Source organism: Chryseomicrobium excrementi (genome assembly GCF_002798305.1).
Classification (GTDB): domain Bacteria; phylum Bacillota; class Bacilli; order Bacillales_A; family Planococcaceae; genus Chryseomicrobium; species Chryseomicrobium excrementi.
The window spans coordinates 1-56,481 of the sequence record NZ_PCGR01000004.1; the positions used below are offsets into that span (position 1 = coordinate 1).

Annotated in this window: 62 protein-coding genes, 8 tRNA genes and 1 rRNA gene (1 of these 71 only partly in view); 14 read left to right on the forward strand and 57 right to left on the reverse strand. The window is 42.8% G+C overall.

The annotated features are described in order from the left end of the window. The 24 genes from CQS04_RS10950 to acpS form a co-directional block, all read right to left on the reverse strand. Nucleotides 1–72 (reverse strand): 16S ribosomal RNA (locus CQS04_RS10950); the annotation flags it as partial. A 170-nt stretch (nt 73–242) separates the two neighbouring features. After that, nucleotides 243–316: transfer RNA gene (locus CQS04_RS10955), tRNA-Gly, on the reverse strand. Between the two features lie 24 nt (nt 317–340). After that, nucleotides 341–417 (reverse strand) — tRNA-Arg (locus tag CQS04_RS10960). An 11-nt stretch (nt 418–428) separates the two neighbouring features. Beyond that, nucleotides 429–514, reverse strand: a tRNA-Leu gene (locus CQS04_RS10965). Between the two features lie 70 nt (nt 515–584). Then, nucleotides 585–660, reverse strand: a tRNA-Lys gene (locus CQS04_RS10970). Nucleotides 661–669: 9 nt separating this feature from the next. Continuing rightward, nucleotides 670–744 (reverse strand) — tRNA-Gln (locus CQS04_RS10975). A gap of 9 nt (nt 745–753) precedes the next feature. Then, nucleotides 754–829 (reverse strand) — tRNA-Asp (locus CQS04_RS10980). 27 nt (nt 830–856) lie between these two features. Continuing rightward, nucleotides 857–928 (reverse strand) — tRNA-Glu (locus CQS04_RS10985). A gap of 6 nt (nt 929–934) precedes the next feature. Further along, nucleotides 935–1,010 (reverse strand) — tRNA-Asn (locus CQS04_RS10990). A gap of 86 nt (nt 1,011–1,096) precedes the next feature. Then, nucleotides 1,097–1,561: a SprT family protein gene (locus CQS04_RS10995; protein WP_100354179.1), complete on the reverse strand. Its 465-nt coding sequence runs from the start codon at nt 1,559–1,561 to the stop codon at nt 1,097–1,099. A gap of 18 nt (nt 1,562–1,579) precedes the next feature. Further along, nucleotides 1,580–3,712 (reverse strand): Tex family protein, encoded by a 2,133-nt coding sequence (locus tag CQS04_RS11000; protein ID WP_245858806.1) that lies wholly within the window; start codon nt 3,710–3,712, stop codon nt 1,580–1,582. 85 nt (nt 3,713–3,797) lie between these two features. Beyond that, a complete protein-coding gene (locus tag CQS04_RS11005; protein ID WP_100354180.1) occupies nt 3,798–4,406 on the reverse strand; it encodes a PP2C family serine/threonine-protein phosphatase in 609 nt (202 codons plus the stop codon). Further along, the gene (gene sigB / locus CQS04_RS11010) at nt 4,403–5,188 is read right to left on the reverse strand and encodes an RNA polymerase sigma factor SigB (protein WP_100354181.1); all 786 of its coding nucleotides are present in this window, start codon (nt 5,186–5,188) and stop codon (nt 4,403–4,405) included. The genes CQS04_RS11005 and sigB overlap by 4 nt, the downstream gene beginning before the upstream one ends. Beyond that, complete coding sequence (rsbW, locus tag CQS04_RS11015) at nt 5,166–5,636, reverse strand: anti-sigma B factor RsbW (protein WP_094943270.1); 471 nt, start codon at nt 5,634–5,636, stop codon at nt 5,166–5,168. Before rsbW ends, sigB begins: the two co-directional genes overlap by 23 nt. Nucleotides 5,637–5,638: 2 nt before the next feature. Then, nucleotides 5,639–5,968 carry an STAS domain-containing protein gene (locus CQS04_RS11020; protein ID WP_100354182.1) on the reverse strand — a complete coding sequence of 110 codons (330 nt, stop codon included), beginning with the start codon at nt 5,966–5,968 and terminating at the stop codon, nt 5,639–5,641. A gap of 69 nt (nt 5,969–6,037) precedes the next feature. After that, nucleotides 6,038–7,039 (reverse strand): PP2C family protein-serine/threonine phosphatase, encoded by a 1,002-nt coding sequence (locus CQS04_RS11025; protein WP_100354183.1) that lies wholly within the window; start codon nt 7,037–7,039, stop codon nt 6,038–6,040. Between the two features lie 13 nt (nt 7,040–7,052). Then, the gene (locus tag CQS04_RS11030; RefSeq protein ID WP_094943249.1) at nt 7,053–7,454 is read right to left on the reverse strand and encodes an anti-sigma regulatory factor; all 402 of its coding nucleotides are present in this window, start codon (nt 7,452–7,454) and stop codon (nt 7,053–7,055) included. A 6-nt stretch (nt 7,455–7,460) separates the two neighbouring features. Next, entirely contained in the window at nt 7,461–7,823 is a 363-nt protein-coding gene (locus CQS04_RS11035) for an STAS domain-containing protein (protein ID WP_100354184.1), read from the reverse strand. Next, on the reverse strand, nt 7,820–8,650 hold the full coding sequence (locus CQS04_RS11040) for an STAS domain-containing protein (RefSeq protein ID WP_100354185.1): 831 nt from the start codon (nt 8,648–8,650) through the stop codon (nt 7,820–7,822). The genes CQS04_RS11035 and CQS04_RS11040 overlap by 4 nt, the downstream gene beginning before the upstream one ends. A gap of 140 nt (nt 8,651–8,790) precedes the next feature. Continuing rightward, nucleotides 8,791–9,141: a type II toxin-antitoxin system PemK/MazF family toxin gene (locus CQS04_RS11045; protein ID WP_100354186.1), complete on the reverse strand. Its 351-nt coding sequence runs from the start codon at nt 9,139–9,141 to the stop codon at nt 8,791–8,793. 4 nt (nt 9,142–9,145) lie between these two features. Further along, complete coding sequence (locus CQS04_RS14005) at nt 9,146–9,400, reverse strand: hypothetical protein (RefSeq protein ID WP_425430245.1); 255 nt, start codon at nt 9,398–9,400, stop codon at nt 9,146–9,148. A 121-nt stretch (nt 9,401–9,521) separates the two neighbouring features. Continuing rightward, entirely contained in the window at nt 9,522–10,637 is a 1,116-nt protein-coding gene (gene alr, locus CQS04_RS11055) for an alanine racemase (protein ID WP_100354187.1), read from the reverse strand. A gap of 80 nt (nt 10,638–10,717) precedes the next feature. After that, a complete protein-coding gene (locus tag CQS04_RS11060) occupies nt 10,718–11,104 on the reverse strand; it encodes a hypothetical protein (RefSeq protein WP_100354188.1) in 387 nt (128 codons plus the stop codon). A 56-nt stretch (nt 11,105–11,160) separates the two neighbouring features. Beyond that, nucleotides 11,161–11,514 (reverse strand): holo-ACP synthase, encoded by a 354-nt coding sequence (acpS, locus tag CQS04_RS11065; RefSeq protein ID WP_100354189.1) that lies wholly within the window; start codon nt 11,512–11,514, stop codon nt 11,161–11,163. 58 nt (nt 11,515–11,572) lie between these two features. Between acpS and CQS04_RS11070 the strand changes: the two genes are divergently transcribed. Then, a complete protein-coding gene (locus CQS04_RS11070) occupies nt 11,573–12,202 on the forward strand; it encodes a rhomboid family intramembrane serine protease (protein ID WP_100354190.1) in 630 nt (209 codons plus the stop codon). 18 nt (nt 12,203–12,220) lie between these two features. Here the strand turns inward: CQS04_RS11070 and CQS04_RS11075 are convergent, their stop codons facing one another. From CQS04_RS11075 to CQS04_RS11105, 7 genes are all read right to left on the reverse strand, one after another. Continuing rightward, nucleotides 12,221–13,696 (reverse strand): PH domain-containing protein, encoded by a 1,476-nt coding sequence (locus CQS04_RS11075; protein WP_100354191.1) that lies wholly within the window; start codon nt 13,694–13,696, stop codon nt 12,221–12,223. After that, the gene (locus tag CQS04_RS11080; RefSeq protein WP_100354192.1) at nt 13,689–14,162 is read right to left on the reverse strand and encodes a PH domain-containing protein; all 474 of its coding nucleotides are present in this window, start codon (nt 14,160–14,162) and stop codon (nt 13,689–13,691) included. Before CQS04_RS11080 ends, CQS04_RS11075 begins: the two co-directional genes overlap by 8 nt. Nucleotides 14,163–14,284: 122 nt before the next feature. Further along, the gene (cshA, locus tag CQS04_RS11085) at nt 14,285–15,787 is read right to left on the reverse strand and encodes a degradosome RNA helicase CshA (RefSeq protein ID WP_100354193.1); all 1,503 of its coding nucleotides are present in this window, start codon (nt 15,785–15,787) and stop codon (nt 14,285–14,287) included. A gap of 354 nt (nt 15,788–16,141) precedes the next feature. Next, nucleotides 16,142–16,870, reverse strand: a complete 729-nt coding sequence (locus CQS04_RS11090; protein WP_100354194.1) for an alpha/beta hydrolase — start codon at nt 16,868–16,870, stop codon at nt 16,142–16,144. A 12-nt stretch (nt 16,871–16,882) separates the two neighbouring features. Further along, nucleotides 16,883–18,247 (reverse strand): UDP-N-acetylmuramoyl-tripeptide--D-alanyl-D-alanine ligase, encoded by a 1,365-nt coding sequence (locus CQS04_RS11095; RefSeq protein ID WP_100354195.1) that lies wholly within the window; start codon nt 18,245–18,247, stop codon nt 16,883–16,885. After that, a complete protein-coding gene (locus CQS04_RS11100; protein WP_100354196.1) occupies nt 18,244–19,329 on the reverse strand; it encodes a D-alanine--D-alanine ligase in 1,086 nt (361 codons plus the stop codon). The genes CQS04_RS11095 and CQS04_RS11100 overlap by 4 nt, the downstream gene beginning before the upstream one ends. Beyond that, nucleotides 19,326–20,099: a hypothetical protein gene (locus tag CQS04_RS11105; RefSeq protein WP_100354197.1), complete on the reverse strand. Its 774-nt coding sequence runs from the start codon at nt 20,097–20,099 to the stop codon at nt 19,326–19,328. Before CQS04_RS11105 ends, CQS04_RS11100 begins: the two co-directional genes overlap by 4 nt. A 96-nt stretch (nt 20,100–20,195) precedes the next feature. On the opposite strand from CQS04_RS11105, the gene CQS04_RS11110 reads away from it, so the two are divergent. Further along, nucleotides 20,196–21,380 (forward strand): FtsW/RodA/SpoVE family cell cycle protein, encoded by a 1,185-nt coding sequence (locus CQS04_RS11110; RefSeq protein WP_100354198.1) that lies wholly within the window; start codon nt 20,196–20,198, stop codon nt 21,378–21,380. Between the two features lie 248 nt (nt 21,381–21,628). Here the strand turns inward: CQS04_RS11110 and CQS04_RS14010 are convergent, their stop codons facing one another. After that, nucleotides 21,629–21,763 carry an Lmo0850 family protein gene (locus CQS04_RS14010; RefSeq protein ID WP_281257851.1) on the reverse strand — a complete coding sequence of 45 codons (135 nt, stop codon included), beginning with the start codon at nt 21,761–21,763 and terminating at the stop codon, nt 21,629–21,631. A gap of 208 nt (nt 21,764–21,971) precedes the next feature. Between CQS04_RS14010 and CQS04_RS11115 the strand changes: the two genes are divergently transcribed. The 4 genes from CQS04_RS11115 (at nt 21,972) to CQS04_RS11130 (ending at nt 26,225) form a co-directional block, all read left to right on the forward strand. Continuing rightward, nucleotides 21,972–22,280 (forward strand): metal-sensitive transcriptional regulator, encoded by a 309-nt coding sequence (locus CQS04_RS11115; protein WP_100354199.1) that lies wholly within the window; start codon nt 21,972–21,974, stop codon nt 22,278–22,280. Between the two features lie 13 nt (nt 22,281–22,293). Then, on the forward strand, nt 22,294–22,509 hold the full coding sequence (locus tag CQS04_RS11120; protein WP_094943223.1) for a copper ion binding protein: 216 nt from the start codon (nt 22,294–22,296) through the stop codon (nt 22,507–22,509). Nucleotides 22,510–22,586: 77 nt separating this feature from the next. Continuing rightward, nucleotides 22,587–24,965 carry a heavy metal translocating P-type ATPase gene (locus CQS04_RS11125; protein WP_100354200.1) on the forward strand — a complete coding sequence of 793 codons (2,379 nt, stop codon included), beginning with the start codon at nt 22,587–22,589 and terminating at the stop codon, nt 24,963–24,965. 81 nt (nt 24,966–25,046) lie between these two features. Next, nucleotides 25,047–26,225 (forward strand): MFS transporter, encoded by a 1,179-nt coding sequence (locus CQS04_RS11130; RefSeq protein ID WP_100354201.1) that lies wholly within the window; start codon nt 25,047–25,049, stop codon nt 26,223–26,225. Between the two features lie 24 nt (nt 26,226–26,249). Here the strand turns inward: CQS04_RS11130 and CQS04_RS11135 are convergent, their stop codons facing one another. Further along, nucleotides 26,250–27,557, reverse strand: coding sequence for an MFS transporter (locus CQS04_RS11135; RefSeq protein WP_100354202.1), 1,308 nt, complete (start codon nt 27,555–27,557; stop codon nt 26,250–26,252). 112 nt (nt 27,558–27,669) lie between these two features. On the opposite strand from CQS04_RS11135, the gene CQS04_RS11140 reads away from it, so the two are divergent. Then, entirely contained in the window at nt 27,670–28,899 is a 1,230-nt protein-coding gene (locus tag CQS04_RS11140) for a helix-turn-helix domain-containing protein (RefSeq protein ID WP_165775523.1), read from the forward strand. Between the two features lie 28 nt (nt 28,900–28,927). Here the strand turns inward: CQS04_RS11140 and CQS04_RS11145 are convergent, their stop codons facing one another. Then, nucleotides 28,928–30,319, reverse strand: coding sequence for an L-cystine transporter (locus CQS04_RS11145; RefSeq protein ID WP_174688399.1), 1,392 nt, complete (start codon nt 30,317–30,319; stop codon nt 28,928–28,930). Between the two features lie 143 nt (nt 30,320–30,462). Between CQS04_RS11145 and cls the strand changes: the two genes are divergently transcribed. Continuing rightward, entirely contained in the window at nt 30,463–31,917 is a 1,455-nt protein-coding gene (gene cls / locus CQS04_RS11150) for a cardiolipin synthase (protein WP_100354204.1), read from the forward strand. A 30-nt stretch (nt 31,918–31,947) separates the two neighbouring features. On the opposite strand, the gene CQS04_RS11155 is transcribed toward cls, so the two are convergent. Continuing rightward, nucleotides 31,948–32,766 (reverse strand): M15 family metallopeptidase, encoded by an 819-nt coding sequence (locus CQS04_RS11155; protein WP_245858807.1) that lies wholly within the window; start codon nt 32,764–32,766, stop codon nt 31,948–31,950. A 148-nt stretch (nt 32,767–32,914) separates the two neighbouring features. On the opposite strand from CQS04_RS11155, the gene CQS04_RS11160 reads away from it, so the two are divergent. Continuing rightward, nucleotides 32,915–34,051 carry an MFS transporter gene (locus CQS04_RS11160; RefSeq protein ID WP_245858808.1) on the forward strand — a complete coding sequence of 379 codons (1,137 nt, stop codon included), beginning with the start codon at nt 32,915–32,917 and terminating at the stop codon, nt 34,049–34,051. A 38-nt stretch (nt 34,052–34,089) separates the two neighbouring features. Here the strand turns inward: CQS04_RS11160 and CQS04_RS11165 are convergent, their stop codons facing one another. The 6 genes from CQS04_RS11165 to CQS04_RS11190 all read right to left on the reverse strand — a co-directional run bounded on the left by CQS04_RS11165 (nt 34,090) and on the right by CQS04_RS11190 (nt 37,886). Beyond that, on the reverse strand, nt 34,090–34,356 hold the full coding sequence (locus tag CQS04_RS11165; protein ID WP_245858809.1) for a hypothetical protein: 267 nt from the start codon (nt 34,354–34,356) through the stop codon (nt 34,090–34,092). After that, a complete protein-coding gene (gene yidC / locus CQS04_RS11170; protein ID WP_100354206.1) occupies nt 34,353–35,120 on the reverse strand; it encodes a membrane protein insertase YidC in 768 nt (255 codons plus the stop codon). The genes CQS04_RS11165 and yidC overlap by 4 nt, the downstream gene beginning before the upstream one ends. A gap of 81 nt (nt 35,121–35,201) precedes the next feature. Next, entirely contained in the window at nt 35,202–36,011 is an 810-nt protein-coding gene (locus CQS04_RS11175) for a helix-turn-helix domain-containing protein (protein WP_100354207.1), read from the reverse strand. A gap of 78 nt (nt 36,012–36,089) precedes the next feature. Then, nucleotides 36,090–36,989, reverse strand: coding sequence for a diacylglycerol/lipid kinase family protein (locus tag CQS04_RS11180; RefSeq protein ID WP_100354208.1), 900 nt, complete (start codon nt 36,987–36,989; stop codon nt 36,090–36,092). 54 nt (nt 36,990–37,043) lie between these two features. Then, nucleotides 37,044–37,376 carry a hypothetical protein gene (locus CQS04_RS11185; protein WP_100354209.1) on the reverse strand — a complete coding sequence of 111 codons (333 nt, stop codon included), beginning with the start codon at nt 37,374–37,376 and terminating at the stop codon, nt 37,044–37,046. Between the two features lie 78 nt (nt 37,377–37,454). Then, nucleotides 37,455–37,886 (reverse strand): GNAT family N-acetyltransferase, encoded by a 432-nt coding sequence (locus CQS04_RS11190; RefSeq protein ID WP_100354210.1) that lies wholly within the window; start codon nt 37,884–37,886, stop codon nt 37,455–37,457. Nucleotides 37,887–37,996: 110 nt separating this feature from the next. On the opposite strand from CQS04_RS11190, the gene CQS04_RS11195 reads away from it, so the two are divergent. After that, the gene (locus tag CQS04_RS11195) at nt 37,997–38,482 is read left to right on the forward strand and encodes a GNAT family N-acetyltransferase (protein WP_245858810.1); all 486 of its coding nucleotides are present in this window, start codon (nt 37,997–37,999) and stop codon (nt 38,480–38,482) included. Nucleotides 38,483–38,501: 19 nt separating this feature from the next. Here the strand turns inward: CQS04_RS11195 and CQS04_RS11200 are convergent, their stop codons facing one another. The 6 genes from CQS04_RS11200 to mntR form a co-directional block, all read right to left on the reverse strand. After that, nucleotides 38,502–39,005 carry a DUF4064 domain-containing protein gene (locus tag CQS04_RS11200; protein ID WP_100354212.1) on the reverse strand — a complete coding sequence of 168 codons (504 nt, stop codon included), beginning with the start codon at nt 39,003–39,005 and terminating at the stop codon, nt 38,502–38,504. Nucleotides 39,006–39,330: 325 nt separating this feature from the next. Beyond that, nucleotides 39,331–39,612, reverse strand: a complete 282-nt coding sequence (locus tag CQS04_RS11205; RefSeq protein ID WP_094943202.1) for a GNAT family N-acetyltransferase — start codon at nt 39,610–39,612, stop codon at nt 39,331–39,333. 40 nt (nt 39,613–39,652) lie between these two features. Next, nucleotides 39,653–40,615 carry a ring-cleaving dioxygenase gene (locus CQS04_RS11210; RefSeq protein WP_100354213.1) on the reverse strand — a complete coding sequence of 321 codons (963 nt, stop codon included), beginning with the start codon at nt 40,613–40,615 and terminating at the stop codon, nt 39,653–39,655. A gap of 90 nt (nt 40,616–40,705) precedes the next feature. Next, on the reverse strand, nt 40,706–41,599 hold the full coding sequence (locus CQS04_RS11215) for a DUF1002 domain-containing protein (RefSeq protein ID WP_100354214.1): 894 nt from the start codon (nt 41,597–41,599) through the stop codon (nt 40,706–40,708). A 50-nt stretch (nt 41,600–41,649) separates the two neighbouring features. After that, nucleotides 41,650–42,513 (reverse strand): CvfB family protein, encoded by an 864-nt coding sequence (locus CQS04_RS11220; protein ID WP_100354215.1) that lies wholly within the window; start codon nt 42,511–42,513, stop codon nt 41,650–41,652. A 14-nt stretch (nt 42,514–42,527) separates the two neighbouring features. After that, the gene (mntR, locus tag CQS04_RS11225; RefSeq protein ID WP_100354216.1) at nt 42,528–42,953 is read right to left on the reverse strand and encodes a transcriptional regulator MntR; all 426 of its coding nucleotides are present in this window, start codon (nt 42,951–42,953) and stop codon (nt 42,528–42,530) included. A 161-nt stretch (nt 42,954–43,114) separates the two neighbouring features. Here mntR and CQS04_RS13650 point away from each other — a divergent pair, with 161 nt between their 5' ends. Further along, nucleotides 43,115–43,270: a lmo0937 family membrane protein gene (locus tag CQS04_RS13650; RefSeq protein WP_106408205.1), complete on the forward strand. Its 156-nt coding sequence runs from the start codon at nt 43,115–43,117 to the stop codon at nt 43,268–43,270. Between the two features lie 267 nt (nt 43,271–43,537). Here the strand turns inward: CQS04_RS13650 and CQS04_RS11230 are convergent, their stop codons facing one another. The 4 genes from CQS04_RS11230 to CQS04_RS11245 all read right to left on the reverse strand — a co-directional run bounded on the left by CQS04_RS11230 (nt 43,538) and on the right by CQS04_RS11245 (nt 48,429). Further along, nucleotides 43,538–44,641: a GNAT family N-acetyltransferase gene (locus CQS04_RS11230; RefSeq protein WP_100354217.1), complete on the reverse strand. Its 1,104-nt coding sequence runs from the start codon at nt 44,639–44,641 to the stop codon at nt 43,538–43,540. Between the two features lie 75 nt (nt 44,642–44,716). Further along, nucleotides 44,717–47,074 (reverse strand): penicillin acylase family protein, encoded by a 2,358-nt coding sequence (locus CQS04_RS11235; protein WP_100354218.1) that lies wholly within the window; start codon nt 47,072–47,074, stop codon nt 44,717–44,719. 98 nt (nt 47,075–47,172) lie between these two features. Then, nucleotides 47,173–48,090, reverse strand: a complete 918-nt coding sequence (gene murB, locus CQS04_RS11240) for a UDP-N-acetylmuramate dehydrogenase (protein WP_100354219.1) — start codon at nt 48,088–48,090, stop codon at nt 47,173–47,175. A gap of 33 nt (nt 48,091–48,123) precedes the next feature. Further along, nucleotides 48,124–48,429, reverse strand: coding sequence for a winged helix-turn-helix transcriptional regulator (locus tag CQS04_RS11245; RefSeq protein WP_100354220.1), 306 nt, complete (start codon nt 48,427–48,429; stop codon nt 48,124–48,126). A gap of 210 nt (nt 48,430–48,639) precedes the next feature. Between CQS04_RS11245 and CQS04_RS11250 the strand changes: the two genes are divergently transcribed. Beyond that, nucleotides 48,640–49,164: a YceI family protein gene (locus CQS04_RS11250; protein WP_100354221.1), complete on the forward strand. Its 525-nt coding sequence runs from the start codon at nt 48,640–48,642 to the stop codon at nt 49,162–49,164. Nucleotides 49,165–49,400: 236 nt separating this feature from the next. Next, complete coding sequence (locus CQS04_RS11255; RefSeq protein ID WP_100354222.1) at nt 49,401–49,652, forward strand: hypothetical protein; 252 nt, start codon at nt 49,401–49,403, stop codon at nt 49,650–49,652. A 25-nt stretch (nt 49,653–49,677) separates the two neighbouring features. Here CQS04_RS11255 and CQS04_RS11260 read toward each other — a convergent pair whose 3' ends face one another. The 4 genes from CQS04_RS11260 to CQS04_RS11275 form a co-directional block, all read right to left on the reverse strand. Continuing rightward, nucleotides 49,678–51,057: a Glu/Leu/Phe/Val family dehydrogenase gene (locus tag CQS04_RS11260; RefSeq protein WP_100354223.1), complete on the reverse strand. Its 1,380-nt coding sequence runs from the start codon at nt 51,055–51,057 to the stop codon at nt 49,678–49,680. A 76-nt stretch (nt 51,058–51,133) separates the two neighbouring features. Next, entirely contained in the window at nt 51,134–52,540 is a 1,407-nt protein-coding gene (locus CQS04_RS11265; protein ID WP_100354224.1) for an alanine/glycine:cation symporter family protein, read from the reverse strand. Between the two features lie 101 nt (nt 52,541–52,641). After that, entirely contained in the window at nt 52,642–53,346 is a 705-nt protein-coding gene (locus CQS04_RS11270) for a DsbA family oxidoreductase (RefSeq protein ID WP_100354225.1), read from the reverse strand. A gap of 56 nt (nt 53,347–53,402) precedes the next feature. Next, the gene (locus tag CQS04_RS11275) at nt 53,403–54,332 is read right to left on the reverse strand and encodes a manganese-dependent inorganic pyrophosphatase (protein WP_100354226.1); all 930 of its coding nucleotides are present in this window, start codon (nt 54,330–54,332) and stop codon (nt 53,403–53,405) included. 131 nt (nt 54,333–54,463) lie between these two features. Here CQS04_RS11275 and CQS04_RS11280 point away from each other — a divergent pair, with 131 nt between their 5' ends. After that, nucleotides 54,464–55,261, forward strand: a complete 798-nt coding sequence (locus CQS04_RS11280) for a GNAT family N-acetyltransferase (RefSeq protein ID WP_165775525.1) — start codon at nt 54,464–54,466, stop codon at nt 55,259–55,261. Nucleotides 55,262–55,278: 17 nt separating this feature from the next. On the opposite strand, the gene CQS04_RS11285 is transcribed toward CQS04_RS11280, so the two are convergent. Beyond that, nucleotides 55,279–55,887, reverse strand: coding sequence for a DNA-3-methyladenine glycosylase (locus CQS04_RS11285; protein WP_100354228.1), 609 nt, complete (start codon nt 55,885–55,887; stop codon nt 55,279–55,281). Further along, nucleotides 55,888–56,481: the 3' end of an acetyl-CoA hydrolase/transferase family protein gene (locus CQS04_RS11290; RefSeq protein WP_100354229.1), read on the reverse strand. 678 nt of this gene lie beyond the right edge of the window; 594 of the gene's 1,272 nt are visible here — the last part of the coding sequence; its start codon lies beyond the right edge, outside the window; its stop codon occupies nt 55,888–55,890.

Consider the following 56,481-nt stretch of genomic DNA (forward strand, 5'->3'; position numbering starts at 1 on the left):
CATCCGCTCGACTTGCATGTATTAGGCACGCCGCCAGCGTTCGTCCTGAGCCAGGATCAAACTCTCCATAAAAGAGAACTTAATATAAGCTCATTTTGTTGCTGGCATCATTTATTCAAGTGTCAGACACTCAAATATCGATATCCAAAAAAATATCTTTCTCTACTAACGAGGGTTAGTATCGAAAGTTAATTTGACGTCTTGCATGTTCAGTTTTCAATGTTCAAAGCTCACAAATAAATTGGAGCGGGTGAAGGGAATCGAACCCTCATCACCAGCTTGGAAGGCTGGGGTTTTACCACTAAACTACACCCGCGTAGTATGAAGATATAAAGTTATTTGGCGCGCCCGGCAGGAGTCGAACCCACAACCTTCTGATCCGTAGTCAGACGCTCTATCCAATTGAGCTACGGGCGCTTGTATTTGAATGGTGCGGCCGAGAAGAGTCGAACTTCCACGGGATTACTCCCACTAGGCCCTCAACCTAGCGCGTCTGCCATTCCGCCACGACCGCGTAGACAATCATGATGCTTATGCGACATTTACTATTCTATAAAAGTACTAAGGTACTTGTCAAGGGTAAATGGTGAGCCATGAAGGACTCGAACCTTCGACCCTCTGATTAAAAGTCAGATGCTCTACCAACTGAGCTAATGGCTCTCTGTAAAATGGCTGGGGTACTAGGATTCGAACCTAGGCATGACGGAATCAAAATCCGTTGCCTTACCGCTTGGCTATACCCCAGTAATAAAATGGCGGTCCCGACGGGAATCGAACCCGCGATCTCCTGCGTGACAGGCAGGCATGTTAACCGCTACACCACGGGACCACATTATGTATAAAAGCAAGAAAAAAATGACCCCTACGGGATTCGAACCCGTGTTACCGCCGTGAAAGGGCGGTGTCTTAACCGCTTGACCAAGGGGCCATGTAATGGCTCCGAAGGCAGGACTCGAACCTGCGACCTGCCGGTTAACAGCCGGATGCTCTACCAACTGAGCTACTTCGGAACGTCTTTATTAGTGCTGCGTCATCAGCTGACTTTTATTATTATAGATACAGCTTATAAAAAGGTCAACAGTTTTTCGTTATATTTTTATAGTTTTTTTATTCCGATGTATCCTAGTCTCCCTGAACACTTGCCACACCTGTATTTCTCGGTATTCATGCGAATTTTCCGACTATAATTTTGAGAGCATTTAAGGCATCTGTAGATGTGTAGTATGGACGCTTGTCTCTTATTTATACGTGGAAGCGCCTGACAAAATCTAGGCGCTCCCACACTGTTTAATAAAGTTTTAAAATCTGCATCACGATGCTGATATCCTTTTCCTTCTATATGAAGATGATAATGACACAGTTCATGCTTAATAATGCCTACAATTTCTTCCTCACCCATTTGTAAATAGAGCGGATTTATTTCAATGTCGTGAGTGCTGAGCAAATAGCGGCCTCCAGTTGTTCGCAAACGAGCATTAAATCGAGCCTCGTGTAAAAAAGGCTTATGAAAAAAAGTAAGCGAAAGATGTTCCGTCAATTGTTGCAGTTGCTGTTCGTTCATTTACCTTCTCCTTCTTCATCAGACCACGGGTTGGATCATTGTTAAAGAAACTCGTCCTTTTTCTACAGACACATCGTCAATCCATACCGTGACGATATCCCCTAACGCCACTACTTCTAGAGGGTGACGCACGAATCCTTTTTTAAGCTTTGAAATATGCACAAGTCCATCTTGCTTCACACCAATATCGACGAACGCCCCAAAATCTACTACGTTTCGTACAGTTCCTTGGAGTTCCATTCCTTTTTGCAAGTCCTCCATTTTGAGGACATCCGTCTTAAGCAATGGCTGAGGGAACGCATCACGGGGGTCACGCATTGGACGCTTCAGAGCATCTACGATATCTTTGAACGTTTCTTTCCCGATACCAATAGAAGGATCGTAAGTGACGTTCTGCAATGCCTCTTGTGCTTCTTTAGTGCCAATTTGTTTGAGTGTCAGTCCAGCTCGAGTGATGATTTCTTCAGCTGCAGTATAGCTCTCAGGGTGAATCGCTGTTTTATCGAGTGGGTTCTTCGCGTCTGGGACACGTAAGAATCCAATCGCTTGTTCATAAGTTTTCGCCCCAAGTCGAGGCACTTTTTTCAGCTGAGCTCGAGATGTAAACGTACCTTTCTCATCACGAAGTGCTACAACATTTTCTGCTACAGCTCGGGAAAGTCCTGCCACATATTGAAGGAGCGAAGCGGATGCTGTATTGACGTCCACTCCGACCTGGTTAACTGCGGTCTCCACAACAAAGTGAAGAGAATCAGAAAGCTTCTTCTGAGAAACGTCGTGTTGGTACTGACCTACTCCAACTGCTTTAGGTTCTATCTTCACGAGTTCTGAAAGCGGATCTTGTAAACGTCGTGCAATGGAGACGGCGCTTCGTTGCTCTACCTGCAAATCAGGAAACTCTTGACGTGCAGTCTCGGATGCGGAATAAACAGAGGCGCCTGCTTCATTAACAATGACATAAGCCGCTTCACTAGCAGTCTTGTGCAGGCACGATGCAATGAATTGCTCCGTCTCACGAGACGCTGTCCCATTGCCAATCGCAATGAGAGAGATAGGATAAGTTGCTAAAAGGTGTGCTATCTTCTGCTCGGCTTCTTGCAATTTCCGTACAGGTGGATGAGGGTAGATGGCATCGATTTTCAGAACTTTTCCTGAAGCATCGATGACTGCAAGTTTGCATCCTGTACGGAATGCCGGATCCACTCCTAGAATCATTTTGCCCTTGATAGGCGGCTGTAATAAGAGGCTCTTCAAGTTTTCCGCAAAGATATGAATAGCTTGTTCTTCTGCAACTTCCGTGAGTTCATTACGAATCTCTCGCTCAATTGCTGGATGAAGAAGACGTTTCCACGCATCTGCAATCACGGAAGCCATATAGGTATCTAGCGGATGACCAGCCTTAGGCGCCCAGGATTTAGCAATCAAACGACCTACTTGCTCGCTGTCTACATCAATAGAGACTCGCAGCACGTCTTCTTTCTCTCCTCGATTGATAGCAAGTGTTCGGTGAGGAACAATTTTAGCTACAGCTTCTTGATAGTCGTAGTACATTTCAAACACCGACTTTTCATCTTCCGCCTGCTTTTTGATTTTAGTTTCGATTCTGCCATGCTTTTTGTAATGTTCTCGAAGAGCAGAGCGCACTTCCGCATCATCTGAAATCAGTTCCGCCAAAATATCAGAGGCACCCGCTAAAGCGTCTTGTATGGAAAGTTCCACTGTCTCATAGTCTTTCGCCAAGGTTTCTGCTGTGGCATGTGGCCATTTTAAAATTTCCAGTGCTAGCGGCTCTAGGCCTTTCTCTTTGGCAATCGTCGCTCGCGTTCTTTTCTTCTGCTTGTAGGGACGGTAAATATCTTCGACTCGTTGCAGGACAGTCGCTTTTTCAATTTGAGAGCGCAGGTCATCCGTTAATTTTCCCTGCTCTTCGATTGAGCGAAGCACTTCTTGTTTTCGATCAGCTAGTTGATTCATATAGGCATAGCGATCTTCAATCGCTTTAATTTGAACTTCATCTAATGAGCCCGTCTGTTCTTTTCTATAGCGAGCGATGAAGGGTACAGTCTTCGCATCATCTAATAATGATATGACTTGTTGGACTTGCGAGCTTTTGATTTTTAACTCATTTGCAATTTGTTGATAGATATTCACAGGATCACGTCCTTTTTTTGAGATACTCCACTAGAATAACACACTTAATTCCAAACAAAAAAACCTCTTGCCAAAGGGCAAAAGGTTAGAATTCATTTAACTTAATTTGACCTGCAATGAAAGTGGCATCGTCTCCGAATTCCATTCCTTTCATCACACGCTCATAGAGATGTTCGGTTGAGCGTGCCAGACGAAGAAGCTCTTTTGGATTTCTCACTACGACCCCGTCTGAATGAAGAACAAATGTGTCTCCTGCATAGACTGGGTAGGTTTGTGTGCGAAGCTTTTGTTTTCTTCCTGACAAGTAGCCCATAACCGGTAAGGGATATATCATTTTGTCGAATTTCTTTTGGTACATATAAAATTTAACATTCCCTACACAACTATAGGAAATCGTTCGTTTCTTGTAATCGATTTTAACTAACGCTACTGCCGCACCGCGTTTATACACCATCTCATCGTTACAACGTTCAAGCAGTTGATCGATTGATTCATCTGCATATTTTGCAAGAATTCGTGGAATTACATCCGCCGACTCCTTAGCTCCAGGGCCGTTACCAAGCCCATCTGCAATTGCACAAAGAAAAAAATCTGGATGCTCCGCTATATAATAAGTGTCTCCCGAGAGGCGATTCCCATCTTTCGCTTCATTATATACGCGAACATGAACCCAGGGTGACTCAACTACTGTCACTCGTCCATTCCACCTGCTGATAGAATGGCATCTTGCAGCTTTTTAATAGCTTTGCGCTGGATACGGGAAACGTGCATTTGCGAAATACCCAGGCGCTCACCAGCATCTTTCTGGCTAAGCTGCTCAATGTATGTAAGTTGAATCACTTCTTTTTCACGATCAGATAAATATTTTAGTGCATTGGCCACCAGCATCCGTTGATCCGTCTTTTCAAATTCGCCATCTTCTTGACCGATGACATCGAATAAGGTGATGGTGCTCCCTTCAGAATCTGCTTCCAAGGAATGATCCATAGATAGCGCTTGATAGCTCTTCCCCATTTCCATCGCTTCTAACACATCTTCTACATCCACTTCCAGGTAAGCGGCGATTTCGGCTACCTGTGGGGATCGTTGAAGCTGTATGGTTAATTCTTCAGCAGCCGTTCGGATACGTGGCCCTAATTCTTTAATACGACGCGGAACATGAACAGCCCATGTTTTATCACGTAAAAAACGCTTAATCTCACCAATAATGGTAGGCACAGCAAAAGCCTCAAAGCTGCGACCGAAACTGTCATCATACCGTTTCATAGCACCTAAGAGTCCAAGCATGCCTACCTGTGCGATATCTTCATGATGCGACTTCCCATTGGAATATTTTCGGGCGATAGATTCGACGAGTCGTTGATAGTGTAAAACTAAATTAGTTTGTGCTTCTTCAGAATTGGTTGTTTGATAGTCATGCAACCACTCTAGCACTTGTTCTTTAGACGCTTGGTTAAGAGGAGACGTTTTCGACATTTCCGTTCACCTGCTCTGATCCGACGTTTTTCGTCATAAAGATCGTAACACCTTCTTGATGATGAACTTTCACTTCATCCATGAGCGTTTCAATCAGGTAGAGTCCAAGACCTCCTTCACGCATAAAAGATACTTCCTCCGTGTCTGAGTACGGTCCTAATTTTGCGCGAGTTTCTTGGAAGTCAAAACTTTTGCCATGATCTGCTACCATGATTTCCATTTTTTCATCATAAAGTGCACAACCAATCACAACTTCGCCTTCTTCGTCTTCTGCATAAGCATGTTGAACTGCATTAGTAATAGCTTCTGAAGCTGCAATTTTCACGTCTTCAATATCGTCATAGGAGAACCCTAGGCGATTGGCAAGACCTGAAATCGTTAGACGAGCCACACTGACGAATTGAGTTTTAGCAGGAACGCGTATTTCTACGTAATCAAATGGCTTCATCTTCACTTCACCTCTCCTGTTGATGATTCTATGTCCATGATCTCTCCAAGACCTGTGATGTCAAATAGGCGTTTTAAGCGTGAAGAGAGTCCCGTTAATTTCAACTTAGCATTTTCAGATTTTACATTTTTAAAGAATCCTACAAAGACACCCAGTCCTGTAGAGTCCATATACGATACTTCAGATAGATCCAGCACAATTTCTTTAGAATCTCCCAAAGTGATTTCTGCTAATTTTTCGCGTAGCATTGGCGCTGTGAACGCGTCAATCTCGCCTTCGATGAATCCTACTACTTTATTCTCTTCACGTTGTAAGTCTACTGAAATGTTCATGTCATTTTTCCCCTTGTCTACTATATATGTTTAACGGTCTATACCCTTACGTTTCGGTAGTGTAAACATTTATACAGCTCTTTTTACAATCACAAGTGTGAAATCATCACGAAGTTCAAAATCCTGTAACAAAATCAATTCCTTATAGACGTACTCCACCATTTCTTGAGCGGACTCCGTTTTCACGTCTTCAATAATCTTCATCACTTTTTCCATTTCTATAAACCCGTCTTGAGAACGGCATTCCGTCACACCATCCGTCATCAAAACCACAAAGTCGCCTATTTCAAGACGCACAGTTTGAGATTGATACGTGGTTTGCGGGAGGACTCCAAGAAGTAAGCCTTTTATAAACAATTCATGGAAAGTTCCTTCTTGCAAGGAATAATGGAGAGCTGGCTCATGGCCTGCGGATGCATAAGTGAAGGTGTGTGTTGTGGCGTCGTAGCTTCCATAAATCATCGAGACGAACATGGAGTCCGTTACACTGCGTTCTACAATACGATTGATGACGTCTAACACGATAGCCGGATCCACATGGGCACCGTCCACACTGTCCATTCCATTTTTGATCATGGACATGCAAAGAGCAGCGGGAATCCCTTTACCGATGACATCCGCCACTCCAATACCAACAGATTGAGAATCCGAAAGGAAATGAACATAGTCCCCGTTCATTTCTTTTGCAGGAACCGACAACATACCGATGTCTAGTCCCTGCACTTGTGGAACCGTTGTTTTTAGCAACGTTCGTTGAACATTGGCAGCTAAGTCCATTTCAATACGAAAGTTCTCTTGCTTTTGAATCAAGTTTTGATGTTCATGAAGCGCAAGACCGTAGCGAACCATTACTTCAATCAATAAATCAAAGGAATGCTCTATCTTTTCCGGGATATCCGATACAACCTCTTCAAGAGCGGCTCTATGTATTCCGATCATCTCTTCCGGAGAGATATTCTTCTGGATCAACTGTTTACTGAAGGTCTGTCCCTCGTAGAGGTTGAGCTCATTTTGCTGTTCTAAATAGTTTCGCAAAATCGCTTTATATTGCCTTTCTACTTCTTGAGGCATTCGATTTCACTCCTTACCGCAGCCATTTAGTGGCTGTAATCGTCGTACCTACTCCTACCTCAGTATCCACCTTAAAGTCATCCATTAGCCTCTTGACCCCTGGCATTCCGGCACCTAATCCCCCGGAAGTCGTATATCCGTCCTCCATCACTTTTCTCAAGTCAGGAATTCCCGGCCCTTGGTCAGCTGCAATGATGACAATTCCTTTCATTGCCCCATCTGCTATTCGTTCAATTGTAATTTTGCCTTTTCCGGCATATAAGTATATATTACGGGCAAGTTCACTTATCGCAGTCGTGATCCTAGCCTGGTCCACTGTTCCGAAACCTACTTCCTTTGCCTCGTTACGTCCAAGCTGTCTCGCTGCTACGATATCCCATTCCGTAATGATATCTACAGAAGACTCTATGCTCATAATGGATTAGTCCTCCAATTCTCGTTCAAGTTTTTCCAATCCATTTTCTAAATCGAGCGCTGTAGAAACATCTTCTAAACGAATACCAAGTTCGATTAGTGTGATGGCAACGGCGGGTTGGATACCCGTTATAACTACTTTTGCGCCCATTAAACCAGACATGCTGATGACGTCTCCCAATACTTTAGCAATGAACGAGTCGATAAAGTCAATCGATGTTAAATCAATGACAACACCACGTGCCGCTGTTGAGTGTAATTTATTTAAAAGATCTTCTTGAAATGATAATGCCATTTGATCATCAAGTTCCCATTGAATAGAAACAATCAAAGTATCGCGTAATTTTAATATCGGGATTCGAGTTCTCATTGTTCTTCCACCTCAACAATTTGTCGATTTGTAATTGCCAGCGCTTGTTCCATTCCCCGTTGAAGCGTGCTCGTCGTTGTAAAGTCATTCAAATTGATTCCAAGAGCAACAATAGTCTGCGCAATTTCAGGGCGAATGCCTACAAGCATACATTTTGCTCCTACTAATCTGACAGCATCCGCCGCTTGAATGATGTGGTGAGCTACCATAGTATCCACTACAGGAACCCCTGTAATATCAAGAAGCACTACTTCCGAGCGATGCTTCACAACACCTTGTAGCAGATTTTCCATAATCAATTTAGCCCGCTCCGTATCTATCGTGCCGACTAGCGGCATTACTGAAATCTTATCGAACACTGGGATTAAAGAAGCCGATAGTTCTTGAAGGGCCATTTTTTGAAGCTGCACTGTACGCTCCCAAGTCTTAGAGTAAGCTTCAACAATGCTGTGATTTAATGGTGTTAGCCAGTTATTGATTAAACGAATGTAATTGCCTGAATTGTTATCATTTAAGAAGCCCGTTTGTCCCATATGGTGGTAAATCGCTTCTGTAAAATTAGTGAGTGCTTTCATAACGAAAGAAATAGACCAGCCATGACGAGCCATTTTCACCGAGAACTCTTCTACTTTACGAGCAAACTCTTGATTATTTTCCGTCAAGCTAAAGATCATTAATTCCCCTAACTCATGTGCCGTAGAATCAATCATGTCATCGGACATAATTTGAAAGAACTTCCCCTCCTCTTCCTCTTCCATAAATTGCTTCCAGGACTCGAGGATGGGATTTAAATTCTCCCGTATGTAACTTGCTAAGGTAACGTTCATCTTGCGGAGACACTCCTTTAGTTTATCTGTAATAGTTTTATTGTATATGAATTGAATCATTTTGGCATCTTCCATTAGTTTCGCACACTAGATAGAAAAAAGCACAGTAAAGATACTGTGCTCCAATCCTATGTATGTAATTAAAATTTGATGAGGCCTAAACTGATGGCAGCCGCATGGTCTACATGCTCCATCAACTCATCGTCTAGATGCGTAATCTTGTCGGTCAGTCGGGATTTGTCTATCGTGCGCAGTTGTTCAAGTAAAACAACAGAGTCGCGCTCTAAATGGTATCGTTCTGCATTGATCTCGATGTGTGTTGGTAATTTCGCTTTTTGAATCTGTGCTGTAATTGCAGCTACAATTACAGTTGGACTAAATCGATTTCCAATGTCGTTTTGCAGAACCAGCACGGGTCGTGTTCCACCTTGCTCAGAACCGACCACTGGTGATAGATCTGCATAAAAGACATCGCCACGTTTAACGATCAAATTGTCAGCCTCCACTTACGAGTCGCTCAGTGGTATCATGCGCCTCATACTCTGCATGAAGACATTCACTGCAAATAGACAAATTAATATGAGACATTTCCAGGTACCCCTGAATCATGGCTTCTCGTATAATTGATGATTGTCCTTGCAGTTTCGTAACGTGTTGTTTGATAACACGCTTTCCGTATACGGGACGGACTTCCTCCATATAATCTGCTAACAGATAAACTGTTTCTATCTTATCTGACTTTCCCCCCACAGCAAACACCTCCGACAAAACTTTCCTTATTACGACAATTTCTTTAATCTTACCATCGATAGCCTTTCATAGAAAGGTTATTTCGACAATCTAAGTGAAATATACGTAGGAAGTACTAGTTTTATTTGTCAGATAGTGGGTAAATCCGCGGCACGCGCGAGGAAAGTTGACAGCAAATCTCATAGGAAATGGTCTGTAAGTGCTCCGCCCATTCTTCAGCAGGAATAGTATGTACTCCATTTGAACCTAGTAATACCACTTTTGTCCCGACTTTAAACGCTTTTGATAATTTTATCATCGTTTGATCCATACAGATTTTGCCGACAATTGGAGCCTTTTCATCTTCAATCAGCACACTCAGCTGGTTTAAACCTCGTAATAACCCATCTGCATACCCAATTGGTACTGTACCTATCCACTCTGGCTCTTCACATCTATAAGCCGCTCCGTAACCAATTGAACTCCCACTAGGAAGTTGCTTCACATGAACCAATTCGGTAACGAGGCGCATGGCTGGTCGATACGGGAAGTCAGTCGATTGCTGTAGCCACGGCGAAGGAGCGAGTCCATACATAGAAATTCCAAAACGGACTGCTGTAAACGTAGCGTCAGGATGTTGGATCGCAGCCGCACTGTTGGCAGCATGAATGAAACGAGGCTTTTGCGGAAACAAACTTAGCCAAGTCTCAAACCGGTTCAGCTGTTCTTCAAAATGCGGATTCCGCTCTTCATCTGCTTTAGCGAAATGGGTATAGACACCTGCAAGGTCCCAGTTAGGATTGTCATTTAATAAGCGAACCGCTTCTAGGACTTCCTTTTCAGTAGCAAGTCCAATCCTCCCCATACCTGTGTCCAATTTGACGTGAAGACTTGGTTTTTCATCCGGAGACAGGTGCTGCAACCATTCTAAGGAATGAGCCGTCAAATGAATTCCATGTTGAGCTGCGTATGGGACAAAGTGATGCGGAGAGTGACCAAGTACTAAGATCTCGGACTGACTCCCCGCCTCTCTAAGTTCAACCGCTTCATCCGGAGTAGCTACAGCAAAAAAGTGGAACCCTTGTTTTTCTAAATAGGTCACTACTTCCCCAGCTCCATGACCATATGCATTTGCTTTTACTACAGGGATGATTGTCGTTTCATCCCGTAGCTTCTTTTGTAAAGATTGAATATTAGAATGAATCGCTTGTAAATCGATTTCTAGATAGGTAGGTCGAAAAGTAGTAGGTCTAGTCATGGTGATTCCTTCTTTATCTGTTATTTTTGTGAGGCGGCACTCATAGAGGCTGCCACTTCAATCGTCTCTTATTGGGTCAACTATATAGAAGCTATAAAATAAACCACACCATCTTTTTCCCGGCGCATCGAATGGTCATCCATTGCACCTAATTGAAAATCAAGGGGAGCTGGATCACTTGAAGCGAACACGGGAAGCAATGCATTTGGTGAAGCATTCTCTTGAATGACCGTAAAGGATTTATCTCCACTAGAATGAAGGATGACTCGCTTGCCCGCATCCGTTGTGACAACTTCTTCCACCAGTTGAATTCCAGGTAATTGAGCGCCTGAGTAGGATGTCTCGAACTCAGGATTATCTAGTTCCGCACTAGCGGCTTTATATTTTGCTTGCTCAAAAGGATCTACTTCATAATCAGCTGCTGTGTGTATCTTTCCAAGATCACTATTGTTAAAGATGAGCTCCATTTTTTCAGCGCGTCCATCCTTTCCTATACCATGCTAAAACACTATATGCGCGAACCCTATGACAACAGAACAACTTGTGCAGCGGCGTAATCTTTTGTATGTGTAATGGAGATAAAACCAGAGACCGGGACTTGTTGAAACAGTAAGGACGGTGCCCCCAGGTCATTTTTAATTACCTCAATGTCTTGAAAACCGCAGTCTCCACCTATTCCTGTTCCCCTCGCCTTGGCAAAGGCTTCTTTTGCTGCAAAGCGCGCTGCCAGATATTCAATTTGCCTACTTGGAATCGCTTGTTCATAATACGTTTGCTCATTAGGAGTCAAAATTCGTTTGTAAAATCGAGGTGATCTTCGGACGAGTCGATCGATACGATCAAGCTCGATAATATCAAGTCCAATGCCAGTAATCATTCCGCTTCTATTGCTCCCTTCTACCATGTATACTAAATCATAATGAGGTGAAGTCATCATGTTTATTCGAAATGAAAGTTTCCGGGAATACCGGACCTATTATCCTGTTGTATTTACATTACTAGTTGTCACGATTGCTATTCATATTATAGCAAATGCCCCTATTATAGGAGTGTCTATTTACTCTTTTGGTGTCGGTCAAAATGGATTGGTAGCTGAAGGAGAATATTGGCGGCTGATCACCCCTATATTCTTACACGGAGGCTTTATGCATCTTCTATTCAACATGTTTTCGTTGTTTTTGTTCGGCCCTGAGTTAGAGCGTTTGGCAGGAAGAGCTCGTTTTCTTACCATCTATTTTTTATCAGGTTTGACCGGAACAGTGGCTTCATTTTTATTTGAAGATGCAATGTATACACACTTGGGGGCCAGTGGGGCTATCTACGGAATATTCGGAGCGTTTGCAGCACTTGTGTATTATACAAGAAATGTGTTACCCCAACTCAAGCAAATCATCCTTCCTATCATCGGGATTGGGATCATTATGACGTTCGTTACACCTAATATTAATATCACAGCGCATCTTGGAGGTCTTGTGATGGGGTTCTTATTAGGTTTCTACTACTTCCATCCGAACCGTTTGTCTAAATGGAAAAAAACAAAACCGCGTACCGCACTGCGTTCTTAAGCAGGCGGTAGCGGTTTTTTAATTGGAACGCGGTTGGTACCAATCCATCGTACTGCGGGCTACATCTGCCTCTAAGGCTTTGATGGAGTGGCGACTTCCAAGAGCCCCAGATTTGATAGTCGCATGAAGGGAAGCCACATCCGAACGCTGTTCAAAATAGCTTTGACTTTGCATCTGAGCTTGAATACGTCTCTTTTCAAGCCAAACGGTCTTTCTTGAAAAGAAGCGGTATTGCATGACTAAGTGCTTGTCATGAATGGCGATTCCTGCTGTTCGGTGACTCCATAAGTCAAACGCTATACTGATAGGTGCTAGTACAAAGAATAATAAACCATACGGGAAAAAGAAATAACTGAGTACTGCTCCAATGAGCCCGATCATCAAGAGGTTGATTCGGTAATAAAACTTCCGAGCACGCTTAGGAGGTCGTACGAAATCCACTTCAATAGGCAGCTCGGGAAACAATTCCGTTAATAGGTGCATCGCCTGATCCCTTTTGATAAGCGGAACAAGCTTCACTGTCTCGCTCTTCTCCAGAACGCTTCCTCCTGCACTATCGATCACAATGGTAACGTATCCAAACAGTTGTCGGAACGGATTCTCAACCAATTGGACCCCTTGGATGCGGTGCAGTGGAATTGTTGTTCGTTTCTTTTCTAACAAGCCTCGTTTCAAGAGAATGTCTTTTCCATCCCTTGAAACTGTAAAATCATAGTTTTGAAGGTAGGTGAACCCGATACTGAGTAAGAACGTAACCAGTAACACCACGAATGCGAAAATAGCTATGAGTGCAGCCCCAAATCGAAGTAAGGACAAGACTTCATCATAGATTTGTTCATAAGGGATGAACTCCGAAAATTGCGAGAGCACAACGGCAGCCCCTGAAAAAATGACCCCAATACCTCCAGAAGTGACAGCTAATACAATCAGATCTTTCGAAGACATGCGGTGCAGCACAGGTTCTTCTTGGCGAATCTGTTCAGCCAGTTGCTCTGTGGTGCCTTCTTCCGTTTCAACTGACTTCGCTCCAGCTTTGGCTGCTAGCATCTCTTGTTTGATTTGCTCAGCTGCTTCTAGCCGAATAGCAGTCAGCTCTGCTTCAGCTTCTTTTCCGATACCACCGCCTGCTGTCTCTACTTTCACTTTTACTAGACCGAACGGCCGATGAAAGATACTCTCCGTATAATCAAGGCTTTGGATCCGGTCAAATGGGATATAGCGCTTCTTCTTTACAAATAGCCCGTATTCGATACGCAGTTCTCCATCTTCAAACCAGTAGACAAACTTCCACCATTTAATGATTCCAGAAATTAAATAAAGTACTAGAGCACTTGCTGTCAGAATATATGGAATGAAACGGAACCAGCCGGATTCTGCGTCACCAGAACTTCCTAGAAAGAGAAAAATCACAATAGGAAAAATAAGTTCTTTGAGCCCTTTTACAAATGTAATGACGGCTGCTACTGGATGTAGTTTATAACGCTCCTCAGACATCTTCTTCCGCCACCCTTGCTAGGACTGAGATCCGCTGTCGCATCGCTTCAGCTTCTTGCTCATCCAAAAACGGAATCGTGTGTTGTGTCGCTGCTGTCGAGATATGTATAGATGCTAATTGATAATTTCTAAGAATCGGTCCTTGTTCGGTATCGACATGTTGGACTCGCACCATTGGAACCAGTGTCCGCTTTTTTATAAGAATCCCATGTTGCAGCTCGATTTCATGCTCTCGAACTTCATAGCGCCACCGGTTCCAACGAAGATTTGGCATTACCCAAATCGACACTAAAGCAATAGCAATAGCTATAGTAGCTAGGGCAAGATAGAGCCACCAGAGCTCAAAAAAGAGTAGATTGAGTACGATTAGACCTGTAGAAACTAGCACTACAAACGCCGTCTGTATCAGTCCATAAATACGCCACACAGTAAGACCTTTGAGTGACAATTGATTTGCTGTTTGCATAGTTTAGCCTCCTTATTTAGTTATACGGGCTGGAGTGCCATAAGTTTCAAAATAGAAATGCAAAGCGGGCAACCAAAAAAAGCTCCTTTCCCGCTGAGGGAAAGAAGCTGACAAGTAAAGTATTAATCGTTGCGACGAGCTGGACGTGCAGCACGACGACTTGAACCATCACGTGGACCTGATGATGAACGACGAGCGCCACCACGATCTCCACCGCGACCACCAGAACGACCACCACGGCCTCCGCCTGAACGGTTTCCACCACGGTAACCTCCGCGGCCTCCACCAGAACGTTCTCCACGCATTGGAAGTGGACGCTCTTCAGAAATAGTTACAGGTTGATCACTTGGCTCTTTTGTCATTGATTTAATAGCTGCTGCTACTAGATCAACTGCATCTAAGTTCTCAAGAAGTTCAGATGCTAGGGCACGGTAATCACCAAGGTCATTCTTTTCAACTAGTTCAGTCAATGTTTCCATTGCTACACGTTGTTGACCAAGTAATGCCTCGTCCTCACTTGGTGGACGTAAAGGTGTCATACGCTTCTTCGTTGTTTCTTCAACAATACGAAGGTAACCCATTTCACGTGGCGTTACGAAAGTAACTGCCATACCGCTTTTACCAGCACGGCCTGTACGACCGATACGGTGAACATAGCTTTCTGGATCTTGCGGAATATCAAAGTTGTAAACGTGAGTGACACCAGAGATATCTAATCCACGAGCAGCAACGTCTGTTGCAACTAAGATGTCAATTTTGTTTTCTTTGAATTGACGAAGTACAGACATGCGTTTTGCTTGGCTAAGGTCTCCGTGGATTCCTTCTGCCATATAGCCGCGAATGCTCAACGCGTGAGACAATTCGTCTACACGACGTTTTGTACGACCGAATACAATCGCAAGCTCAGGTTGGTGTACATTGATGATACGTGATAACACATCAAATTTCTCACGTTCTTGCGCTTTTACGAAGAACTGCTCGATGTTTTCAACTGTCATTTCTTTTGATTTGATTTTCACTTCAACAGGATCTTTCATGAACGTGTTCGCAATTTTGCGGATTGGTCCAGGCATAGTAGCTGAGAATAGAAGTGTTTGACGAGTATCAGGAACGTTAGAAAGAATTGTATTGATGTCTTCGATGAAGCCCATGTTCAACATTTCATCCGCTTCGTCTAATACAAGCGTGTTGACGTTTTCTAGCTTCAACGTTTTACGGTTGATATGATCTAGAATACGACCTGGTGTACCAACGATGATTTGTGGTTTGTTTTTAAGTGCACGGATTTGACGAGAGATATCTTGCCCACCGTATACAGATAAAAGTTTTACGCGCTTGTCATAGCCAAGCTTGTAAAGCTCTTCAGAAACCTGAATCGCAAGCTCACGAGTTGGAGCAATGATAAGGCCTTGGATGTTCGGGTTTTTAGGGTCAATCTTTTCAATTAATGGAATACCAAACGCAGCTGTTTTACCAGTACCTGTTTGAGCTTGGCCTAATACGTCGCGGCCTTCCATTGCATGTGTGATTGTACCTTCTTGGATTGGGGTAGCTTCTTCAAAACCCATACGTTTAATAGATTTTAATGTAGAAGCACTAATGTTTAATTCTGAAAAATTTGTCAAAATACTAATCTCCTTTATTTCTGTTTTGACAAATGGTTACATTTTCAGATGACTGGCGGCAAATTTCGAGCCAATTATAGAGGAACGTCTCCGTTACGAAAATCTCTGTGGGTTTCACGAGAGGTTAATTAATAATAGGAAAGCCCGGTGATTGCCGAGCGGCTGTTTAGAACGTAAATACGCCTATAGTGATACAGCCGTTAAGTTCAAAAAAAAAGCGCTCTTCACAAAATGACGGAAGAGTCTTTACACAAAATGTATCCATTGCTCAAAACAGTGTATCATGCGAAGCACGAAAAAGCAACGCATGTACACTTAGTGTTTGCTGATTTACCTATTCTATTCACAAAGTGTTCAAGTTGTATGCGTTTCCATCTCAGCAGGTATCACAATTGGCTTTTGTAAGAATGCTAGTGCTTTTGGAAACCATTCGTTACAGTCATCACTGTAACAAATATGATGCTTCCCACAATCCGAATAGATCAGCTCTTTTTCTTCTGAACCTAGTTGCTCATACAAATACTCCGCCGCTTGAAATGGCACGATTCCATCTTTTTTGCCTTGCACAAGACAGACTGGAATCGTGATTTTACTGTAGTAAGGTTCAACAAGTTTAAGGACACGTGTAAATTGAAAAGCGGAGCGGATCGGTGTCCTTCCAGCCTTTTGACGATACCGCATATAGACCGGATTTTGATCCGCTTGCTTTTTTAGTAAATCCACTGCAATTTCCTTAATATCTTGAAGCATTTGACCAGGAGCAATGTATTTCGCAGCCGCACTGAGTAGCACAAGTCGCTCAACAGGATAGCGAAGCGACAAGTACATCGCAATTAAGCCCCCCATAGAAAACCCGACAACATACAGCCGATCTACTTGAGGCATTAACTTGCGTATCGCGATTTCCGCTTCCATCGTCCAATCTTCTGCGAGCATCTCTTGAAGCTCGAGTTCTTCACCATGACCAGGTAGTGTCACAACCGACACCACCCAGTCCGTATGTTGTTTTACATAGTCAACGAATGGCTCCACTTCATAAGGAGCTCCTGTGTAGCCATGGATAAACAATACCCCGGTCTTCATGCTGCTTCACACTCACTTTCGGTTCCATGTCTCCATGGCTCTTTCTACCTTCATACCTCGTGAGCCTTTCAGTAAAACCAAATCTTTGTCTGTCAGCTGCTCTGCTAAAATCTTTTGCAGCTCTTCAAAGTATTCCGACCAGAAAATGCGGTCTTGGAAATCACCTTGCAATTCCTCATATAATACGCGCATACGAGGTCCAAATAGTGCCACTCCTGTGAACTCTTTAGAAGAAATAGCCGATGCCAATTGGCGGTGATAGGAAAGCTCTTGTTCTCCAAGCTCTAACATATCGCCGAGTACTAGCCATTTGTTCTTCCCGAAATCAGCTTGTTGCAAAAACTGAATAGCGGCAAGCATGGAAGTTGGTGCTGCATTGTATGCATCATTGATGAACGTCGGTCCCTCGGTCTCGATAACCTGCATACGCATATCAGTTAATTCTACGTTGCGAATACTCTCTTGAATCTTTTCCGTAGTCAATCCTAGCTCTTTTCCTATCAATAAAGCTGCTAGGGCATTTTTAGCTTGGTGCTCTCCTAAAACACGCAACACGAAATCCCCGTCAATCAGTCCTGCAGTCGTGAATTCTGTTCCTTCTGTGGAGAAATTAGTTTTCACAAGACGCAACTCGTTGGCATCTCCTTTTCCATAAGGAACCGTGTTTACACCAGATAACTCATTAACTGCTTGTTGAAGTAATGGCTCGTCTCCGTCATAGAACAAGATGCCCTCTGAAGCCATTCCTGCAATGATCTCCATTTTAGCTTTTGTGATATTTTCACGTGAGCCTAGGTCTTGAAGATGGGCTTCCCCGATGTTTGTGATGACTGAGTATTTCGGTTTAGCAAGCTGTGATAAAAACTCAATCTCTCCAAATGAACTCATGCCCATCTCAAGAACCGCCACTTCCGTATCTTCATCAATAGCTAGCAACGTCAACGGCAAGCCAAGTTCGTTATTGAAATTCCCTTGTGTCTTAATTGTTTTGAAATAAGGCGAAAGCAGACCCGCAATCAAATCTTTAGTAGACGTCTTTCCATTTGAACCTGTCACTCCGATAAACGTCGCTTTCAGTTCTTCACGGTAGCTAGCAGCAAGCGATTGTAGCGCCTTAGCAGCATCGTCAACAAGAAGGACCGGCCGATTTTTTGGAGGATTCGGTTCATCCTTTAACCAAAGTGTAGCGCTCGCCCCTTTTTCGAAAGCCTGCTCTACAAATTGGTGCCCATTTACTTGTTCTCCGCGGAACGGTATAAACAGCTCACCTGGTTGTAATGTCCGTGTATTTAGTGAAGCACCTGTTACTAGCGTGTCTCCAAATTCACCTGCATCGGCACCTAACCAAGCAGCTACTTGTTGTAACGTCTTCTTCACTGTGCATCGTCCTCGTTTCGTGTTGTTACGCGGTGTTGTTTCTCTTCAAAACGCTCAAGCCCTAACTGAATTAGTTCTTCCACAACTTGTGAGTACGTCTTACCCGACGCAATCCATAGTTTTGGATACATGCTGATCGGTGTAAAACCAGGCAATGTGTTGACTTCGTTTATATAGACTTCCCCACTGTCCGTTAAGAAGAAATCTGCACGGACCAATCCGGAACCGTCCAGAATCTTGAATGCCGCTATCGCAGCCTGCTGGAGATCGTGAAGTTCAGCTTCAGAGATTTCAGCCGGGATCGCATAGTTTGTTGTACCGTCTACATATTTGGCAGAGTAGTCGTAGAAATCTTTCGTAGGTAAGACTTCTCCAGCAATCGAAACTGTTGGTTCATCGTTTCCAAGTACTGACAACTCGATTTCACGAGCAACGATGCCTTGCTCTACGACGATTTTCCGGTCATATGTAAAGGCAAAATCAATCGCTTTTTCAAGTTCTGCGCGGTTCTTCGCTTTTGTGATTCCGACACTTGAGCCTAAGTTTGCCGGCTTCACGAATAGTGGGTATGTCAATTCCTGCTCGCAAGCATCTAAAAATGCAGCTTTATTGCCTTCGTACTGGCTATGAATACTATAAAGATAAGGTACTTGCTTGAGTCCTGCTTGATGGAACAGTTGTTTCATGACCACTTTATCCATCCCAGCAGACGATGCAAGTACTCCATTACCTACATAAGGAAGGTTCATCATCTCAAATAATCCTTGGATCGTCCCGTCTTCTCCATTCGGTCCATGGAGGACTGGGAACACAACATCAAATCGAGACGTCTTATTTGATGCAAGAGTGACGAACTGTTCAATAGAGTCTTTTTGGCCAGTCCCTGCAAAGCGTAGTGATTCAGCATCTTCTACTGGTGCCTGAAGTGTCTCTCCACACACCCACTCCCCATCGAGTGTGATGTAAATAGGTGTCACGACATATTTTGAAAAATCTAGAGCAGCAATCACTGCCTTTGCTGTCATTAAAGATACTTCGTGTTCTGCTGATTTACCGCCATAAACGATTCCAATTTTCTTCATTTTCCATCCTCCGTTTTTGATCGCGCTAAAAATGGCAATAGCCCGATTGTTGGTTGTGATAGGTAGGTCTCTACTTCGTCCATAATTTCGTCTGGGAAAGAAGGGTCTGCAATTTCTCGTAATTCTAATCGGAAACTGCCGTCATCCATTCGCGCAAGCGATAACAACGCACCGTCTTCTAACAGCTCTTCAAACAGTAGGAACTGTTCATGTAGAAGTTCAGGCACTACCTGTTGTGTGCGTCTACGGAAAAACATGGTTCCGCGTGTCTTTTGAATGGCCATCTGATTGAACAAAAAGACAATCAAACGCGTCATTTCTTTATAGTCTCTAAAATACAGTTTAGCGATGCGCTCGTTCTCATCCGCCAAATAGACAAATCGATTTTGTAACGTATGATAAAAAGGACTCCGAAATGTTTCTTTTTTATGGGCAACATATAAAAGTTCAGCCTGTTCTTGCGGAGTCAACTGGACGAGACGTTTTTCATCTTCTACGTCTAGTAAACAAAGTCTTGATTTCTGATCTTGTAACGATCTTGTGAAATCTCGAAAATCATCTTGAACAATGTATTCAAAATGCGTGTGCATATCAAAGGATGCATCTTCAAAACCATGTTCTAACATTACAAGAACATGCGTGTCCTGGTAATAATTCAACACGGTCGGGAACGTCAAACCACTGAACAGGGCAAAGTTCTGTCCATCGTTTCCATGAACAAACAGATGATGAATATATTCATCCACAGCAGGTACTTTTATTTTTCTCATAAGACGTCCCTCCTCACTAACTAGTTTATCAAAAGCAGGCATAAAAATCTGTTGTGCGTTATAATAAAGGGATGAAATTTAGATGTAGGTGACAAAATGAACACAAACAAACAATTTACAGACCGCTTTGATTGGGTATTAGGATTTTTACTCCTATTATTTCTAATTATCAGCATCATGGCCATTTCTTCAGCTCAAACTACAGGACAATATGGCATCAACTTTATTCCAAGGCAACTCTTTTGGTATATCGTCGGCATGGTCATCATTGCTATGGTTATGTTTTTAGAGCCCGAACAGTACAAAAAAATGGCATGGATCATTTATGGAATCGGGTTGATTCCTTTGATTGTCCTCTGGATTTTACCAGATACGATTTCTTTCGTCGCTTCTCGTAACGGCGCACAGAGCTGGTTTCATTTACCCGGTATCGGAAGTATTCAACCCGCAGAATTTATGAAAACCTTTTATATTTTAGGTGCTGCACGCATGATTGTGAAGCATCATGAGAACTATCCGTTCAAGACACTAAAGAGTGACTTTTTACTCTTAGCTAAGATCGGCGGGTTGTTCATTGTTCCTTTTGTCTTAATTATGCAACAGTCGGATTTAGGGACTGGCCTTGTCTTCATTGCAATCACAGCAGCCTTGATTCTAGTTGCCGGAATTAGTTGGAAGATCATTTTGCCTATCGTAGGGACAGGGGCCGCTCTGGGTGGCGGTCTCATCTGGATGGCTTTGAATATGCAAGACTTCATTGTCAACACACTTGGGTTTAGCCCTTACCAACTAGCTCGTATTTATTCTTGGTTGGATCCTTATTCGTACGCTTCCAATGAAGGACTTCACTTAATCAGTTCGCTGAATGCTATTGGCTCCGGTGAAATTTTAGGTAAAGGCTACGGCGGACGAGAAGTTTATGTGCCAGAGAATCATACAGACTTTATTTTCGCTGTAATTGGAGAAGAATACGGATTCATCGGAGCAAGCTTAGTCATTGTCTTGTACTTCGTGTTGATTTACCATTTAACCAAAATCACGCTGCAACTAAAAGATCCGTTCAGCACCTATGTAGCTGCCGGTATTATTGCAATGATCACGTTCCACGTGTTTGAAAACATCGGCATGACGATTCAGTTGCTGCCGATTACAGGTATCCCTCTTCCATTCATTAGCTACGGGGGAAGTTCACTTATGGGGAATATGCTCGCACTGGGCTTGATCTTCAGTATGAAGTTTCACCATAAGACCTATATGTTTGGCAGTCAAGATGACGATTAATTTAGATGCGAAAGGCGCCCAGAAATGGGCGCCTTTTTGTGTGGAAAAGAGTGGTTATAAGGTGGTGAGCGGTCGTTCTTCTGCAAGAGCGGTTCTTTTTTCAACATCATCTGAAACTTCTTCTTCATGAGAAGCTCTATCTTCTTCATGGGAGCCTATTTGTTCTACATCGATCTCTTTACTAAAGCCAACTGGACAAATATGCCCGCAATTTCCTCACAAAAAAACTCCCCCAATTGGAGGAGTGATTAACTGTGTTGAGGTTTTGGAGCTGGAGGCGCTAACGCTTTCAGCATTTCGAGGCGGGACTTTGTCTTAGTTACTTTCACACCTAGCTTTGCAAGATTCGTCATTAACTGTTTGACGTCCATTTCTGTTGCCACTATACCTCACCCTTTCTTACGATTTGTATCGCACCCGTCCTAATTCTTGATTCCTTCTTATTGTACCACTATATTGGATTTTTAAATCTTTCAATTTTGTTACAATTGTAGAAAAGATGTAAACGCTTTTTGGAAGTTGAGATGTTTCGCTTTACTTACCCTGCATGGGTATCTTATAATGACACTAATCCAGACACGAGGTGATTCTATGGAAAATCTTCAGCCGCTTCCAACTATGAGAAAAACGCATCATTCTCCTGAGACGAAACGAAACTTAACGGTTCGACTGAATCGGATCGAGGGACAGATTCGTGGTATCAAAGGTATGATTGAGCGAGATGCTTATTGTGATGACATCATCACTCAAATTTCTGCTACACAAGCTGCCTTAAATAGTGTTGCTAACATTTTATTAGAAGGCCATTTAAAAAGCTGTGTTCGGAATAAAATGTTAGCTGGCGATGAAGACATCCTGGATGAATTGCTCGTAACTGTTCAGAAACTCACCAAAAAATAAGGAGGAATTCCAAATGATTCAACCTATTAAATTACATGTTGAAGGTATGACGTGCGGTCACTGTGTAAAAGCAGTTCATGACCGTGTTAAAGCTTTTGATGCAGTGGATGAAGTAGATGTCCACTTAGAAACTGGCGAAGTGGATATTGAGTTCGATCCAGAAGCAGTTGAAATCCGTGAAATCATCGCGGCTATCGAAGATGAAGGCTATAAAGTAAAAACATTTTAATAGTGAAAATAGCTGCCACTGTGCAGTTATTTTTTCGAAAGTAATATACCCCCATAACGTATAAAGGAGGAGTCCCTATGAAAACTACTGAGATTCCCATTACCGGAATGACATGCAGCGCCTGTTCAAATCGGGTAGAACGAGGTTTATCTAAATTAGATGGTGTCAATCAAGCCACAGTAAACTTTGCTAACGAAAAAGCGCATGTCACTTATGATGAATCCGTTCTAAGTGAACGGGACATGGCTGAGACCATTGAGAAACTCGGGTATGGCGTTGCTTATGAGACTGCGGATTTAGACATTCAAGGTATGACATGTGCCGCTTGTTCAAGTCGTATTGAACGTGGACTCAACAAATTAGATGGTGTCTCTACAGCTTCAGTCAATCTTGCGTTAGAAACAGCTCGCGTCAGTTACAATCCTGCAGAGCTTTCACCAAGTGACTTGGTCAAAAAAGTAGAAGCTCTCGGGTACGGCGCAACTCTCCCTGAGGAACACGAGCATGTAGATCACCGAGCTGAAGCCTATAAACATAAAAAACGATTGTTTTGGCTATCTGCTCTTCTATCGTTACCGCTTTTATGGACCATGGTCGGGCATTTCTCATTCACTCAGTGGATGTACGTGCCGGAGTTCTTAATGAATCCTTTTGTTCAGTGGGCTCTTGCAACTCCTGTCCAGTTTTATGTGGGTGCTATGTTCTATAAAGGAGCCTATCATGCCCTTCGCAACGGAAGTGCCAATATGGATGTTCTAGTCGCACTGGGCACATCAGCAGCCTACTTCTACAGCGTGTATCTGACGTTAAGCGGCGCGGCACATCATCAAGGTCTGTACTTTGAGACAAGCGCTGTGCTCATCACGTTGATTTTACTCGGCAAAGTCTTTGAAGCTCGCGCAAAAGGCCAGTCTTCTGAAGCAATCAAAAAACTAATGCAGCTGCAACCAACTACAGCTACTGTTGAACGAGACGGACAGCTTCAAGAAATTGCAATTCATGATGTTCGCCAAGGCGACATTGTAGTGATCAAACCTGGGAACCAAGTACCGGTCGACGGAAAAGTCGTTTCAGGTACGTCATCAGTCAACGAGTCTATGTTGACCGGTGAGAGCTTGCCTGTAGAAAAAGCTACTGGTGACTTCGTCTACGCTGCAACGCTGAATGAACATGGCTCCCTTCGGATGGAAGCAACGGGAATCGGAAAACAAACGATGTTATCCTCTATCATACGTGTAGTTGAACAGGCTCAAGGCTCGAAAGCTCCAATCCAGCGCTTAGCAGACAAAATCTCTGGAATTTTCGTTCCTATCGTTGTAGGAATTGCGGTCATCACTTTTGTGGTGTGGTACTTTATCGTCTCTAATGGCAATTTGGAACAGAGTTTAGTAAGCACTATCGCAGTGCTTGTTATCGCTTGTCCATGTGCCCTAGGTCTTGCAACACCTACTTCCATCATGGCAGGATCCGGTAGAGCTGCTGAGCTTGGTATTCTGTTCAAAACTGCAGAAGCCATGGAGCAAACAAAAAATATCGATACGATCATACTTGATAAAACGGGTACGATCACAAAAGGTGTGCCGGAATTAGTTCATATCGACACGGCACCGGGGTATAACGAGCAAGACGTACTTGCATTAGCTGCGGCGGCAGAACAAGGCAGTGAGCACCCCATTGCACGAGCTATCACCACGGCCTATACAGGGGAACTTGCAACAGCCTCTTCATTCAAAGCACTTCCAGGTAAAGGGATTGAAGCGACAGTCGAGCAATCTACTATTTTTATCGGGACACAACAGTTGCTCTCTGAAAAGGATATCCAAGGCTCGCCTTCTTCAAACGTTGCTACTTGGGAATCTGAAGGAAAAAGCGTACTTTATATGGCGGTAGATGGTCAGTACGCTGCTACGTTTGCAGTAGCTGACACAGTAAAAGAGTCATCCAAGCAAGCAATCGAACGCTTACATGCTATGGGTCTTCAAGTAGTCATGCTAACGGGTGATCAGCCTGAGACGGCAAAAGCGATTGCACATCAAGTCGGAATCAAAGAAGTCGTTGCTGGGGTCCTTCCAACTGGAAAAGCAGATGTCGTCACAGAGTATCAACAAAAAGGGCATAAAGTGGCTATGGTCGGAGATGGCATCAATGACGCACCCGCACTAGCTGCTGCAGATATTGGAATGGCTATGGGAACCGGATCTTCAGTTGCCATGGAAACAGCAGATGTGACGTTGATGCAAGGGGATTTAATGACGCTTCCGGATACGCTTGAGATGAGTCGCCTGACCGTGCGTAACATCAAACAAAATCTATTTTGGGCATTTGCGTATAACTCGATTGGAATTCCAATTGCCGCTGCCGGATTCTTGGCACCATGGCTTGCAGGAGCTGCGATGGCATTCAGTTCCGTGTCCGTCGTGTTAAATGCACTTCGCCTTCAACGTGTAAAACCTTGACCATCTCGTAACTGAGATGGTTTTTTTCTGCAAAGAAAGGGTGTAGAATAAGAAGCAGATTAAAGAAAGCAGGTCTTGTTTATGAAACAATCAATTGCCCTTTTGATGTCTGTACAGTTTTTTGTCTATTTGGGCTTCGGAATCATTATTCCAGTGCTTCCTGAGGTCATTCTTCAGCAGAACTATTCGGAAGTGCATGTAGGGGGTCTGCTATCCATCTATGCGCTCGCTTCTTTCTTTACGGCTCCGTTATGGGGGAAGTATTCCGATCAGACCGGAAGAAAGAGACTGATCTTAGTTGGACTCTTTGGGTTTAGCTTAAGCTTTTGGATCTTTGCTTTTTCATTTGATTCACTGATACTGCTCTATCTCTCTCGCCTAGTCGGAGGACTTTTCTCGGGAGCTCTTTATAGTGCAGTTACCGGGTATGCATCTGACATCTCTACTGAAGAGACGCGCAACAAGTATTTAGGATTACTAGGCATGTCGATTGGTTTAGGATTCATCTTTGGTCCAGCCATCGGAGGGATTCTTGGAGACATCTCTCTGCAATTGCCATTCACCGTCTCTGCTACTCTCACGTTAGTACTCATGGTCTATGCTCAGATTATTTTAAAAGAACCTGAGCGTGTAGGTGAAGCCAACAAACGACAACTGCTTCCTAAAGGTGCCAGTTCCTTGTGGAGTTACCGAATCAAGTATTTGTTCGTCTTTTCATTTGTAGTAACATTCTTGCTTGCAGGTCTGGAAGCAACATTCCAGTTGTTTCACATTGAACGGATCGAGATTACGCCTCTGCAACTTGGCTACCTGTTCTTATTCAGCGGCTTAGTAGATGCAGTCGTTCAAGGCGGCATTGTTCGTCGAATTAAGAACGGGACGGAGACCACTTGGATCATTTGGTCCCAAGTGATTGCAGCTATAGGACTTGCACTCACTTTCTTCACAACGAGTCTCGTCATGGCAGGCATCACACTCTGTATCTTTACTGCAGGAAATGCGCTTGCTAGAACCACTTTGGTGGCATTAACCACTAAAGAATCTGGAGGGAACTACGGAACCGCTGCTGGTGTTAGTTACTCTATGGATAATTTAGGACGCATTATTGGTCCATTAACATTTGCTTGGTTGTTCACGCAGCTTCCGGATACATTATATGTGATATCAGCCGTGCTTTCCCTTGCGAGCATTGCATTGATTGTCTTGTTCCAAAAAAACAGCAAGTCATTACGCACAGCTCCTGTCATTGAAAACAGCTAGCCCCAATCGGGACTAGCTGTTTTTTTATGAAGGTTGCACTTCTTTAGGTACTACTTTGTTCTTTTTCTCCAACAACTCTGGATGTGCTCGGTGTAAAATCGCCGGTCTTGCTAAGTAGAGCACTGCCCCAACCAGAGCAACAGCTGAAATCAAGAAAATCGGTTCTGGTGGGAATACATCGAATAAGAAACCGAACAAAATCATGCCGAACGGAATCAAGGCAATTGCAAATGTTTCAAGAAGAGCAAAGACACGTCCTTTATAGTCATCATCAATCGTCTTTTGGAAATACACTTGCATCGGTGTATTTGTGAAGATGACCATGACACCTTGTATAAACATGATCGCAATGTAAAACACGAGCATTTGCATGTAACTTACCGGAATGAGTAAAGGTACTGTAATGGCTGCAAGCATAATACCTAAAACCAGAATTCCTCGTTTTGAAATTAAGAGCGGGAACTTAAAATCTTTTCTCGCTGACAGGTAAATAGATGTCACAAGCATTCCAATTGCAAAGGCTGCTTCTGTGAAACCGAAGTGCTGTGCCGACATTTTCAATTGATCTATCAATACATAGGAGTAGCCGACTTGAAACGCTCCAAAAATGAAGTTTACTGCTAATGCAATGATCATGAGAGACATCAGAATCGGTTGTTTTCTCACGTAAGCAAGGCCCGCTTTCATATTATCGAGCATCTTTTCTTTTTCTTTGTCTTGTTCAATCGATTCTTTGCGTTTAGAATACAGGGTGAAGTTCATTGTAGACTCTAGAACAACTGCAAGCGCAGAGGCGCAAGCAAATACAATCAAGAACACTTCTAAAGAAACGGTTCCGTATAAAATCCCTCCCACCGCTGGACTCGCAATAGCTGCAAACGAGATGGACATTTGGTTTAGGGACATCGCTTTTTGGATACGGGGTTCATCAATCAAGCTAGAGATGGAAGAACTGAACGCAACTCCTGAGAAAGTAGAAGCCATAGCCAGTATCGCTGTTACTAAATAGATGGCTGGCAATGATAGGCCAAATGCCATCATATAAACAGTTAAACCTACAATCGTCAGTACTATAGTAAGCTGAGCTAAAATAACAATCAGTTTTCGATTGTACTTATCGACTACATAGCCTGCAAAAGGTCCCAAGATGGCACGAGGCAAAATACTAAAAATCAAGTTCATTGCAAAGCTTGAAGCGGAGCCTGTCAGTTGCAAAATGTAAAAACTAATGGCAAAAGTGTAAACTGAAGCACCAAACGTACTGATCATCTTGCTTACTGTGAATGTCCACAGATGCTGGGTGGCTTTTCGAACTTTTAACGCCTCATTCATGAGGGTACCTCCTCGATTGTTTAATTTTATTAAACAAAATATATCACGTGTTCTTCTTGATTGCAAGCATAAAGTTTAATATAATTAAACTAATTAGAAATGAGGGATGATGATGACTCTTGGAGAACGAATTCGCTCGTTACGTAAAGAACGAAAAATGACGCTTCAGCAATTAGCTGGCACCGCTATCACTAAAGGGATGCTCAGCCTGATTGAAAACAATAAAGCAAAGCCCTCTATGGAGAGCCTTCAACATATCGCCACTATGCTTGAAGTACCGGTGAGTGACTTATTAGAAGAATCATCGTCTTCAGAGAAGAAAAAAGTTGTGAAGCGCGCGGAGGATTTATTCTCAGAAGTGGATTACATGAAGCCCGCGACTTTTGATCCGATTCTAGAAACAATTGAACCTTTCCTAACCTCTCTTACAAAAGGCTATATGGATGCACGACTTTTAGACCTCTATAGTCGAGCTGCTTACGAGAGAAAACTTCCAGACTGGAAGACATATAGCGATAAAGCCATTCAACTTTATGATGAAATCCAAGTCTCTCGTCGTGCTGCTTCTTTGAGACTTTACCGCATCTCTTGCAAATTTAGAGAAAAGAACTATCATGAAGCACTCGAATTGTTAGAAAATGAACGGAAACAGATGGAAGAATCATCGTCTTGGACAGACCCCTTGTCACGACTCGACTTTGATTACACAGGCGCCGTCTTTTACTATGCTGTCGGAGAAAAAGAAAAAGCTTTGAAGACAATGCATGACGCTATCGCCTTTTCAAAAAAACAAAAAGTGTTCTATCGACTGGATCATCTTTACCGATTAGCGGTTATCCATGCCATGATGGCTGGAGATTTAGAAGAGGCTGAACTTTACATCAACCGTCTTGAAGCATATGCGATGTTTACGGAAGATGAAGAAATTTGTACATTCAACCGTTTCATTTGGATTCACTATTACACAACATATGCACACGATTATGAGAAGGCACAAACTTTAATGGATGAATTTCTTGAAGAATCTACCAAACCAGTTGAGGAGCTAGATTTTGAACGCGTGGAGATGGCAAAGATTGCCTACCATATGAAGCGAGTAGAAGAAGCCAAGGAACTACTTGAACATACAGAGATTCCTGAAATCATCAGTCACCCAATTGACTTAAGCATGTTCTCGGAACGCGATTATTATTTAGCCAAAATCTATGAAGAAGAAGGCCGTACAAAAGAAGCTCTCCACCTAGTACAGGCTTCTTGGAATGACCTGCAACATTATCCAGAAACTCCTTATCAAAGAAAAATGAGCGAACTGCTTACCACTTTAAAACAAAAAATGAGCTAGTGTCTGATCAGACACTAGCTCGTTTTTATTAGTAAGACTCTACTGTTTGTTCCGATTGTGGTTGGTTGTAGACAGTTTCATCTAACTCTCCAGTCACTTTAGCAGTCGTGACACCTGCAGTCATAGCTCCACTTACGTTCACTGCTGTACGTCCCATATCGATAAGAGGTTCAACAGAAACAAGAAGTCCAGCTAGCGCTACTGGTAAATCTAGAGCAGATAACACGAGGATAGCTGCAAATGTAGCTCCCCCACCGACTCCAGCAACTCCAAATGAACTGATAGCAACAATTCCAATGACCGTCAGAATGAATCCGACATCGAGTGGATTGATTCCGACTGTCGGTGCAATCATGAAAGCAAGCATGGCTGGGTAAATCCCTGCGCATCCATTTTGTCCAATAGATAGACCGAAAGATCCGGAGAAATTCGCAATTCCTTCAGGTACACCTAGCTTATGAGTTTGCGTATGAATATTTAGTGGTAAAGTACCCGCACTAGAGCGTGATGTAAAAGCAAACAACAGTGCCTCAGATGCTTTTTTCACGTAAGTGATCGGGTTAACTCCTGAAATCAACAGAATCAAGAGGTGAATGATGAACATAACAGCCAAAGCTGCGTACGAAGCAAGAACAAACTTCCCTAATGTATAAATTGCTTCAAAATTTGAAGTGGCTACAGTACGAGCCATAATGGCTAGAATTCCGTATGGTGTTAAACGAAGTACGATGCGAACGATTCCCATAACCAGTTCATACAGTGCATCGATTCCTTTTTTCAATACGGATGCCGTTTCTGGAGAACGACGGACTACAGATAGATACGCAAATCCGATGAACGCTGCAAAAATTACAACCGCAATTGTAGATGTAGGACGAGCCCCTGTTAAGTCTAGGAACGGATTCGCTGGAAGAAGACTTAGTAATTGGTCCGGAAGTGTCTGATCAGCTACTTCTGCAGATGATTCTTCAATTGCCACTCCACGAGACTGTTCCGCTTCTCCACTAAAGATTTGATCTGCGTTCAAATCAAACAGCGCTGCAGATGAGATACCAACAGCTGCTGCTACTGCAGTCGTACCGATTAAAATAGCTAAGATAATGGCTGCAATCTTTCCTAATTGATTTCCAAGCTTCAGCTTAGCAAATGCTCCAACGATGGAAATGAAGACTAAAGGCATAACAATCATTTGTAGAAGGCGGACATACCCTACACCAATGACATTGTACCAAGTTGATGTTTCCGTTAAAATTTCTGAATCTGAACCGTATGCAAGGTTAAGAATAAGTCCTAATGCAATACCAAAACCTAATGCGGTGAATACACGTGTAGAAAATGATTTATTTTTTCGCTTCATCCAAACTAAAATCCCGACAAGTACAAGCAAAGCGACGACATTTAATAAAACAAACACAGGCAATTTCCTCCTTATTTTTTCAAGATGTATCCTATTCTATTCTTTTAATTCCAACCTGTAAAGTAAGAATTACTGAGAAACTATATTATTTTTAGTTCATTCGCTATACTGAATGTAAAGACAATCATTGTAAAGGAGGGGTCAAGATGACAGCCACACTCTTTAGTGTTGCCGCTACCGCTATCATTATTTTAAATATTTTCTTAGCCATCGCTCTAATTTTTTTAGAAAGACGCGATGCGAGTGCAACATGGGCTTGGATAATGGTCCTATTCTTTATTCCTATTTTAGGGTTTATTATCTACTTGTTTTTCGGTAGGCAATTGCGAAAGAAAACGCTCTTCCGCTGGGAGGGTAGAAAAAAAGTGGGTATCGAACAGCTGATCAACTACCAAAAAACTGCTATTGAAGAAGATCGTTTCGAATTTCGTCTCGACGATGCTCATAATTATAAAGATCTGATCGTCATGCACTTGAACAATAATCAGGCCGTGCTGACTCAAGACAATGCTGTGACAATCTTCAATGACGGTAGAGAGAAATTCGACTCGTTACTTGAGGATATGCGACAAGCAAAAGACCATATTCATATGCAGTACTATATTTTACGTCTCGATAATCTAGGAACGGAAATCTATAACGTGTTACTCGAAAAAGCAAGGCAAGGCGTGAAAGTCCGGATCCTCTATGATGAAATGGGTTCTCGTACTTTACGAAAACGTCATTTTCGTGAGTTGATTGAGTTAGGCGGGCGCGTAGAAGCCTTTTTCCCAGCCATCTTCCCTATGGTCAACATGCGGTTGAATTACCGGAACCATCGTAAAATCGTAGTAATCGACGGACGAATCGGCTATATTGGAGGGTTTAATGTCGGGGACGAATATTTAGGGCTTGATAAAAAATTTGGCTATTGGCGGGACACGCACCTTCGGATAGAGGGAAGTTCCGTGCACCCTTTACAGACGCGTTTCATCCTTGACTGGAATCAAGCGTCGTCCGATCATGACATCGAATATGATGAGCGCTACTTCCCTGCAATTCCTATGAAAGGTTCTGTTGGGTTGCAAATTGTTTCTAGCGGCCCTGATGAAGAATGGGAACAAATTAAAAACGGCTATCTGAAGCTCATTACTTCTGCTAAAAAATATATCTATATTCAAACTCCCTACTTCATTCCGGATGCCAGCTTTATGGATGCACTTCGTATTGCTGCATTAGCTGGTATTGATGTCCGGATTATGATTCCTAATAAACCGGATCATATCTTTGTTTACTGGGCTACTTACTCACATGTTGGAGAATTATTGAAGGCCGGAGCAAAAATTTTCATTTATCAAAATGGGTTCTTGCATACAAAGATGGTCGTCATTGATGACGAAGCCTCTACTGTGGGCACCGCAAACATTGATGTTCGGAGTTTTAAATTAAATTTTGAAGTGAACGCTTTTATTTATGACCGAGAAACTTCGCATCAATTAGCACTTTTATTCGAGGAAGACATGACGTATTCTACTGAGCTTACGCGAGAAATTTATTTGAACCGTACTCGGTTGATCAAAGCGAAAGAATCTGTAGCTCGCCTCCTCTCTCCGATATTATAAAAAGCTGCTCCAAAAACGGAGCAGCTTTTCTTATTGTTCAATATATTCCTCTACTGTGAGGCCAGATTCTGTTAGCTCTTTTGCAAGCTCTTTACCTAAATAGCGGAAATGCCATGGCTCGTACATATAGCCCGTAATTTTTTCTTTTCCTTTCGGATAACGCATGATAAAACCAAATTTATGTGCGTTACTCGCTACCCACTTCCCTGCTTCAGTCTCTCCAAAGCTTTCACGGGCATAGTGTTCTTCAAAATTCTTCTCTCCGATATCAAAAGCTAGCCCAGTCTGATGTTCAGAATGTCCAGGGCGCGCACTATAACGGTCTGCCGCCTCTTGCCCATCATTTTTAACATAGCGTTCATACAACTCTTGTTGTCTTTCAAAAGAACGATACCCACTAAATGCCACTAATTCAAACCCATCCACTCGTGCAGCGGCTGCCATTTCTTCAAAAGCAGCTCGTGCATCCTTACTTTCTCCCGGAGCATAGTCTGCGGGAAGAGGGTATTGTTTGCTAGCCATTAAAATTCCTTTTATTACAGTCGGTTCTTGAGGGAGAGTTTCATTGCCTTCATATCCTTTAGCACCCGACCGATCAATTTCCGGTTCAGGAGTTGGCTCTGGTTGTTCAGGTTCTGGTTCTGGTGTGACTACCTCTTCAGGTTGTGGCTCAGGTGAATCTACTTGTTGTGAATCATCAGGCGTTGTGGCGGCAGTCAATTGAGAAAGGTAGCCTGTCTGTTGTGCCCAAATGGCACCTCCAAGGATCAGGATAGCTACTAGTGCACCGACGATCCATGGCCATTTTTTCTTTTTAGGGGGTTGGTACATATTCATGCGCGTATTCATTCAAAGCCTTCTTTCCTGTCTACAAAAGTACTTTAAGTGTATCATGTTCTACCGAATAATTCTTCCTTTCTCGGAAGAGTGGCGTATAATGAAAGAATTGAATGGAAATGAAGAATGAGGGATGAACAACATGAATTCTCAAAAATGGATGTCAGTCCAATTTTTTATCTTTTTCTTTACATGGGGTGTTTTCCTTCCCTACTGGACAGGTTACTTGACGAATGTTAAAGATCTTTCCGTCGCATCAGCGAGTGTCATTATGGGAGCTGGTATGATAGCTCGCGCTTTCTCTACATTAATCTTGTTCCCCGAACTGACAAAACGCTATAGCATCCACTTATTTTTGCGTATGCTTGCCATTGGATCTTTAGCTACTTTCGTACTTTATATCCCGCTATCCTCATTTACTATGCTTTTGTTGATTACCATTTTGTTTAGTCTGGTCTATCCCAATCTCTTACCAGCTATGGAAAGCTCTGCTTCCCTATTGATGCAAAAAGATCGAATCCATTACGGAAGAAGTCGTTCTTTCGGTTCTGCAGGATTTATGGCAGCGGTGCTTGTGATTGGATTTGCGACAGCAAGATACGGCGAGCAAGCCATACTCTGGGTGATGATCGGGGCATTAGCTTTTGTTGTACTTGCCACTGCTTTAAAAGCTCCTACAGCTCTAATCGATAAACCAAAAAAAGAACACCAAGTGAGCACTTGGCAACTCGCAAAAGTATTACTTCAACAGAAAGAATTTTTGATTGCTCTTACAATTGTTATTTTAATACAAGGCTCTCATGCCTCCTACAATTCGTATAGTTTTATCTACCTCCAAGATATTGGCGTTAGCAACTCATGGATCGGGGTCATTATCAACGTGGCTGTTTTGGCAGAGATTGTGTTGTTTATGCTGGCGGATCGAATCTTTGGAAAATCAAAAGTGCAAACTATGTTTATGATAGCCGCTATCGGTGCCACGGTTCGGTGGATTGCGATTTGGTTATTCCCATTTGCATCCGTTTTTGTAGCCACTCAAGTTCTACATGCGATCACATTTGGACTTGCTCATTATGCATTCATCCAGTTCATTGCACGTACGTTACATAAATCGTCCATTCCAACTGCACAGGGTTTATATGCAGCGTTTGCAATGAGTCTAAGCAGTGCGTTACTAACTTTTATGGGCGGATACTTGTACGACTTACAACCTGGACTCGCGTTCCTGGGAATGGCGGTATTTTCAGTTCCAGCAATTATTTTGATTCTAGCTCAACGCTCTAAATTACAAGCATAAAAAAATGTGTGATCTCCGCTAAGGAAATCACACATTTTTTATAGAACAGTTAGTACAAGTACCCCGATGAAAGCAACTGCAAAAAACACCGCCATTCCTTTCATCCACTTTGCTTCCTTGTCCATCCCACGTTCTTTAAATGTAATCGCTCTATAACTGTTGGTAAACAAAAACACAAGCGTCATGAACAACACAGCTAAATTTAGAGAACCTTGAATAACAAAATAAATGGCAAGCGCACTAGAAACGACTACTGGAATTCCAAAGAGCCAATTTCTCATTCGCGACGGGAGTTTTTCGCTCATGCAGCGTCAACTGCCTTCTCAGGATGTTGCGAGTAAAATTTTCGTCCCAAGTATGTTTGGAAGATTAAGAGCAATCCACCGACTGTCCAATATAGCGGCAATGCAGCCATAGATGTAAAGGAAATTAGCATGATCATGATTGGAGAAATCCAAATCATAATTTTCATCTGTTGCTTTTGTTGCTCTGGAACTGTCCATAAGGACACTTTTGCTTGCAAGAAGTATACTACACCTGCAATCAATGTCATGGCAATATCAGGAGAACCCAGACTATACCATAAAAATTCATGTGTCTTCACATCTACTGAATACAAAATTGCGAAGTAAAGACCCATTACAATCGGCATTTGAATCAAGATTGGTAAACATCCCATGTTCAATGGGTTGACGTTGTGCTTGCGATACAAACCCATCATTTCTTGTTGCAACGCCATTTGCTCTTCTTTTGATTTAGCTTCTTTCAAGCGTTTTTGAATATCATCCATCTCAGGCTTCAATTTATCCATTTTCAGTTTCATACCTTGTTGCGATTTATAGTTGCGCAACATTAAAGGCATGAGTATTAGACGAATAATCACTGTGATGGCGATAATAGCTAAACCGTAACTTCCATTAAACAGATTCCCAAAGTAATCGAGAGCCCAGTCAAATGGACGAACAAAAATTGAATAAAACGTACCTTCTTTATTTTCCACACCAGAACATCCGCTTAGGAAAATAACAGTGGCCACTAGCAATGCGGCCAAACTCCATTTTTTCTTCACATTGGTCACCTTCATTTTTCAAACTATCCCTACTATATACTAAAACTTCCCTATTAATCAAACGCTAATAGGGAAGTTCACTCAGTTGACACTTTCTTTAAATGTAAATTGGAAAAATGTTGTCGTCGGTTGATCACGGAATTGCTTAGGTGTCACCGTAGTATATTTCTTAAAGATTCTTGTAAAGTAGGACTGGTTGCAGAAATGGAATTGATCCGAAATGTCCGAAATGGATTTGGACGTATGACGTAAAAAGTATTGAGACTCTTCCACTTTTCGAATATTCAAGTATTCTACAAGTGTGATCCCTGTATGCTCACGGAAAATTCGAGATAAATGACTTGTGCTAATGGCAAAACGTTGTGCGATGGCCTCTACAGATAAGTCACTTTCGATTTCGTCATTTATGTACAAAATCACTTTATTTACGGTTTGATGATTGAATTGCGGTTTTGTCCGTTCAGATAGCACATGAACATAGAATTCGATCAACTCTTCTCCACACTGCAAAAAGAGAACATCACTCATCCGGTTATCTATAACGTCCATACACGATCTACTAAATGCAAACGCTTTGACTGCCGGTACTTGACTATCAATTAACTTTCGAGCCATCGTAGCTGCCAAATGAATATAAAAGAGACGTGCTGCTCGAATCATGTCTTTACCAGTTAACTGGCTCAGCGCGTCTATAATAAGGCGTAAGCGCTCTCTTGCTTGTTCTAAGTCTAATGTCTGCATGTCATGAAACATTTCTTTTTCCAACATGAAATACCGCTCTGCCAGTTCATCATGAGAAGAGTCAGCACTATTTTCAATGAATGAATTGGAGAACGCTTCTAAAAATAATTTGTCTGAGGAAAGCGGATTTTTATGAATTTTAGTGAGCATATGATTTAACCTCGTTTTCTTAACCACTTAGTATCTATTTATTTTAAACCATAATGCTCACTTAACCAATACTCTTTACTAATTATTTTCCAATTTTTCCGGTACTAGGACACGAAGATGCTGAGCAAGCACTTGAATATCTACAGGAGTACAAGTCCCTTCATCCCCATCCACATTACAAAAGAGCTCTTGACTCGTCTCAATGTGGACTTTTTTAGTGCGAATATAAGTAACACCATTATCGTCTGCTAGTTTGCCTTGTAGAAGTTTTGTGCCTACTCTCAAAAATCCAGGGATACCCGATTCATGAATAATAAACACATGAAGGAATCCATCATCCACTTCAGCATCTGGAGCTAGTTTTTCAAACCCTCCCACTGAATTTGTTAAAGCAATCAGCACAAGAGTCATGTCTCCTTCCCAATCCCCGTCATCATGAACGATCTTCATAGAGACTTCATTATCTTGAAGAATAGCTTTAGTCCCTTCTAATAAGTACGCTAGAGGGCCGAGTCTAGTTTTAGATTCAATAGACGTATCTGCTACTTTAGAGGCGATTTCACCAATAGCAACGATGTTCATGAAGTAATCAGTGCCTAATTTCCCAATATCGGCCCGTTGTTCTTTACCCGTTTTAAGAGCTTCAATGGCTTCTTCAGGATCTAATGGAATGCCTAATGCTCGTGCAAAATCATTAACTGTGCCGAGGGGAATGAATGAGAACAAAGGCATATGTTGTTGTTCTGCAAGACCATTGACGATTTCATTGATTGTTCCATCTCCCCCCATGCCAACTACAAAATCAACTTGGTGTTCACAAGCTTGTGTCGCAAAGCGAGTAGCATCTTTTGGACCCTGTGTCTCTTTTAAATCTACCTCATAGTCCATAGAATTTAAGACATCTACAACACGGTCCTTATATTCTGTTGCTAATTCTTTGCCTGAAGAAGGATTATAAATCAACACTGCTTTTTTCATAAACAGTCTCCTCTACATTTTTTCTACAAAAAAAGAGCTACGAGAGCTCTCTTTTTACTGATGGTAATCTACTTCTTTATTTGAAACGTCTGTTTTTTCTTTTTTAGAAGATTTGTCCTGAACTTCTTCGTTATAATATTGAACACTTGTCATGGCGCCTTCATCCACCATTTTGTTATCATCTACGTCTGTTGGATCAGGATGACCAGCAGTACCATAAGAAGATTTCTTTGTTGAATTTTGATCCATGTATGCGTTGTATTTTGTTTTTAAATTGTTGAATTGCACCATTGCCTTGTCGCGATTTTCCTTTTTGCTGAAATATGCGTATGCTGCTGCTGCAAGCCCTGCCACTACTAAACCTGAACCATTTGATTTTCTAGCCATTGTATTACCTCCAATTAGTATGAGTCTAATTCTATAATCTAGTAATACCCTGTTCGAGAAGACTTTAATCTATACATTTTATTTTTTCATCATATAGACGTGAGGAATGCCATCTTCTAGAAATTCTTCAGAGATGGTTGCAAAACCAAAAGCCCCATAATAGCTTTGCAAATGCGCTTGAGCACAAAGACGAATTGGCTGCGATCCGAATTGATGTTCTGCAGCAAGCAATGCTTGCTCCATCAATTCTTGTGCCAGTCCCGTTCCGCGATGATCTTTCCTAACAATGACTCGGCCTATAGAAACTTCTTCGTATTTCCCACTTGGAACGACTCGGCAGTAAGCAATCAATTCTTGTTGTTGATAAAAGATATGTAGAGAGTCTTGATCGTAATTATCGATGTCCGGATAGACACAGTTCTGTTCGACAACGAAGACATCTGCACGAAGCTTTAGCAGTTGATACAATTCATCAACCGTCAATTCATGAAACTTTTTACATGTCCACATGGTTCATCTCTCCTTTTTTCTACTTAATTATGGCATAAGCGGTAGCCAGAGAACCAGAATTTTGATATGCTAGTTGAAATAGTTTCGAGGTGATGGCTGTGATCCGATTAATGACTGAACAAGATATCCACTCTGTACGGCAAGTCGCTCAAGCCAGTTGGGACGAAACGTACGGCTCTAGTTTTCCAATAGAAAGTTTGCAGGACTGGTTTGAAAAAAACTATTCTACACCTATGCTCTGCAAACAAATAGAAAAGACACATATGTTTGTAATTGAAGAAGAGGCACAAATCATTGGATTTGCGAGCTTTACACAAGTTGATGAAGATGGCGACAGCGAGCTCACAGCCCTCTACATTTCTCCTGAACATAAACAAAAAGGGTACGGCACCTTATTAGTAGAAAAGGGTATCCAAGTGTTACAACAAAAAGGACTGAACCTATTTGTTTATGTAGAGAGTATGAATACGGCTGCAAGGACTTTTTACGAAAAGCTTGGATTTGAACTAGTCGAAGAATTTGATGAATACTTTGAAGGCTATCCAACTACAACGGCACAATATTTATTCCCATTGAAAACTCCCACACTCATTTAAGAGGTGGGAGTTTTTTCTCTTATAGAGGACGATTCGGCTCGTAGTAATCTAGATCGTCTGGATGGTGACCTTGAGAAGCGGAAGGTGCTTTTCGTACAAAGGACATGATTGCTGCGATGTACAATAAGATCGATGTTAGAGATAGAATGAAAGCAAACAATCCTGCAAGAATAAAGAATACTCCGGCTAGTTTTGGATTTCTATTTTTAGAAATAAAGACTAATGCCAAGATGTTGAAGATCAAGCTAATGACTAATACGACAACAGCCGCCCATCCAAATACACTGATTGCACCCAATCCTTCAGAGAGAAATTGAGAGGCCATTTCGGCATCCTCAGCTGTTAATGATGGATCATTCTGCATTTCTGTAATTACATCTTGCTCAAATTGCCCCATTAATTCTGGGTCATCTAATGCTGCGCTACCACTTGATACAGCGATAGCTAATAGAATAACGGAAATCGCCGTAAATACTGTACCAATTACACCTAAAACCAGTTCTCCTGTGCGTGAAAACTTCATAGTTCTTCCTCCTCGATTCGTTGTGCACTTTGTTATACGGACGAGTAGTGAAAACGTTTCAAGTTTTTTAATCACATTTAAAAATAGGACAAAAAAACTAGATTTAATTTTTCAACCTCGGGTAAACATAGACTAAGCAACTATACAACAAGAGAGGATGAGAAAAATGGAAAAGAAATTAGTATTTTCACAAGGAGATTTTCTATACACATTGGCAGGTGCTTCTGCATTAACTGCTCTTGTGGTGTTCTTCATATGATGATTAGAAACTGTGGAGATAAATAAAAAGGCAATCGAAGTTCTAGTGAACCCGATTGCCTTTTATTTATGCTTTTACATCATCATATTCTTTGTACCGATCAAATGCGGATACTACATAAGAGCATACAGCATCCATTTTGTAATCATTGTCACGTGCATATTCTGCTGCACGGTCTAAGAGTTTCTTGGCGACTCCTCCACCGCGGAGTTTTGGCGATACAAATGTATGATCCATCACCATAATATCCCCTAGTAAAGTCCACGTGATTTCTCCTACCTTTTCATTTCCTTCACGAACTTGATATGCAAATACATCATTTCCTAATTCCGTAAATTGAAAATCCATGAATCACCACTCCTTTTTTACAGTCTATCATATTTTCTCCTTAGAACGTCAATGGACGCAACTTCGATTCAATTTCTTCTCGACGACTTTCTAAGAAGGGCGGCAAAGCCAATCGTTGTCCTAAGGTTGCCTTATTCTCATCAACTGCAAAGCCCGGTTCATCTGTCGCTAGTTCATATAATATGCCGTTTGGCTCTCGAAAATAGATGGACTTAAAATAAAACCGGTCAACGAGACCAGATGTTTCAAAGCCTGCCTGCTGCAAGCGTTCTAGCCATTTCGGATAGTCTTCCATATTGGGAATTCGAAAAGCCACATGATGGACACTTCCTCTCCCCGGACGCTCTACTGGAAGATCATCACGAGTATGAATATGCACTTCACCGGCTGGACCTCCAAGTCCAGTCTGAACAACTATTACATCCGGCTGCCCCTGCACGGAGGAAGGGTAACTTCCTGCGTATTCAAATCCCAAAACAGAGGTCAGAGTGCTTAGCGTTTTATCAGCATGACGAACCGTAAGATAACTTGGACCGAGACCAACTAGTGCGAACTCTTTAGGAATATCGGGATGCTCCCAGGGTTCCCCGTAAGGTATCCCTTCACCTGGATCGACGACAAGGTGTAAACGTGAGCCTTCAAAGTCTTCAAAGTACAAAACACTTCTTGAAAATGCCTGAGCACGTTCCAGTACGGGAACATCGAATGATTTTAACCGTTTTCCCCAAAAATCCAACGCTTTCTCAGAACGCACACGAAATCCGGTGTTAGAAATACTAGAGACTCCTGGATACGTTCTTCCTGCCATTGGTATATCAAAATAGGTCATATCTGTACCTGGCGTGCCTTCTGCGTCTGCATAAAACAAATGATAACTGCTAGGAGAATCTTGGTTTACACTTTTCTTCACTAGTCGCATACCAAGAATGTGTGTGAAAAAATAATGATTGTGAACGGCATCTTTCGTGATAGCTGAGACGTGGTGAATACCTGCTAAATGCATAGGAGTTCCCCCTTATCTTGAATTCGAGATACATTGAGTGTACCTTACTTTTCAGCAAAAGAAAAGAAACACCGCTAGGGTGTTTCTCGTTTAGTTGAATAGAGAACGTATAGAGGAAATCAAGTCATTGAAGAAGTTTCGAACTCCGTTCCAAAAGCCTTCGTTTTCAGCGATCGAGTCAATCTGATCTTGAATAGACTTACTCAAATCCTCTAATTGAGATGACCATTGACTAAAATCGATATCTAACTGACGGATGCGGTCCATCAAATCGATTAGTAATTGACGATCTTGTTCTGACAGTTCAATTTGTAAGTTACTTAACTGATCATTTACAATTTGCTCAACATCTTCACGTGTAGCCGGATTTTGTTCTGCAATCTGCTTTTTGATTTCAGTAAGTAGTTCGCTTACCTTTTCTTGATCAATTCCGGCTTCTTCTGAAAGAACTGTAGCAACAGATAGTTCTTCATTAGCTACATCTGTGCGTTCAGAATCCAGCTTTTCTCCAGAGGCTTCATATGCTTTATAAATTCCGACTAAAGCGGAATGCCCGGTTACAGGACTCGGTGCTGCCACTTCTACTGTTGCGTTCTCAATACCAGCTGTCAACATCGCATTGGCATACATATCGTTTGTTACTTGTGTGATGTTATCAGGTGTCACAATCGAGATAACAAGACCTTTTCCTTCATCCGTACGTGTGATTTTTGCTGAAGAAAACATACGCGCTGAAGGATTTCCGTCTTTGATATACGTGGCGAGATCCTCACCTGTTACTGTAATTTCTTCCACAGTAGAAGATTCTGAGACGTTCAACGCTTTTTGTACACTTGTCTTTTGCTCTGCCGTCAAGTTGGCACCGTATACCACAATCGGTACACCTAGTTTTTCATCTATGACTTCTTGGTTTTCTCCATCCGCAAATGCGGTGAGTGGAACAAACAGTAAAATTGCTAGTAACGTAATTAGTAATCGTTTCATTAGACTACCCCTTTCAGCATATTAAACGTTCCAAGGAGCAAAAGGTTTCCTTACAATTTAGAAAGCGTCCACCCGTCTTGCTGCTCGATCTTCCCGTCTTTCATTAGTTTACCGAGAGCACGTTTAAATGATGCCTTACTCATTGAAAACATTTCTTGAATCTCATCTGGAGTGGACTTGTCACCAAACGGCATTTTGCCTCCAACAGATTGCAAATAACGCCAAATCGTTTCTGCGTCATCTGATAGGCGTTCTTGCTTGCGAGGGAGCAACGAGCCATTCAATGTTCCATCTTCTTTAACTTCGATAATACGGACTTTAACTTCCTCTCCTAGGCGAGGTTCCTCTAGACGTTCAGACTGATGGACGAATATGCGGTACATGCCTTTAGCAGACAGTAAGAAAGTTCCTACTGGTAACAATCGGTAGGCACGGGCTTGAATATCACTGTTATATACTGTTGAAGGTGCTTCTACATACAACTCTTCAATCTTCTCTTCTGTAGCAAGGCGTCCTAGTAAACTTCCTTCTCTATCCGTACGCAAAGTCATGAATAGACAATCACCTGGTTGTGGCCAAAGCTCACGTAGTTTCGGAAGATCTTCTGCTTTTACAACTGCTGCTTGACTTCCACCAATATCCACTGTTGCACCGTCGCGATCCGTCACTTTCACTACTTTTGCCCAGCCATACGTTCCTTTTCGAATAGCGGGGATGTGCCCACTTGCTACCGTGTTGCCTTTGCGGTCACGGTATGTAAAAACAGAAACTTCTTGGCCTTCTTCCCATTCTGTTGGTGCTTCCGATTCATTAATAACCACAGGGTCTTTATCGCCTGTCACAGCGACCCATTTGGACCCTTCTTTTTCTAATAATGTAACCTTTACTACTGCAGCAATTTCTAATTCAGCCATACGAGAGCCCTCCTCTAATCTTCTACTTTACTATCTGAGCGGAATTGCTCTAATTGGATTTGAAGCTCAGGGTGTTCTTCAAAGAACAAAACAAGCTCTGCGATTCGATCAATCGATTCCCAACTCAAATGATGTTCAATTCCTTCGACGTCCTGATAAATCAATTCTTCCGATACACCGGCAAGTCGTAGGAAGTTTTCGAGAAGGTCATGACGCTTCACGAGTTTTTTTCCTAATTTATTACCTTTTGGGGTCAATGTTAAACCACGGTACTTTTCATAATGCAAGTAGCCGTCTTTGTCGAGCTTTTGCACCATTTTTGTAACGGATGAAGGAAGGACTTCCAAAGCTTCCGCGATATCAGATACTCGTGCATACCCTTTTTGTTCGATCAATTGATAGATTTGTTCAATGTGGTCTTCCATACTTGGTGTTGGCACTTGCGTTCTTCCTTTCCTACTCAGTTCTTTAAGTTTACTACACTCACCGAGTAGCGACAAACGACTAAATAATTTCGCTCATAGGTTTGAGGCTTTTTAGGCTAGGGTATCCTAATACTAGCCAAGCAAATTTAGTTTATTTAGAAAAGGAGGTGTCTCGTATGGGCCGCATTTTATGGTTAGTGATTGTCGTACTTATTGTTATTTGGTTATTAGGATTCTTATTAGATTTCGGTGGTGGTTTAATCCACACCCTACTGATCATCGCTGGTATCATTTTCGTGATTCAGCTGGTGATGGGAAAACGGTCTCTATAGAAAAAGCCGCAGCTAAATGCTGCGGCTTCTTTTTATGCTTTTTTAATAACCATGATTGGAGTTACGATATGAATCTCAATCTTTCACTACCGCATCATTCATGTATGGATGAGCATGAGACGTCGTTTCCCAGGGTATCAGAGGTTCTGCGAGACCCCGCAGGAGCCTGCGACGAGGAGACTTTCAGGTGCTTCCCTTAAAAATGGCTTCTCGTATAAGAAACATAATAATTGTATCAATAGAAACTCCAAAATGCGGTCTATTTATCTAGTGAATTCGTGAATAAATACACGTATCTGCAAAGTCTTTTGAATCCGCCTTGCGAGCATTTCTTCGAAGAATCCCCTCTAACTGATACCCACACCGCTCAGCAACGCGACGACTCCCTTGATTGTCATCATCGCAGCGAATCTCAACACGTACCGCTTGCAGCTCATTAAAGGCAAATTCCGTCAGCATCTGTACTGCCTCAGTGATATACCCTTTTCCTTCATAGCTTGAGCGCAACCAGTAGCCGATCTCAAAACGGCGCAATTCCCAGTCGATGCGGTGGAAGCCTGTCGAACCAATAAAATTTCCAGTCTCTTTCTCAAACAAGTGCATACGGAAATCTTCTTGTGTCACATAAGCAGCAATCGCTTTACGTAGACTTGCTTCTGTCTCTTCAATCTTGGGAGGATGCTGTGCCCAAATCATCCACGGTTTTAGCGTTTCCATACTTTCTGAAATAGCTTCCCAGACGAGTGGAACGTCTTCAATTTTTGGTGCTCTAACTAAAAGACGTTCTGTTTCAAGTTGTTCCGGTACATAAGGCTTCTGTGTCTGTTCATTCACAGCCATCATTTCATCCCAAGCGACCGGAGTCGAGGTCCCTTTCAAGAAATCCTCTCTCGTCATCCCGTAGGTGACAGCGTCATAATACCGGTCTTCCTTAGGAGAGAACCAAGCCTGTCGGAGTTGAGCTTCTTTGACAAACCCCGCTCGCTCAAACGTTTTGCGCATTGCTACATTGTCTAAGCGAGTATGACCCTCTAAGCGAATTTTCTTTTCTGGTAAAGAGAAAACGTATTCCGTCACAAGCTTTAACGCCTTGGAGCCATAGCCCTTCCCTCGAGCCGTTTCGGCGATTCGTAGATCAAATAACGGAATCTCATCTTGTAAATCATGGATTTTGACGATTCCTACTTTTTCAGCCATGTCGTTCTCGACCCAAAACGTTTTGACTTCATCGGACTCGTAACCACCTTCTCCGATTGTCTTTTCAATCAATTCCCGTTCAGGTGTTGCATTTCCATGGAACGGCCAAGAGTTGGTCGTCAAAAAGTGTATGAGTTGTTCCTGTTCTTCCATTGTCCATTCTGTAAGCCGCATAGTGCCCTCCTAATACCCTCTGTTGTCTACTGCAAAGCGTACCTTGATTGAGGCAATTTTGCAATGCTTAGCCCATCATTTTGGTAGGAGTTCTAATGTATACAATTCCTTATATTCCCCCATGGTAGAAGTTTCATGGTACGATCCTTCGGCCCAATCATCTACTTGACTGTGGAACCAGTCCGACTTCATATGGCCACTCTGTCCAGGTCCGACAATGTGATACGCGGAAGATAAGTCAGCGAGATCTGCAACAAAACGCCACGAAGCTCCGTGCGTCACTTCTCCTTGTTCATTAAAAGCAGCGGCCTGCGTAGTAATTCCAGATCCTCCGATTGGAACAGGCTCCGGATTTAAGAACCGTGCAAGAATTGGTGATGCACCAGATAGCGGATGGTCAAACGTCAATAAGTGCTCATCTCCCCAGTTCCATTCCATATAGTCTTCGCCATGTTTCTCTTTCATCTCTTGCATCATTTCTAGGAAAGCAGCTTCTAGCCAAGCGTCTACTCCTCCTGCCTCTTCGACCCAAGCACTTGTCTCACCGTCGGCATAAAGTTGTAACATCTGGTCTGTTATATTAGCTTTCCCTGGCATCATGTCATAGATGTCTTCAGGAATGTCTTCTTCAAACAAGACATCCGGCAGTTTTTTCATCCACTTATGGAAAACGAGCGGCTGCATAAGGTCTTTATCATCCACTTGGTTCCAACTGCGCATCTCTGCAATCAAATCCTCGTAGCCTGCTCCGGTCTCTGTTGCTTCTAATGATACTAGCATTTGATCTAAGAACCGCCGTGCTTGTAAGTTCTGCTGATCCATCTGTAGGTCCATCATGTCCTGCACCGTTAGTGACTCGTTGTCACGTAGCACTTCCGCTATTCGCTCATAGCGATACGATTGTGCCCAGAAATCCGTGATGTGGTACGGGTAGCTCTCATCGACCACTTGATTGTTTGCAGTAGCGATGAACCCTTCCTCTGGATTCACGATAGTTGGCAACTCATCATATGGCACATAACCGTCCCATCCATAATCAGAAGAATCTCCAGGCACAGGCAGTTGACCATCTCCTTGTTTGCGAAGTGGCAAGCGCCCATTTGCTTTATATGCGATCGTTCCGTCTTTTGCAGCAAAGACAAAGTTTTGCGCTGGTGCGTGGAACTGTTCAAGAGCCGATTCAAACTGATCCCAGTTCGACGATTTGTTCATCTCTAATATGGCTTGAAGTTCTTGAGTCGGCTCTAAAGCTGTCCACTGCATTGAAAAGACCGCTTCTGGGTCTGACTCCTCGTAAAGAATGTCAGAAATGACAGGACCATGACGCGTCACAACTACTTCAAATGGAACGGGATCTTGGTCTTTGACAGCAATCTCGTAGGAGCGGACTTCTGCATCCTCCCACTCTCCGTCATACGAGAACTGATACGGGTTATCTGGGTTTGGTTTTTCTATATATAGATCCTGAACATCTGGCCCGACATTTGTCACACCCCAAGCCACGTCGTCGTTGTGACCTAAAATGATTCCTGGAATCCCGGCAAAGATGACCCCACTCACATTTTGTTCAGGTGATTGAAGATGCATCTGGTACCAGATGGACGGCGTACTCAGTCCTAGATGTGGATCATCTGCTAGGAGCGGTTGTCCACTCTCCGTCTTGTCGCCCGATACAACCCAGTTGTTGCTTCCGTTAAATGGATGCGGCATGACGTCTAAAGGGAACTCTGCTCCCACCTGCACTTTTGTTTGTTTGTTAGCTTCTAGAATTGCCGGGTCGTCTTCCGGATAGGTGATGAACAATTCTTTTGCTTTGTCTTCCTCTAAGTTTTGCAACGCCCAGTGGCGAATGGCAAGTGTGGACCAGTTTCCACCTAGATCATACGCCATATATTTTCCTATTGTTAACGAATCTACCGGTGTCCAAGGCTCTGGTTTATAACCAAGTAACGTAAACTCATAGCTTAATTGCCCTTCTTCTTTTGCATGTGTGATGAAGTCGTTGACGCCTTCTGCATACCACTCCAAAACTTGCTTAGCTTCAGCGCTGTAGCCTTCATATGATTTTTCAGCCGCATCTCTCAGACTGAAAGTTAAAAAAAATTGATCAGTAGAAAGTGCAGCTTCCCCTACCACTTCTGAGAGTTCTCCACTCGCTTGTCTACGAGCTAAGTCCATTTGGAACAAACGGTCTTGTGCTTGCACAAATCCTTGAGCACGGTACAAGTCCGCATCGGATTGTGCCTCGATATGAGGAACCCCTTCTTCGTCTCGGGTAACCGTGACAGGTTGTTCTAAACTCGTCAAGTCGAGTTCCCCTTCAAGCTGCGGCTTTGAGTTCGCGATAAACCAGTTTAGTCCAAGAAATGCGATGGCGACCACAATCACGATCCCAATCACAATGGTCAGTAGTATTTTATATCCCTTTTTCATGTCTTTCTCCCCCTTATACGTAGGTATTCGCTATGTTCCGACATATTCCTTCTAGGCACGAAAAAAGCCAGCCTCAAAGTTGAGACTGGCTGTAGAGATTACTTCACTTCTTCTCCCACTATTTTCACTTCAAGCTCTAGGTCCACACCAAACTTTTCTTTTACAGTTGATTGAACGAGTTGAATCGTCTTGATGTAATCCGTAGCTGTAGCATTGTCTTTATTGACGATGAATCCTGCGTGCTTCGTCGAGACTTCCGCACCACCGAATCCTTTTCCTTGCAAATCACTGTCTTGAATCAGCTTCCCAGCAAAATATCCCGGAGGACGTTTGAAGACACTTCCTGCTGACGGGAATTCTAAAGGCTGCTTAGATGTGCGTTGGTGCGTCAGATCGGCAATTTTCTCATCGATATGGACTTGTTCGCCGTAGCTAAGCTCAAACTCAGCAGAAAGTACAAAGTACCCTTTTTTAGAGATGACGCTTGTTCGGTATCCAAGGTCTAGGTCTTCTTTCTTGAGAACCAATAGCTCTCCTTGAGGGGTCACTACAGTACACTGTTTGATGACGTCTTGAATCTCACCACCATAAGCGCCAGCATTCATCACCATAGCACCACCGACTGTTCCAGGAATCCCACAAGCAAATTCAAGACCCGTCAGACCTTCTTTTGCTGCAAGTTTCGAGACTTCAATGATCGCTGCTCCACTTTCCGCGTAGACATGTGTATTTGTAATTGTGACTTCACGAAGCTTCGTAAGCTGAAGCACGATTCCTCTAACACCACCATCGCGTACGACCATGTTGGAACCGTTACCGAGTAGCAATAATGGGATGTTATATTGTGCTGCATAATTGATCACAACGATTGCTTGTGCTTGAGAATCCGGAGACACAAACACATCTGCCGGACCTCCCATGCGAGTAATCGTATGAAGCGATAGGGGTTCATCTAGTTTTACTGTATGTGCAGGCAATACTGCCGAAAGTTCTTCAAACCATTTTTGTTTAGACAAAGAAGACAATCCTTTCTATTTAAACCATTTTTGTTACGTCCATTGTTGGGACCAGCTTTCAATCCCCTCAATGACTGGCCGGAGGGCAAAACCTTTATCTGTTAAAGAATATTCAACGCGAACTGGTACCTCCGAATAGATTTTCCGTGTGACAAGCCCTTCCATCTCGAGCTCTTTTAACCGTTCCGATAACAAACGGCCACTAATCGGCATGGAAGACTCAATTTCATTAAACCGTTTAGAGCCATTTAACAATTGATAAATAATTAATGCCGTCCAGCGTTTTCCAAGCAAGTCCATGGCATTGGAAAGGCGAGGGCAAAGTGCTGTTTCTTTCATCATACTCACTCCTAATTTACTTAGTATAAAAAAAAATTGCAAAAAACGCAAAAAACATTATTTAATTACTTGACGTTCGCTTATTATTATTTTATAGTAAGTTACGTAAAGTAACCAGTTATTTATATTTTTTTAATCATATATCTTGATTTCGAAATAATAGCTCGGTATACTTTTAGACAATTCCAAAAACTAAGGAGAGATTGTAAAATGACAAAGTACACAGTTGACACAGCACACTCTAGCATCGGATTCTCAGTAAAGCACATGATGGTTTCTAAAGTTCGCGGAAATTTCAATGACTTTTCAGCAAACCTAGAAGGCAATGAACAAGATCTTTCTGGCGCAACAATTGAATTCACAATTGACGTAGCGTCTATCAATACAAACAACAACGATCGTGACAACCACTTACGTTCTGCCGATTTCTTTGATGTAGAAACATACCCATCTATCACGTTCAAAGCGACAGACATCCAGTCTAAAGGCGGCGACGAGTACAAAATCACGGGTGATCTAACAATTAAAGATGTAACAAAACCAGTTACCTTTGATGCAGAGTACGAAGGAAAAGGCACAAACCCATGGGGTCAAGAAGTCGTAGCCTTCTCTGCTGATGCAAAAATCAATCGTAAAGACTTCGGTTTAACTTGGAACCAAACTCTTGAGACTGGCGGCGTGTTAGTTGGCGAAGATATTAAGATTGATATTGAGTTGGAACTGAACCCAGCATAATTTAGATGTGGAGAACGCCGCTCTAGAAATTTCATCAAAACCAGGCGCACCAATTGAGGCGCACTTCGCCTCGGTTGGGGTGAATGGTTTTGATGGGGATTTCTGGCGTTCGCAACTCGATTGCTCTAGATGTGAAAACCGCCTTAAGAGACGACCATTCCGGTTGTCTCTTTTTTTGAAACTTTCTCCTGCGAATACCGTATAGATTACTAAACAAAGCAAAGGTGGAATGCACAATGTGGTGGATTGTCGCGATTGTAGCAATCGGGGTTGGTGCAAGTCTTGTAGAAAAATGGATGAAGCAACGCGTAAAGCTGGAAGAAATTCGTGCCTTATCTACAAAGGACGAATTAGCTCTCGAAAAACAACGCTATGAGAATTTTTTATTAGAAACCGAGAAGATGCGCTTGGAACTCGACTATAAACGTCAAGCTTTAAGTCACACAGCGGACCCAATCATAAACGAATTAGAAAAAGAGAAAGCTTAGTCTTAGACCAAGCCTTCTCTTTTTTTTAATACAACTTTCCTTGGCGGTACAATACTTCTGAGAGTCGTCCTACTGCATGAATAAACGCATTCTGACGGAGTGCAAAAGGATCTGCGTAATACTGAGGTAAAATCGTTTCCATCGTATGAGACATCTTTTCATACAGTTTTGTGAAGACTTCTTCCTCCGTGAAGAATTGAGTCTCTCGACCTTGTAACCATTCAAGATAAGAGACGATTACCCCTCCCGCGTTCGCTAAAATGTCAGGAATGATGACGACTCCATTTTTGGCTAGTTGTTCATCTGCTTCTTGCGTGATTGGCGCATTGGCTCCTTCTACAAGGATACGAGCTTTGATATCTTTCCAGTTGTCTTGATGAATTTGATCTTCAAGAGCAGCCAATACCAAGACATCGACATCCATGGTTAAAATCGCTTCACGTGATTCAATAGTGGCAACGACATTTAGTTCTCTTAATTGCTCTTCTTTTGTTGGCAGATCGCCTTTGTTCTTCGCCGTGAAGTCCACAAGTGCGGGAATATCCAGTCCGTCTGGATTCACCAATGTTACATTGCGGTCTGAAACTGCAATCACTTTGTTTTGTAGCTTTTGATCGCGGTACGCCTCTAGTGCCGTCACCGACCCTACATTACCAAATCCTTGCACGGCTACTGTCAATGGACGACCTGAGTGCTCGAGAGTCGTCTTTGCAAAGATGTTAGCATTGTTCTCAAGATTGGTTCTGTTCTTTTCAACGTAATCGTGAAGCAAATAACGCATTGTAAAATAAACTCCTTTTCCAGTTGCTTCACGACGTCCGAGAGAGCCACCATTGACCACACTCTTTCCTGTGAAACTCCCTAGATAAGGCTGGCCATGATTGATTTTCTTATACTCGGCCATCATCCAGTCCATCTCGCGTTCTCCTGAACCGACGTCTGGTGCAGGAATATCCTTGTCCGGTCCGATGATATCATTAAAATTCCGCACGTATTTGACGCATAGAGAATGCAGTTCCTTTTCACTCAGAGACCGAGGATCAATGACGATGCCACCTTTTCCTCCTCCATAAGGAACGTTGTGTAACGCATTTTTGAGAGTCATTAAAAAGGATAAGTTTACAACTTCGTGTTCATTAACGGATTCATGAAAACGAATACCGCCTTTATAAGGGCCAAGTGCATTATTATGTTGCACACGAAAAGCCGGGACACGGACAATTTGACCATTTTCAAGTGGCATACGTATGTAAGCCTTGTGGATTTGATTGGGAGTCGACAAGATGGCTTCCATAGAAGCAAAAGCCTTGGTCCGACTCTCGCCTTTACACACTGGTAAAAATTCGTCGCGTTCAAGTAATGCTTTCAATGCCTGTTTTACGATGGGATGGGATACTTCACTCATCCGAACACCTCCTAATATAATTGCTCTAAAAAACTATACCCCTCCGTATTTTTGCTAAACGGAGGGGCAGATGGAATTATTTAGTTTCCGGAGCGTCGTCTTCCCAACACTCGGTATTTTTTAGACCTGCAATATTTTTGGCATAAAACTGTGGATCCAGTCCGCGCTTCCGCTGTGCCACATAATCATCGAGCACTTGAGCAGCTAATTTACCAAGCAACAGAATGACCACGATATTGATGACAGCCATTAAGCCCATGAACAAGTCAGCCATATTCCAAACTAATTGAACTTTTGCTAGAGCTCCGAACATAACCATTGCTAGTACAAGAACACGATACCCTTGCAACCAGCCGCGATGTGCATTGATCAACTCAATATTTGTTTCACCATAATAGTAGTTTCCGATAACGGAACTGAATGCGAAGAAGATGATAGCAATGGCTACAAAGTAAGGAGCCCAGCTTCCCACATGATCCGCCAGTGAATTTTGCGTCAAGATGATCCCATCATCTGTAGCTGTCTTATAGAAATCAGATAGCAAGATGATAAATGCTGTCGCTGTACAAATCACGATAGTATCAAAGAAGACTCCCAAGCTTTGAACAAGCCCTTGTTTTGCCGGGTGAGATACGTTGGCAGTTGCCGCCGCATTTGGTACGGACCCCATCCCTGCTTCGTTTGAGAACAACCCACGACGAACACCTTGCATGATAGCGGCACCCACACCGCCACCAACAGCTTCTTCAAGACCAAATGCATGGCTAAAGATTAATGAGAAGAAGGCCGGAAGTTCGGACAGATTCGTCACGACTACAAATAAAGCAATCAAGATATAAAGTACAGCCATTACTGGTACGATAACCTGTGTCACTTTTACAATTCGATGTACTCCACCAAATATAATTACAGCTGTAAGGACTACAAGTGCTAACCCAATAACCCATGTCGGGATATTGAAGACATCATTTACAGAGACTGCAATCGTATTCGATTGAACGGAGTTGAAAATAAATCCAAAACTAAGCGTTAAGAGAACACTAAAAACTATGGCGATTTTACGCTGTCCTAAAGCTTTTTCCATATAGTACGCTGGACCACCGCGGAACTCGTCGCCATCTCGTACTTTATAGACTTGAGCAAGGGTACTTTCGACAAATGCTGTAGCCATCCCAATAATGGCAATCAGCCACATCCAGAACACGGCACCAGGCCCACCGATACCGATTGCCAGTGCTACTCCTGTGATGTTCCCTGTACCAACACGGGATGCTGTACTAATAGTAAATGCTTGGAATGCAGATACTCCCGTATCTGTTTCTTTCTTTTCGGTGATGACACGGAACATCTCACCGAACAAACGGAACTGAACAAACTTCGTACGAATTGAAAAATAAAGACCAGCACCGATTAAAAGAGCTATTAAAATGTACGTCCAAAGGTAGTTGTTTGCCCAGTCTACGAATGAATTCAACCATTCCATCCTATTTCCCCCTTTTTAGATGATATGTATCGTAATATACATACCCTAAAGGTAAAGGAGTGCAAACAAAAAAACCTGTAAAAAATACAGGTTTTCATAGATTACCACTCACATGAATCGCCTTCACAAGTTGCCCCTGCGCCACCGATTGTCTGAAGAGATGGTTTTAGTCCTTCTTCTTGCGCCACTTTCTCTAACGCTTCTTTGAATACTTCAATAGGTTGCGCTCCAGAGATGGCATATTTATTGTTGAGTACAAAAAATGGTACTCCTCGAATGCCGATTTGAGCTGCTTCCGTTTGATCAATCTGAATTTCCGGGAAAAATTGATTGCTAGACACTACTTCTTTAGCCTGCGCTGAATCTAAACCTACAGATGCCGCTAGTTCAGCTAATATAGCTGTGTCATTAATGTTCTTGCCATCGATGAAATAAGCATGTAATAAAGCTTCACCCAAATCATTGCCCTTCTGCTGCGTGTCTGCCCATTTAACAAGGCGGTGTGCACGAGCCGTGTTGGCAGGTTTTGCATTCTCGAAGTTGTACTCGAGACCCTCTGTCTTCGCTTGTTCGACAACATTATTCGTCATCGCTTTAGCCTGATCGATAGACGTATTGTACTTGCGAGCAAGAGACTCATAAATCGATTCTGTAACAACTTCAGGTGTACCGGCATCTAACTGATAACTTTTCAATTGAATTGTGGCTTGCCCTGCAAAGCCTGTCTCTTGTAACGCTCGCTCCAAGCGGCGTTTTCCGATATAACAAAACGGACAAACATAGTCTGACCAGATTGCGATTTCCATACAATCACCTCCTAGTCAGCATAAGTTGTCCGTTTGAAAAAATCAAAGATTTGAGCTTAGTTAGATAAAGCTTCTGTTAACGCTGGTACGACTTGCTTTTTCCGTGATACAACCCCATTTAAAACGGCCGTGTGGTTTGTGAATGTCACGTTGAATGCTTCTTCCGCTTTGTTTGCCATTTTCCCTAAAGCCAGGGCAACAGAGTCATTGTTCAAGATGTCTGTCACGACGAAGAAGAACAAGTCTAATTCTTTCTCAGAAATGCGGTTGTAGATGGCTTCTTCTAACAGCGCTTGGCGGTTTAACACATCTTGTGGATCGACAACATTGACTTGTGCGATTTCTACTTTATAATCGCCCATGCCAAACTCTTTCGCATCAAGACTCAGTAACTCTTCAATTGTTTTAGAAGAGACGTCGGCCCCTGCTTTCAACATGTTCAAGCCGTATTCTTGTGCATCGACACCTGCGATTGCCTCGAGTTCTTTTGCAGCTTTGATATCTTGCTCCGTGCATGTAGGAGATTTAAATAATAGTGAATCCGAAATGATAGCTGACAGCATAAGACCCGCCATGTTTTGTGGCACTTCGACTCCGTGCTCTTTAAAAAGCTTCAAGAGAATCGTAGCCGTACAACCAACTGGCTCTGCACGGTAATAAAGTGGATCTGCTGTCTCGAAGTTTGCGATGCGGTGATGGTCGACCACTTCTAGGATATGCGCGTCTTCGATTCCATCAATACTTTGTTGGAACTCATTGTGGTCCACTAAGATGACCGGTTGTTCTGCTTGTTCTAATGCTGTCACTAAACGTGGCGCCTCTACTTTAAACTGCTCGAGGGCAAACGCTGTTTCTTCTGTGACATCACCAAGACGAATCGCTTCCGCTTCGTGCCCTACTTGATTTTTTAAGTATGCATAGACGATAGCTGATGTAATCGAATCAGTATCGGGATTTTTGTGTCCAAGTACAACTGTTTTAGACATGACAAATGCCTCCTTGTAATAGTATTGCTTCTACAGTTTAGCATATTTTTTCCCAAATCGACATGTGCTTTTCCTTAGCATTCTCGTGCTATACTGAGAAAAAGTGAGTTCAGAAATAAAGGATGATGACTATGGCAAGAACTACAGAAGCGAAGTATCTCCCTCTCTATGATTTCTTTAAAAAAACCAATCAAAAAACCGTCAAGCTGACATTCGATCAGATGGAGGCTATTTTAGGTCAACCTCTTCCGAATGCAGCCTACTTAAGTCGGAGTTGGTGGAAGAAAAACAAGCCGCCTGCACAGCATTATTTTGCATGGAATGATAATGGCTACGGGATTAGTGAGATCGAGCTTAGCCAATACGTAATTTTTCAAAACTCAATTCATGAACACGAGACATCTGTAGAACCGGAAAAACAAGATATCTTAATTATTCGTGAAGCAGAAACGGAAGATGCTCGCGCTTTTATTCAACTACAAGAAGCCATTTATTCAGAGACCGACTTCATGCTTTACGGGAAGTCCGAGCAGAAGCAATCGGTCCAAGGAATTCGAAAGCGCTTAGAAGAATGGAAACTCGCTCGCAACTCAAATCTTTTCTTGGCCATTTTGAACGGCGAGTATGCAGGGTATTTGGTAGTCATAGGTGGTCCTTCTCCTCGCGCTTCGCACCGCGCCTCCATCGTCATTGGAGTGAAACAGCAGTTTTCGAATAAAGGTATTGCATCTACTCTTATGTACCACGGGGAGAACTGGGCAAAAGATGTGGGGATTGAAAAACTTGAACTGACCGTGATCAAAGAAAATGTCATTGCACAGAAACTCTACAATAAGCTTGGATTTGAGCTTGAAGGCACTCGAAAAAATGCACTTCGTATCCATGGGAACTATGTCGATGAATTTTATATGGGGAAGATGATTGATTGAAAAAAGACGTTCGGCGATTATTCGCTGAGCGTCTTTTTGGGTGTGCGGTATTTCGAAACATATGGGTTGTCCGTCTCCCAAAAGCGATACGGATAGTGCACGGCTTCACCGCTGTTATCGATTCCGATTCGGGGACCCGAAGAAATGGAGTATACGCTCCTTCCTTCGGCGATATATAAGGGTGGTTCATACCAGAGTGCACCATAATGTTCCATCGTGATTCCAAGAGCCTTTGTCAGTTTTCCCGGTCCATTCGTCCACTGCTTCATCGGCAACTTGTTGCGGTTTCGACTCATCAAGTCCTGACCTTCGACCGGCTCTAGTGCACGAATCAAAATGGCATGTGGGGCGTCGACTTCTTCTGCTACCACGTTGATGAGCGTGTGGGTATGCATCTGGTACGTATAGATGTGGCCAGGTTCTCTAAACATGACCTCAGTCCGCTTCGTTTTGCGGCCCCCAAAACTGTGTGCAGCCTGGTCAAGTGGCCCCATATAGGCCTCTGTCTCCACTATATAGCCGCTGATCACCCCTTCTTCTGTCTCATGGACGAGGAGTTTTCCAAGTAGTGCCTGCGCGAGATCGAGTGTAGGCAAGGTATAAAATTCTGGAGATAAACAGTTCATTTATAAAATCAGTCCCAGCTTCTTCGCTTCAAAGCGCAGCTCATCTCGGAAGTCAGGATGTGCAATGGCAATCAATTGTTCCGCTCGCTCTGAAAGAGGTCGCCCAAACATTTCGGCCACTCCATATTCAGTGACGATGTGATCGACGTCATTTTTATTTGTCGTCACGACGGACCCCGGTGCAAGCGCTACTTTAATTCGCGACATTTCTCCATTTTTAATGGTTGAGGACATCGTGATAAAGCCTTTTCCGTTCTTTGAAAAACGGACACCTCTTGCAAAGTCGGCTTGCCCTCCGGTAGAAGAGTAGTATCTCCCAGCAACCGTTTCACTTGCACATTGGCCGAACAAATCCACTTCAGTCGTCGCATTAATAGAGATCATGTTCTCTTCTTTTCCAATTTCACGCGGATCGTTGACGGTACTTACAGGCAGAAACTCAAGTGCCGGATTCCCGTTAATGAAGTCATAAAGACGCTGAGACCCATGAGCAAACGTGGCAATCATCTTTCCTTGGTTCGTGAATTTGCGCGTTCCGTCTACAGCGCCTGCTTCAACAAGATCAATAATTCCGTCTACAAACATCTCGGTGTG

Bases quoted from the DNA above. Each gene is read 5' to 3' on its own strand.
- CQS04_RS11070 (WP_100354190.1), top strand. From the start codon at position 11,573: ATGTTTATTCGAAATGAAAGTTTCCGGGAATACCGGACCTATTATCCT.
- CQS04_RS11025 (WP_100354183.1), bottom strand. From the start codon at position 7,039: ATGCCTCAAGAAGTAGAAAGGCAATATAAAGCGATTTTGCGAAACTAT.
- CQS04_RS11135 (WP_100354202.1), bottom strand. From the start codon at position 27,557: ATGAATGAGGCGTTAAAAGTTCGAAAAGCCACCCAGCATCTGTGGACA.
- CQS04_RS11195 (WP_245858810.1), top strand. From the start codon at position 37,997: ATGACTGAACAAGATATCCACTCTGTACGGCAAGTCGCTCAAGCCAGT.
- CQS04_RS11115 (WP_100354199.1), top strand. From the start codon at position 21,972: ATGGAAAATCTTCAGCCGCTTCCAACTATGAGAAAAACGCATCATTCT.
- CQS04_RS11140 (WP_165775523.1), top strand. From the start codon at position 27,670: ATGACTCTTGGAGAACGAATTCGCTCGTTACGTAAAGAACGAAAAATG.
- CQS04_RS11230 (WP_100354217.1), bottom strand. From the start codon at position 44,641: ATGCGGCTTACAGAATGGACAATGGAAGAACAGGAACAACTCATACAC.
- CQS04_RS11125 (WP_100354200.1), top strand. From the start codon at position 22,587: ATGAAAACTACTGAGATTCCCATTACCGGAATGACATGCAGCGCCTGT.
- CQS04_RS13650 (WP_106408205.1), top strand. From the start codon at position 43,115: ATGGGCCGCATTTTATGGTTAGTGATTGTCGTACTTATTGTTATTTGG.
- CQS04_RS11245 (WP_100354220.1), bottom strand. From the start codon at position 48,429: ATGAAAGAAACAGCACTTTGCCCTCGCCTTTCCAATGCCATGGACTTG.
- CQS04_RS11090 (WP_100354194.1), bottom strand. From the start codon at position 16,870: ATGAAGACCGGGGTATTGTTTATCCATGGCTACACAGGAGCTCCTTAT.
- cls (WP_100354204.1), top strand. From the start codon at position 30,463: ATGACAGCCACACTCTTTAGTGTTGCCGCTACCGCTATCATTATTTTA.
- CQS04_RS11155 (WP_245858807.1), bottom strand. From the start codon at position 32,766: ATGAATACGCGCATGAATATGTACCAACCCCCTAAAAAGAAAAAATGG.
- CQS04_RS11280 (WP_165775525.1), top strand. From the start codon at position 54,464: ATGGCAAGAACTACAGAAGCGAAGTATCTCCCTCTCTATGATTTCTTT.
- CQS04_RS11255 (WP_100354222.1), top strand. From the start codon at position 49,401: ATGTGGTGGATTGTCGCGATTGTAGCAATCGGGGTTGGTGCAAGTCTT.
- CQS04_RS11130 (WP_100354201.1), top strand. From the start codon at position 25,047: ATGAAACAATCAATTGCCCTTTTGATGTCTGTACAGTTTTTTGTCTAT.
- CQS04_RS11160 (WP_245858808.1), top strand. From the start codon at position 32,915: ATGTCAGTCCAATTTTTTATCTTTTTCTTTACATGGGGTGTTTTCCTT.
- CQS04_RS11210 (WP_100354213.1), bottom strand. From the start codon at position 40,615: ATGCATTTAGCAGGTATTCACCACGTCTCAGCTATCACGAAAGATGCC.
- CQS04_RS11035 (WP_100354184.1), bottom strand. From the start codon at position 7,823: ATGAGAACTCGAATCCCGATATTAAAATTACGCGATACTTTGATTGTT.
- acpS (WP_100354189.1), bottom strand. From the start codon at position 11,514: ATGATTACTGGCATTGGACTTGATATTATCGAGCTTGATCGTATCGAT.
- CQS04_RS11205 (WP_094943202.1), bottom strand. From the start codon at position 39,612: ATGGATTTTCAATTTACGGAATTAGGAAATGATGTATTTGCATATCAA.
- CQS04_RS11260 (WP_100354223.1), bottom strand. From the start codon at position 51,057: ATGAGTGAAGTATCCCATCCCATCGTAAAACAGGCATTGAAAGCATTA.
- CQS04_RS11060 (WP_100354188.1), bottom strand. From the start codon at position 11,104: ATGGAGCTCATCTTTAACAATAGTGATCTTGGAAAGATACACACAGCA.
- CQS04_RS11185 (WP_100354209.1), bottom strand. From the start codon at position 37,376: ATGGCTAGAAAATCAAATGGTTCAGGTTTAGTAGTGGCAGGGCTTGCA.
- CQS04_RS11200 (WP_100354212.1), bottom strand. From the start codon at position 39,005: ATGAAGTTTTCACGCACAGGAGAACTGGTTTTAGGTGTAATTGGTACA.
- alr (WP_100354187.1), bottom strand. From the start codon at position 10,637: ATGACTAGACCTACTACTTTTCGACCTACCTATCTAGAAATCGATTTA.
- CQS04_RS11105 (WP_100354197.1), bottom strand. From the start codon at position 20,099: ATGAGAAAAATAAAAGTACCTGCTGTGGATGAATATATTCATCATCTG.
- CQS04_RS11215 (WP_100354214.1), bottom strand. From the start codon at position 41,599: ATGAAACGATTACTAATTACGTTACTAGCAATTTTACTGTTTGTTCCA.
- CQS04_RS11270 (WP_100354225.1), bottom strand. From the start codon at position 53,346: ATGGAAATCGCAATCTGGTCAGACTATGTTTGTCCGTTTTGTTATATC.
- CQS04_RS10995 (WP_100354179.1), bottom strand. From the start codon at position 1,561: ATGAACGAACAGCAACTGCAACAATTGACGGAACATCTTTCGCTTACT.
- CQS04_RS11110 (WP_100354198.1), top strand. From the start codon at position 20,196: ATGAACACAAACAAACAATTTACAGACCGCTTTGATTGGGTATTAGGA.
- CQS04_RS11175 (WP_100354207.1), bottom strand. From the start codon at position 36,011: ATGCTCACTAAAATTCATAAAAATCCGCTTTCCTCAGACAAATTATTT.
- CQS04_RS11030 (WP_094943249.1), bottom strand. From the start codon at position 7,454: ATGAGCATAGAGTCTTCTGTAGATATCATTACGGAATGGGATATCGTA.
- CQS04_RS11075 (WP_100354191.1), bottom strand. From the start codon at position 13,696: ATGTCTGAGGAGCGTTATAAACTACATCCAGTAGCAGCCGTCATTACA.
- CQS04_RS11250 (WP_100354221.1), top strand. From the start codon at position 48,640: ATGACAAAGTACACAGTTGACACAGCACACTCTAGCATCGGATTCTCA.
- sigB (WP_100354181.1), bottom strand. From the start codon at position 5,188: ATGTCGAAAACGTCTCCTCTTAACCAAGCGTCTAAAGAACAAGTGCTA.
- CQS04_RS11165 (WP_245858809.1), bottom strand. From the start codon at position 34,356: ATGAGCGAAAAACTCCCGTCGCGAATGAGAAATTGGCTCTTTGGAATT.
- CQS04_RS11040 (WP_100354185.1), bottom strand. From the start codon at position 8,650: ATGAACGTTACCTTAGCAAGTTACATACGGGAGAATTTAAATCCCATC.
- CQS04_RS11275 (WP_100354226.1), bottom strand. From the start codon at position 54,332: ATGTCTAAAACAGTTGTACTTGGACACAAAAATCCCGATACTGATTCG.
- CQS04_RS11020 (WP_100354182.1), bottom strand. From the start codon at position 5,968: ATGAACATTTCAGTAGACTTACAACGTGAAGAGAATAAAGTAGTAGGA.
- rsbW (WP_094943270.1), bottom strand. From the start codon at position 5,636: ATGAAGCCATTTGATTACGTAGAAATACGCGTTCCTGCTAAAACTCAA.
- CQS04_RS11235 (WP_100354218.1), bottom strand. From the start codon at position 47,074: ATGAAAAAGGGATATAAAATACTACTGACCATTGTGATTGGGATCGTG.
- CQS04_RS11080 (WP_100354192.1), bottom strand. From the start codon at position 14,162: ATGCAAACAGCAAATCAATTGTCACTCAAAGGTCTTACTGTGTGGCGT.
- CQS04_RS11190 (WP_100354210.1), bottom strand. From the start codon at position 37,886: ATGTGGACATGTAAAAAGTTTCATGAATTGACGGTTGATGAATTGTAT.
- CQS04_RS11120 (WP_094943223.1), top strand. From the start codon at position 22,294: ATGATTCAACCTATTAAATTACATGTTGAAGGTATGACGTGCGGTCAC.
- CQS04_RS11180 (WP_100354208.1), bottom strand. From the start codon at position 36,989: ATGAAAAAAGCAGTGTTGATTTATAATCCTTCTTCAGGCAAAGAATTA.
- CQS04_RS11100 (WP_100354196.1), bottom strand. From the start codon at position 19,329: ATGAAGAAAATTGGAATCGTTTATGGCGGTAAATCAGCAGAACACGAA.
- CQS04_RS11220 (WP_100354215.1), bottom strand. From the start codon at position 42,513: ATGGCTGAATTAGAAATTGCTGCAGTAGTAAAGGTTACATTATTAGAA.
- CQS04_RS11265 (WP_100354224.1), bottom strand. From the start codon at position 52,540: ATGGAATGGTTGAATTCATTCGTAGACTGGGCAAACAACTACCTTTGG.
- CQS04_RS11285 (WP_100354228.1), bottom strand. From the start codon at position 55,887: ATGAACTGTTTATCTCCAGAATTTTATACCTTGCCTACACTCGATCTC.